The sequence below is a fragment of the Hahella sp. NBU794 genome (assembly GCF_050749805.1).
Taxonomy (GTDB): domain Bacteria; phylum Pseudomonadota; class Gammaproteobacteria; order Pseudomonadales; family Oleiphilaceae; genus Hahella.
The window spans coordinates 2,199,184-2,256,854 of record NZ_CP192738.1; the positions used below are offsets into that span (position 1 = coordinate 2,199,184).

Below are 57,671 nucleotides of genomic sequence, written 5' to 3' on the forward strand. Positions count from 1 at the left end.
TGGAAGAATCTTTTAAAGAAGCCGGGTGATGAGAGTCACCCGGCTTTTTTCTTTCTATATCCGGGGCTTCTGCTAATCTCAAAGAGAGTGGCCAGGGCTTCCGGCAAATACCGTCATATCCCCGGCGTAGTGCAAAAACACGGATATCGGACAACTGATAGACACCGCCGACATGGAGCATCGCCTGATTCTATGGTTGACCATATGGGGGGTTAGCCTTCTCTATCCTTCCGCGGTAAGGGGAGCGGATAGTGTCGAGCTGGTTTTGTATAACTGGGCGAATTACATGCCTCCTGAGTTACTGGACGCCTTTCAAAAGGAAACGGGGGTTCAGGTGCGGGAACTTTATTACTCCTCTGATGAAAGCAAGCAAGCGTTGCTGGCGGAAACCCAGGGCGTTGGGCTTGATTTGATTATCAGCGCCGGCGCGTCTATGCGGGAATATGTGATTCCAGAATGGATTGATGCGTTACAGCCGGAGCTATTGCCCCATCTATCCAATGTGGATGAGCATTGGATGAGAAAGTTTGGAGAGGTGGAGGGCTTTGGTGTGCCCCTGTTGTGGGGAACCATCGGCATCGCCTACCGAAGTGACAAGCTTCCGCAGCCGCCCTCCAGTTGGCGGGACTTTTTTAAACCCCATCATAGTCTGCGACAAAAAATCATGGTGATCGACGATTCCGCCGACGCATTTGGAATGGCGTTAGTGGCGTTGGGATATTCCATGAATGCGACGGACCTCGCTCAGGTTGAAGCGGCTGGCGTGCTGCTGGAACAGCAGAAGCCTTATGTGGCGGGTTACGCCTATCCGCTTATTGATGAGAACTCTGAACTGATCAAAGGCCATATTGTAATGGCCATGATGTACAACGGAGATGCGGTAGGTCTGCACGAATTGGACCCAAGAGTGGCGTTCGTGGCGCCGGCTGAGGGCACTAATTTGTGGGTGGACTACATTGGCGTTGTCAAAAAAAGCCAACATAAAGAGGAGGCGCATCAGTTTATCGACTTTTTGCTGCGCCCGGAAAACGCCGCCAAGCTGTCTGAGTTTCTGCACTATGCGTCGGCGAATAAAGCGACGGCCTCCAAGTTGTCAAAGGAGCATCTGGAAAACCCTGATATTTACCCGCCTAAAAACGTGATGGATAAGGCGGATACTTACAAAGTCATTTCGCCGGAGGTGTTAAAGTTGCGCAACCAGATGTTTCGTTCTATTAAGCGCTAGAATGGATACGCCGCCATGCTAAAACTGCAGTTAAGAGCGCGCATCTTTCTATTTGTCCTGCCTTTCATCGTATTGCCGCTGCTTATGTTCGGCAGTCTTTCGTACCTTTATATTCGCGAGAACACCATGCGCATACTGGAGCATCAGCTTGATCTCTCTTTGCGCAGTGGGCGTGATGAGCTCAACAAGGATTTTAGCTCCGCACGCGCCAATCTGGAGTTGTTCGTCTCCAATGACATTATTCGCCGCTACCTGAATCTCCCTGATACGGTGCGCTACAAAGTCATGCAGCCCGCATTGCTGGGGTTGTTCGCTGACTACCGTAAAGCCTTTCCTTCATATGTCGATATTGCCCTGTTATTACCGGATGGCAGTATTGACTCAAGGGATGCGGAAGACCCCAAAGCTCCGCCTAAATACCACGATTTTATTGAGCGAGTAGCGGCCCAGCGCCCGAGCTACGCGGAGCAATTGTTTTTCGTGGAAGAGGGCGGGTACATCGAATATGTGCAGGCGCAACGAATAGATCATCGCAACGAGGCGGTGGAGTATCTCGGCACGACGGATCTGACCAAAGGCTATCTTCTGGTAGTGATGCGGATCGAGGATGTGATGCAGATGTTGCGCAAAAAGCTGAATAATCCTGAAGGGTATGTTGTGGTCAGTGATCCCCAGGGAGCATCTTACTTTCTTAACGATAAGGAACTGAAGCTATGGGCCCCTCTGGTAAAGCAGATTATTACCTCAGGCATAGGACGATTGAGAGGATTTACTCTGGGGGATCAGGATTACCTTGGCGGCTTCTATCGCGTTAATGAGCAGCTTTTTATTACCGGTATCGTCACCGAGGAGGTAGTGGACCGAATGGTGACGCCAATCCTGATTGCCTTGGGCTGGTTTGTAGTGATTGTGGTTATCGTGGCGTTTTTGTTGATTTATTCGAAGCTAAACAAGCTGCTGCTGGAGCCGATTAATCGCCTCCAGCGTCAAATCGCGGCATTTCGCAGTGGCGCTGAAATCGCATGGGTGTTCGACGGTAATGATGAGCTAAGTCGTCTCAGCGCGGAGTTTGAGGAAATGGCCTCAACCCAGCGTGGGCAAATTGAGCGTGTGAAGGGCCTGTCGAATTTAGATCCGCTGACGGGCTTACCTAATCGCACCGCCTTTTCCGGCATTCTGGAAAAAGCGGTCAGTTATACTCGCAGGCAGGATCAGGCGTTGGCGGTGCTGTTTATCGATATCGACCACTTCAAGCGCGTCAATGAAACTTATGGTTCCAAAGTGGGCGATGAGTTGTTCCGACAGGTGGCTGACCGAATCAGCGCCAGCCTGCGGCTTTCCGATGAAGTGGCGCGACAGGTGATGACGGAATTTGGCGATATGGACAGAGTGTTGGTGCGTACCGGCGGCGATGAATTCACCGTGCTGCTGAGAGATATCCGTAAAGCGCATCAGGTTTCATTGGTCGCCTCCCGAATTCTTGCTGCATTTGATCATCCTTTTACCTTGGATGAGCACAGCGTATCCATGTCGGTTAGTATCGGTATCGCCTTATATCCGGTGGACGGGCAGACACCAGAGCTGCTGTTGAAAAGTGCGGACTTGGCCATGTACGAAGCCAAGCAAGCGGGTGGGGCATGCTTCCGATTCTTTACGCATGCCCTCAACACTTCTGCAGAGAAACGGTTGCAGTTGGAGCGAGATATTCAGGATGGCCTGATCGTAAAAGAATTTACGGTGCACCTTCAACCTCGCGTTAATTTAAGGACCGGCGTCGCCACGGAGTTTGAGGCGATGGCTCGATGGAATCATCCGCGGCTGGGTATATTGCTCCCTGAACAGTTTATTTCTGTGGCGGAAGAATCCGGCCACCTTATTGAGCTGGGCAAACAGTTACTTGAGGCCGTTTGCAGCGCGATAAAGAGTCTGCAGCAAAGCGTCGGTAATGACGTGACCGTATCATTTAATCTTTCTCCGCATCACTTAAGGATGAACGAAGTACTTAGCGAAATCAGTAATTGCCTGGAGCGTTACGGTCTGCCAGGAGAGACGCTCGAACTGGAGATTACCGAGGACTTGCTAAAAGCGGAAAACAAGGACGCCTTAATTCTCTTGAATCGATTGCGTGAGCGCGGAGTGTCTGTGGCGCTGGATGATTTTGGCTCTGGGGATTCCTCTTTGTCGGCGTTGCGTCGTGCGCCTATTGATACGTTGAAAGTCTCGCCAAACTTCATGCAGGAACTGTATGTGGATAAAGAAAGCCCGGTTGTCCTGAAGGCGATCTGCGATCTGGCGCGTAGTCTTGAGCTGAAGGTGGTGGTGCAGGGCGTGGAGAGTCGGGCGCAAGTGGAGCAGGCGCTTACCGTCGGCGCTGATCAGGCGCAAGGACATTACCTTTCAGAAGCGGTTCCTGTTGATGACGTGAGGGTGGATTACCGCATTAAAATTTTTGACCTGCCTACTGGCGAGCGTGGCGGTGTAAGAGTTTAGTTTCTTCCCCGACTAACCTTCCTCAGGGTGTGTGCAGTCGCTGTCGCCATGTTTATAATGCCTGTTCACTTTGCTATGGCCTGAAATCGGGCCCGATTCACTGAGATATAAAACAGGTAACTGCTACCATGACGGTAAGAACCCGTATTGCACCATCTCCCACCGGCGATCCTCACGTAGGAACCGCTTATATTGCGCTTTTCAATTTGTGCTTCGCTCGTCAGCACGGCGGTAAATTCATTCTGCGTATTGAAGATACTGATCAGACTCGCAGTACGACAGAATCGGAACAAGACATTCTGAGCGCTTTGAGATGGTTGGGGCTGGAATGGGATGAGGGGCCGGATGTCGGCGGTCCTCATGCGCCTTATCGTCAAAGCGAAAGAAAAGACAGTTATCGCGCTTATGCTGAAGAATTGGTTGCTAAAGGACACGCATACTATTGCTTCCGCACGCCGGAAGAGTTGGATGTCATTCGCGAAGAGCGGAAAGCGCAAGGTTTGCCCCCGGGCATAAAAGGCGATCTTGAATTGCCCGAAGATGAAGTGAAGCGTCGTCTGGCTGCTGGCGAGCCGCACGTTATCCGGATGAAAGTACCGGATGAAGGCGTGTGCGTTGTGAAAGACATGCTGCGTGGCGATATTGAAATCGATTGGGGGCAGGTCGACTGCCAGATTCTATTGAAATCCGACGGCATGCCGACATATCACCTGGCCAATGTGGTGGATGACCATCTGATGGAAATCACCCACGTTATTCGCGGTGAAGAGTGGATCAACTCGGCGCCTAAGCACATGCTGTTGTACAAATATTTTGGCTGGGAAATGCCAACGCTGTGCCATATGCCGTTACTGCGCAACCCGGATAAAACCAAGCTAAGCAAGCGCAAGAACCCAACCAGCATCAATTTCTATGAGCGTTTGGGCGTGATGCCGGAGGCGCTGCTTAATTATCTGGGCCGGATGGGTTGGTCCATGCCTGACGAGAGCGAAAAATTCACGCTGAGCCAAATGATCGAGAATTTCGACATTAAGCGCGTTTCCCTTGGCGGACCGGTTTTTGACGTAGTGAAACTACGTTGGCTGAATGGGCTCTGGATGAGAGAGAATCTGAGCGAAACTCAGTTCCTGGAGCGTTTGGTGCACTGGTCATACAATAATGACTACGCCGCCAAGATGATTCCTCATGTGCAAAGCAGAGCGGAAACAATGTCCGATGTGGCTCCGTTGGCGGCCTTCATGTTCAGCGGCTATTTGCCGATTAAAGAGGAAGATTTCGCCGCCTCCAAGCTGGAGGCTGAGCAGCTCAAGAAAGTGCTGCAATATTCACTGTGGCGACTGGAAGCACAACGCCATTGGACCAAAGAGAATATCTTTGCTGACCTGAAAGCGCTCAGCAAAGCGATGAGTGTGAAAATGGGCGACTTCATGATGCCGATTTTCGTGTCCATCGCAGGCACGCCAAATTCTTGGTCAGTCGTGGACTCAATGGAAGCTCTGGGGCCTGATATGACCCGCGCCAGACTGCGGTTTGCGCTGGAAGTATTGGGCGGGCTGTCCAAGAAGGGGCTGAAGGCGGCGGAGAAAGAGTTCGCTCAAATTTCAGCCGCTATCGACACTGCTGAAAAAAATTAGAATTTTTTCAAAGGTAACGCTTGACTCAATGGGGAGATCTCTCTAACATACGCCTCCGTTGTGACACGGGGCCATAGCTCAGCTGGGAGAGCGCAACGCTGGCAGCGTTGAGGTCGACGGTTCGATCCCGTCTGGCTCCACCAAGTTTCTAGTCCCCTTCGTCTAGAGGCCTAGGACACCGCCCTTTCACGGCGGTAACAGGGGTTCGAATCCCCTAGGGGACGCCAAATCGAAAACCCTCATATCGAAAGATATGAGGGTTTTTTTATGCTTTCGAGGCTGAAGTTTTTCTCACCACCGCCGATAACCTGCTAGCGACTGCAGTTTGTTGGGCGGAGGCTTCATGCAGATCCAATCCTCTTCCATTCAGTTGACCAATCAGAGTGTTTCGCAGGAAAAAACGCTGGAGCGCGAACGTCTTTTGTTTGTCTCCTCGCAATCTTCGCCAGTAGATACTTCCGGTTCTTATTTGCTTGGTCAGCGACAATCTTATTTCAACTACGACGCCAATCAATCTGAAAGCGCTCAGGTGTACTCCAGGGTGCTTTCTGGCGATGGTCAGACAGAAGTGCTGGATAGGAGTTCGGCCTTATCGCAGATTATTCAGGTTGGGTTGCAGGGAGAGGAGGCGGTACAGGTGATCGCAGGTGGGGCGACAGGTGGCGTATCGCTCGCGGGCGAGGCCGTTGTTGCATTCAGTCGCTATTCCTTTGTTTCTGAGTCACAAAGCTCCACAACCGTTTCTTCCGGTGTGATCAACCTGGAAGATGGTAGGGAGATTGCGTTCACTTTATATCTTAATCGTGAGCGTGCGAGTGTCGTTGAAAGCCAATCTAACCTTTTGGTCAGCGCAAGAGTGATGACTGATCCGTTGGTGCTGAATTTTGGTGCGGAGACTGCGACGCTGCGTAATACATCCTTCAGTTTTGACCTGAATGGAGACGGGCGGCAGGAAGATATTGCTGAGTTGGGCGTTGGCAGTGGCTACTTGGTGCTGGACGTAAATGGCGATGGAAAAATTAATAATGGCGGTGAAATGTTCGGTGCCTACAGTGGCGATGGTCTTGGTGACCTCTCTCGTTATGATGCGGACGGCAATCGTTGGATTGACGAATCTGATCCTGTCTTTTCCCAATTGCGCGTTTGGGCGGCTTCTGAGAATGGTGATAGGCAGCTATTGTCCCTGAAGGAGGTCGGTGTCGGCGCGATATATTTGGGCTCGACGCCGGACTCGTTTGAATTGGTGGGTGATTATGGTCGGGTGCTTGGGCGCACTAAGTCCACGGGCATAATGTTGATGGAAAATGGCGATGTGCGCACCGTGCAGGAAATTGACCTTGCGCACTCCGCTCCAGCCAGTATGAGACCCTTTTCTGCAGAAGTAATTGAAGATGCTCGTGCTGAGCTTAATTTAGAAGGCGCTCAGGCGCCCTCAGATGATGCACAAAGCTCAAGCTTTGTGCTCGGCATGCAGAGTGTGCTTGCTAAGCTAAATGAGCTTAGAGAGCGGCAGAAGCAATATTTGGAAGCGATGGCTCCGGCAACAGTGAAATTTAAATCACCGCTTGAGCAGCTATTAGCGCGAATGGAAGAAGAGCGCCGGAAACTTCAGCGGCGCTTACACAAGGACTAAGGGGAAGGTGTGTAAAACTGGTTAGCGAACTGTCTTGGGAAGAATCTTTGAGGGCTCGCTTTCAAAGCCGTCAGTGTCTACCACTGTGACTGCAAAGTAGTGTTCGCCTGGCTTGAGGTTGTCAAAATAGTATGAGTCGGAAGTGGCGGACATTTGAATAGAGCTCCATTTATCGCCCTTTATACTCTTCTCTGAGCTTGCTGGCGTAAAGCTGTGATAAACACGATAACTATCAATTTCTGAAAGCGCCAAAGGCGAACCATCTTCTCGAGTGGTTGGGGCATCCCAGAATACGTATGCGCCATTATCTGTAGAGCTGGATGAACCTCCGCCTCCTCCACAACCGGTTACCAAAGTTGTCAGAAAGAAAATGCCTGTGAATATGGGTAAGGATTTATTACGTACGCAAGCAGATAAAATTGATGCAAATCCTGCAAATGACATGGACTTCACTGTAGGTACCGCCTTATACCAGCTCCTAATTTTGCGATGGAGTTTAAACTAAGCCTGTGACGGGATTCTGTTTATTTCGGTAACGAATTGTTTCTCAACAAAAAATTACAGAATGTAAGGGCTTGGAGAACGCTCCCGAAGCGCCTGTTGCTCTTAGAGATACGAGCGATACTGGAATAGACTTGGTTTCTGAAGGTTGTAACAAGTCTATGTATTAATAGGATGATGCGGATATCGATACTCGGTGGGCAATTATTCGCAACCCGCCGAATGTTGCATGGCGTACCAGAAGCGCTGCTGCTAATCTTCGCTAAAACAAAATGTTATAAAAATTCGCTGGATAGCGGCTTGCTATCCGATTGCGTTTCGCCCTTGCGGAGTTCCTTCATGGCTAATAAAGGCGTGTTTAATCTGCTCGGCTCCATTCGTTTTCTGCCGTATTTCTTGACGCAGGCGTTTGGAGCTTTTAACGACAACCTTTTCAAGCAGGGTATCTTACTGCTGTTTGCATACAAGCTGAGCGAAGAAGAAAGCGCAACGCTGGTAAATGTGGCGGCGGGTTTGTTTATCCTTCCGTTTTTCCTGTTTTCACCCCTGGCGGGCCAGCTCGCAGATAAGTTCGAGAAGGGAAAGTTAATTCGGATCATCAAATTGGTGGAAATTGCGCTCATGTCGCTGGCCGCCTTTGCTTTTATTACTGAGTCCAAAGTTCTACTGTTGTTTTTGTTGTTTATGATGGGGGTGCAGTCTGCAGCGTTTGGTCCAGTGAAATACTCCATTCTCCCGCAGCATTTGAAGCACGAAGAGCTGCTGGCTGGAAATGCGCTGGTGGAAATGGGCACCTTTCTGGCGATATTGTTCGGCACTATCCTCGCTGGCGTTTTGTTTAGCCGTGAGGGGGGCGTAAATCTGATCGCCGGCGGCATTATTGTCTGTGCGATCGCTGGATATGTCGCCAGTCGTTCGATATCGCAGGCGGATTCGGTCAACCCGCAGCTAAGAATTAATTGGAACCCGATTACCGAGACCATGGGAACCGTGCGTGACGTGAAAGGCAACCGCGCAGTGTTTCTCTCGGTGATGGCTATTAGCTGGTTCTGGTTTTTGGGGGCGAGCTACCTGACTCAATTCAATCTTTTCACCAAAGAATATTTATTGGGGAATCCTGCCGTCGCTACGGGGCTATTGACGTTGTTTTCTATCGGCGTTGCGGCGGGATCGCTGCTGTGCAGTAAATTGTCGGACGGCAAAGTGGAGCTTGGACTGGTGCCTATCGGTTCACTGGGGCTTACCCTGTTTGGCGCCCATCTCTACTTTGCGACGCCTGCCGTTAATGCTTTAGAGCTACGAACGTTTGGAGAATTTCTGGCTGATCCCTCCGGTTATGGCGTGTTATTGGATCTATTGTTTATAGGTTTGTTTGGCGGCTTTTATATTGTGCCCTTGTATGCATTGATTCAGGAGCGCTCAGAAGAAAAGAAACGGGCGCAGGTCATTGCGTTGAATAATGTCATGAACGCTATTTTTATGGTGTTCAGCGCAGCCTTCGCCATTGTTTTCTTAACACTCATAGGGTTGAGCATTCCCGAATACTTCCTGGTGCTGGCGATCATGAACGCCGTTGTCGCCGTGTATATATTCAAGCAAGTGCCGGAATTTGCATTGCGCTTTTGCATATGGCTTTTGGGTCACACGATGTATCGGGTTACGCATCGAGGTTTGAGTAATATTCCAGAGGAAGGGCCTGTTGTGTTGGTGTGCAACCATGTCAGTTATGTTGACGCAATGCTGATCGGCGGCGCTGTGCGCAGACCTGTGCGTTTTGTCATGGATAAAGGTATTTACGAAATGCCGGGACTGCATTGGTTTTTCAAGCTTGCGCGCACCATCCCCATCACTTCCGAAAAGAGAGATCCGGATACCTATCACCGCGCTTTCGAGGCGATTAGCGAAGCGCTGGAGAATGGCGAAGTGATTTGTATCTTCCCTGAGGGGCGCCTGACAAAGACGGGAGATATTGATGCGTTCAGAAAGGGGATTGAACTAATTATTCAGCGCAACCCTGTGCCTGTAACGCCAATGGCGCTACGAGGGTTGTGGGGCTCATTCTTCAGCCATAAAGATGGCATGGCGTTGGCTAAACTGCCACGGCGCTTCTGGTCGAAAGTCGAGCTGGTAGCGGATGCAAGCTGGGAGCCGGAAAAAGTCAGATCGGATGCACTGGAGGAAAAAGTTAAGGCTTTGAGAGGGGAGTGGGCTTAGCCCGCTCCGCTTTTTCGATATAGAGGCGCTAACGTTCGGCGATAGCGCCTTTTTTTACGCCCTCGTACGCTCGCACAGTAAACCAGTTTTGCGGGCGCTGCTTTTTCAGAGTCTGCGCAATATGTTCAGCGATCCACTCAACAGTGGAATCAGTATCAATCATATATACGCGCTTCTTCGGCATTAGTAGCTCAAAGTCACCCTGTGAGGCGGCGTATTTAAAGCGAATGTGCTCAACGCCATTGATAGTCTCTTCTTGGGCGACATCTTCCCAGCTACCGATATAGATATCTTTCCATTTCTTGGCCCATTGATACTCGGTGAGCTGGCTGCGCTGTCCGTCTGCAAATATTTCTAGCTTGGAGCGGTGGCCGTGAGCAATGCGCTGGCAGTTACCGGCGTGCTTTTTCAATCCATGAGTGTAGTGGTAGTAAGCGCCTTGAATGTTTTCTTCACGCAGGCGGATTTTCACCTTTTTCACATTGTCCGGCACCACGCTTTGCAGGTGCTTGGTCAATAGAGGCTCCACTGACTCGATATCGATTTCTGTCAGGGGCAGGGCGGCGATGGCGTCAGTAGGGCAGGAGATGTGAAACTGTGCGTCGCCGGGAAAGCCGCAACTGACTTCAATGCGCTCGCCTTTTTGCTCGACATTCATGTCCAGCAGATCCTGAGGCACCACCAACTTGTGATCGATCATATCCTCCGCAGCCTGGCGAAGGATTTTTTTGACGTCGCCAAAATCGAACACCATGCCTTGTTCGTCCAGGTCGCCGGAAAGCTCAATATCCATAATCCAGCTTTCTCCAACGATGCCGCGGAGAGGGTGAAGGTAAGAAAAATCAAGGACGGTAAGGTGATCAACAAACAGACGATTCATAAGGGGTGGCTATAAAATGAGCTATGTGTGCGAAATTAATGCTGCGTTATATCGCTTAAAAGCGTGTAAGTCCAGTAAAGTTGAGTATTTTCCTGGGGCTTCCCCCGCCTCGCCAAACAATCAATGGGGGGCGGGAGATGGCAGGAGAGTAATCAGCCGAATATGCCGGAGATAAAGGCGACGCCTGCGGCGAATACGCCGATACTGATCGATAAAGCAATCATATAAGCTTTATTACTGGCGCTACGCTGCGATTCCGCGTACAGCTCAATAGTGCGTTGAGCGATGTCTTCCGCTGTTTCCCGGGAGATATCATGCGCTTGTTGGATGGCTTCCGCCTGCAGGGTTTGCCAGAACTCAGTGTCAATGGACTGCACTGTCGTCATGTGGTCCTTCAGCTCATCCAATTGCTTCTGAGTGATGGCGGGAGAAGAGCCTGTGGCGGAGGCCGCCGGCGCGGCGTTTTTAAGCTCTTCCTTGATTTCATTCAGCTCTTGGCTGATTTCTCTGGCCAGCTCAGCGGACACCTCTTCTTTGAGTGCGGCGAAGCTGGTTGTAATCTGGTTTTCAATGCGGCTATAAAAAGTTTCTATACGCTCATCATGTCTGTTTTGTAGTTCTTCCGACAAGCGCTTGAGGTGGGCGTACTGTTCATCGAACAGGTCGCTTAATAGTTCGTGAACGCGCGTGTTCAAACTGGTTTTCACTGTAGAACGCGCGACCTGCTCGATCATTTCTATTGGCAGGCTGAAGGCTTTTCCGTTTACGGGCAAGGCGTCATGAGGCGAGGGTGGCTGCTCTTCTTTGGCCTTGACGTTCGTAACGGCAGTTTCCTCCGTATCATCTACGTCATGGTCGCTGAAGGCGAAATCCATGGCGGTCAGATCGATAGGCGCTGAAGCTAGACTGCCGGCTTCAATATCCCGGTTAAGCTGCTCCAGAATGCTGTGCAAGCCATCGGTTTGCGGCGGCTTGGTGAGAATGTTGTAAATGCCGAAGCGCTTGGCTGCGTCCTCGAACTCCTTGGACTTTTTCGACGTGCACATAATGATCGGAATGGCGGCGGTATCCGGATTGGATTTGATCGCCTTGGAGGCTTCCACTCCGTTCATACCCGGCATCAAGTGATCCATAAATATCACGTCGGGCGGCGAGTTCTTGCTCAGATAATCGAGCGCTTCCTCCGCAGAGCCGGCCAGATTTACGTTCATGCTGACGTTTTCAAGTAGCTTGCTGAGCGCAAACCTTGCTACTTTGGAGTCGTCAACGAGTAACGCAGTTTTAATTGTCATGGTGTACCTCAAATACCAATGTCACCGTCACAGCGGGCTAACATAGCTGACTTTGGGTGTTTGTTACCAGCCTTCTAAAGGCGGGCATTGAGTTGCTCTATAACTTTTCAGGCGATAGCAAACGCCGGGGTTACTGCTGCGGGCTGTAAATATTTCGCCCTCCGGCGTCGTCAGCGTCGCCAGTCCATATGGTTTACCGAATTTAAATGTACCGCTGATCTTACTGCCATTGGGGTTCAGTAACTCCCCCTGTCCATGAAACTTCCCTTCAAAGAACTGTCCGGTGTACTTTTTTCCGTCCGCGTAGATGAGTTCCCCTTTGCCCTGGAACTGCCCGTTGGCGAAGCCTCCCTCGTAATGAGTTCCGTCCGGATAGGTTAACGAACCGGAGCCGTGATATTTGCTTTCGGAAAAACCGCCAACAAAGAGCATACCGTTTTTGCCGGTCAGCGTGCCTTCGCCGTTCAGCTTTCCATCAACCCAGTAACCTGTATAGATATCACCGCTTTTCAGCGTCAGCGTACCTTCGCCATTGAACTGGTCGTCCCTAAAATCGCCGACATACAGGTCGCCGTTTGGCTGCTTGAAAGAGCCGTGTCCGTGCTTGCGGCCTTCATACCACTCCCCGTTGTATTCCGCACCGTTGGCCATTTTCAGCAGGCCTTTGCCATGGAACAGCTTGTTGACGAACTCTCCCTGATAGCGGGAGCCGTCTTTGCCGACATAGGTTCCTTCGCCAGTTACCACGCCATGCTTCCAGACGCCATCTTTGTATTCCACAACCGTGATGCGATCCAGCGTCACGCTGATGGTGCGAGAGTCGCCTCGGGTGAGGTCGATTTTATTACGAAAGGTTTTATAGCCTTCTTTGCTGACCTCTATCTCGTATTCGCCTGCCGGCAACTCTACTTCAACGGCGCTGGCGCCGTAGGGCTTTCCATTAATGAGGACATTGTCATTGGCGACATTCGAACGGATAAACAGCTTGCCGGTTTCCGACATAGTGGGGGAGGGCGACTGTTGGGTTTCTTTCGCAACAATTTGCTGTGGTAAGGAGAGCGTCTGGTCTGCGTCCGCTGACGCCAGTAGCGCGCCGTTTTCCGCATCTTCAAGCGCCTGCTGTTGTTCCGGCGTTAACTGATCGACGAACAGGATGGCCTCTTCCAGCGATTCCCCCGGCGCGTTTTCGGTAGAACGGAAACTTTCCAGCTGGGCGCTGAGATCCGCACTGCCGATAGGCGTGCCGTAATCGGTAGTTTTAATATCGCCTGCCCTGCGCTCGGTCGCGGGGGATAAGGTATCCGCCAGCGCCGGTATGTTGATATCTTGCCTATGGGCGAAGCCGGCGGTCACCAGCAGCATCAGGACAAGCGCATTGATAAATAAAAGTGGTCTCAGATCGACCATTATTACTACCTTGCCTACCAACCCATGTGTAATTTGTAATTCATCTTAGCCCCTAATCCGGCTGATTGTAACCAAATAGGTCACGGCTTCTATTAAATGCATATAGTGTCACATTGCTGTTGGTATTGGCTCACGCTAAATATCTGTCCTTGTTAAGTTTTGTTGCGAGTTTGCAACTCCTCCCAAGCGCGCATGTGGACATCCGCCTCATATTCGTAAGGGCTTTTAAAGGGCGTAAGTATGAAGTCAAAAACTGCGAAGGTGAAGCCGATTGAAAACCATGCGATAAATAAAGTTTCTATAGTCGCCGCCTGACTTTGTGGGTTGGCCTCCACGAATGATTGCAAGCTGGGAAGAATGTCCTGAACCATTGCTACGGGATTGAAGCGGGACAGCACCAAAGGCACCCAGAATGCGATGAATACAGGAAAGAACGTAAATGACCATAGAAAGCGCCGTAGTAAGTAAATGAGCGCTGACTTCAAATAACGGGTGCGCAGCTCCGGGATTTTCTTGATTTCATTCAAATAACGCTTGCGTTCCACCCAATAGGCTTCAATCTCTACTGGAGCTGGAGCTGGAGCTGGAGCTGGAGCTGGAGCTGGAGCTGGAGCTGGAGCTGGAGCTGGAGCTGGAGCTGGAGCTGGAGCTGGAGCTGGAGACTCGCCGGTCGGCGTTTCGTTGTTGTTTTCGCTTGTCATAGAGTCTGGTCTTTGCCTTTGGGTTCTGACATATTCGTATAAAAAGCTACATCCGATCTGCCGATGTCAGCGTTTTAGCATGTATAGAATAAAGTCTGAAATAGTGGATGTAACTACATGACAGATCAAGTAAATCGCCCCAAGGGCGTCACCAGTGTCGCTCTTATCGCTCACGATAACAAAAAGGCCGACCTGATCGCCTGGGTGGAAAAAAATAGCGTTAAACTGAACAAATGTACAGTCTACGCGACGGGGACGACGGGAAAATTAATTGCTGAAAAAACGGGAGTAGATGTCAGGCGCTGCCATAGCGGTCCACTTGGTGGAGACCAGCAGATAGGCGCTTTGATCTCAGAGGGAAAAGTTGATTTGCTGATATTCTTCTGGGACCCGTTGGAGCCGATGCCGCACGACCCCGATATCAAGGCGCTGCTGCGTTTAGCGACCTTGTGGAATGTGCCCAGCGCCTGCAATTCGGCGACTGCTGACTTTTTGGTCAACTCAAACCTGTTTGAAGAATTTCTGCCGCAGCGCCCGGATTTCGACTCCTATCTCAACCGCGATGTTCCCAATAAATGATTGCCTGCCATAGGAGTGCGCAATCGAGGAGATAGAAAGATATGTCGGGTACGGTATTCGGTAAATATCTGTTCTCTCTGTTACACTTGTTTCAATTGTCGTTCTCTGTAGGCGCGGTTTTGAGCGTATCGGCAGCCTTCATGAGAGCGGCGCAAGGAATTAAAACTAACTCGACACTCGTAAAGATTGGCTGGAAATAAATGTCTGACTCGTTGTCTTTGGATATCGCCCATCCCACATTTGAATGCATTAGCCGACGCAAAATAGATGCGTTGAAAATTGAGCTTCAGGAATTCCGGCATCTGAAAACCGGAGCCAGGCACTTTCACTTGAGTTCCGAGCAAAAAGAAAACGTCTTTCTGGTTGCGTTGCGCACAGTGCCGACGGATTCCACTGGCGTCGCCCATATTCTTGAGCACACAACGCTGTGCGGCAGCAAGAATTTCCCTGTGCGCGATCCGTTTTTCATGATGACCCGGCGTTCACTGAATACCTTTATGAACGCGTTCACCAGCAGCGACTGGACGGCTTATCCGTTCGCCAGTCAGAACCGCAAGGACTATTTTAATCTGCTGGATGTCTACTTGGATTCCGTGTTTTTCGCGAATCTGAATGAGTTGGATTTTGCGCAAGAAGGGCACCGCTTTGAGTTTGAAGAAGCGGAAAATCCCAATTCTGACCTAGTCTACAAAGGTGTTGTCTACAATGAGATGAAAGGCGCAATGAGTTCGCCGATGTCGCAATTGTGGGGGGCGGTCACCAAATATCTGTACCCGACATCCACGTATCATTTCAACAGCGGGGGAGAGCCTGACCATATCCCCGACCTGACTCACGAGCAACTGTTGCAGTTTTATCGTAAGCATTATCACCCCAGTAACGCCGTGTTCATGACCTTTGGCGATCTGCCGGCGAGTGAGCTGCAGAAAGTATTTGAAGACAAGGCGTTGCAACAGTTCGAGCGCTCTGACGATATTCCTGTGATTAGTGATGAAAAGCGTTACTTCTCGCCGATTCGCGTGCAAGAAGCCTATCCGCTGGCGGCGGAAGAAGAGTCCGCCTCCAAGTCACATATTGTTATGGGCTGGCTGTTGACGCCGAGCGGCGATCTTGAGCGCAATCTGGAAGCTCACCTGCTGTCCAATGTTCTGCTGGAAAACAGCGCATCTCCATTAATGCATGCACTGGAGACGACGGATTTGGGGCACTCTCCATCCGGCCTCTGCGGCTTGGAGGACTCCTATAAAGAAATGGCGTTTGTGTGCGGAATAGAAGGCTCTGAGCCTGAGCGCGCAGCAGCGTTTGAGTCTTTGGTCGTCGGCGTGCTGGAAAAAGTGGCGACGGAAGGCGTACCACTGGAGAAACTGGAAGCTGTGTTGCACCAGTTGGAACTGAGTCAGCGTGAGATTTCCGGCGATTCTTATCCTTACGGCCTGCAATTGATTCTGGCGGCCATGTCGCCTGCGCTGCAGGGCGTAGATCCTGCGGAATTATTGGACATTGATCCGGTGCTGGTGAAGTTGCGTGAGCGCATCAAGAACCCGGAATACATCAAGACTCTGGTGAAAGAGCTGCTGCTGGATAATCCACATCGCATTACTCTGACCTTGGCTCCAGATGCGCAATTGGAAGCTCAGCGGGAAAAATATACTCACGCTAAATTACAGGCGGTTAAGAGCCGTTTGTCGGATGAAGAAAAGCAGAAAATCGTCACTCAGGCGCAAGCGCTGAACGAGCGTCAGAATCAAAAAGACCCGGAAGATATTCTTCCTAAAGTGGGTCTGGATGATGTTCCTCTGGATATCGCGATTCCTGAGCCGGCCAAGGCTCAAGGCGCCCTACCGCTGACAGCGTATGCTCAGGGAACTAACGGCATAATCTATCATCAGGCTATTTTGCCGTTGCCGGATCTGAGTGATGAGGAATTGTCGCTGTTGCCGCTGCTGACTTTTTGTCTGGCGGAAGTCGGCGCTGGTGAATGTTCCTATCTGGAGATGCAAGAGCGCCAATCCGCCTACACCGGCGGTGTTTCCTGTTATTGGGAGATTCGCGGCGAGGTGGCGGATGAACAGAAGTGCAAGGGCTTCCTGGTTGTTTCCGGCAAGGCGTTGCAGCGTAATCAGGCCGAGTTGATTGGTCTGATGAAAGAGTTTTTATATCAGCCGCGCTTTGATGAGCTGGATCGCATCAAGGAGCTGGTGGCGTTGCTGGCTTCCAGAAGGGAGCAGGGCGTTACCAGTAATGGTCACGGTATGGCGATGATGGCGGCGGCGAGTCGCTTAAGTCCTGCGGGGGCGATTGGTCACCGCACTGGCGGTTTGGCGGGCATTCAGTGGATCAAGGCGCTGGATAAATCCTTTGCGGATAAAGCGAAGCTACAGGCGTTTGCGGATAGCTTGAAACAACTGCACCAGAAGCTTATCGCCAATCCGGCGCAGTTCCTGAGCGTTGCAGAGCCAGCCAATTTGGATGCGTTCAATCAAGCTGCATTTGCAGGATGGGGTGAGGCTGCGTCTGACTCTGAAGTCAGCCTGCTTAACCTGCCTGCTACGCGAGAGCATTGTCAGGTGGGCTGGATCACCAACAGCCAAGTAAGCTTCTGCGCGAAAGTTTATGCGACGGTTCCCAGCGATCATGCCGATGCCGCGGCATTGACTGTATTGGGGCACTATCTGCGCAACGGCTTCCTGCATCGGGCGATCCGTGAGCAGGGCGGCGCCTATGGAGCCGGAGCAGGACAGGATAACGCCAACTCCGTATTCCGCTTCTACTCTTACCGCGATCCGCGGATAGAGGGAACGTTGAGCGACTTTGACGAATCAGTCACTTGGCTGCTGAATCGTGAACACGACCCTGCTGAGCTTGAGCAGGCGGTGTTGGGCGTAGTGAGCAACATTGATAAGCCGCGCTCTCCTGCTGGCGAAGCGAAGTCCGCTTTCCATAGCGAGTTGTTCGGTCGCACGGCCGAGCAGCGGAAACAGTTCCGTCGTCGCGTGCTTGCTGTGACGATGGAAGATTTGGAGAGGGTGGCCAACACTTATCTGCTGAACAAAGAGGCCAGTGTAGCGGTGGTGAGTGGAGAGAACGCTAAGGATACTTTCACCAAGCTGAATCTGGCTATTCACAAGATATAAATCGCTTCGCCTCACGGCGATGTAATGACATAGAAGCCCCGGCGACGCAGGTTGCCGGGGCTTTTTTTGTTAGCGAATGCGGCGCTCGATGCCGGTCATCATCATAATTCGGGTGGATATTTCTTCAACGGAATAGTCGGTGGAATTGAGGTAAGGAATACGCTCGCGACGGTACATCAGCTCTACTTCCTCCACTTCATAATTACACTGCTTGATGGAGGCGTATTTGGAGTTGGGCTTGCGCTCATTACGAATGACTGCGAGACGCTCGGGGTCTATGGTCAGACCGAAAATCTTTTCGCGATAGCTGCGCAGCGATTCCGGCAGGCGCTGGTCAAGAATGTCGTCTTCGGTCAAAGGGAAGTTGGCCGCCTTGATGCCGTATTGCAGTGCAAGGTAAATGCAAGTGGGCGTTTTGCCGCTACGGGAGACGCCAACCAAAATGATGTCCGCCTCGTTATAGTAGCGGATCCGGGCTCCATCGTCGTTCTCCAGGGCGTAGTTCATAGCGTCAATACGACGGTTGTAAGAGGAGTTGCTGACGATAGAGTGGGATTTGCCGACAGTATAAGTGGATTTTGATCCTAGTTCCTGCTCTAGAGGCTCCAGGAAAGTGCCAAAGATATCAATCATATACCCCTGGCTTTTACGTATTTCAGCGCGAATTTCACTGTTTACGATGGTGTCGAATATGACGGGTTTATTGCCGTCTATTTCCGATGCTTTATCTATGCGTGCGACGGCTTTGCGGGCTTTTTCCAGTGAGTCGATATATGGCAGGGTGATCTTTTCAAATTCTATGAATTCAAACTGCGCCAGCAGACTCTGTCCCAAGGCTTCGGCGGTAATGCCTGTGCCGTCGGATATAAAAAATGCGGTTCTTTTCATGAAGTTTAACCTGCTCAAAGCATATAAAAGGCGGAAGTAATAGTTAGTTATGATTTAAATGTATCTGTGCGTTTCCTTTGTCGCGAGTCCCGCCGCCGACAAGACTGGTCTGGAATGCCGCAATCGAAAGACTTGATCGTAATCGCCTAATTGCTAATTGTCTTCCTGTATTGTTGGGTGCAGAGCCCAGTATACAGATGCTAGACTACGCCGGATAAGTCGCTTATAAAGTGAATCACAAATAAGATTAGGCATAAACATCATAGGGATGGCTGCTACTTGTAGTTATCTCGGTAAACGGTTACAACTGTGTGGCGCCGCTGAGCTATGATTTGCGACATGCTTCGTAGTTTGACGCCAAACGCTATGATTTGACTAGGGAGAAGCACCTTGGAAGATTACATCATTTGGTTTGAAAGCCTGGGTATGGGCGATATCGACAAAGTGGGGGGAAAGAACGCCTCACTTGGCGAGATGATCAGTAACCTGGCCCATGCCGGGGTTACCGTTCCGTTGGGGTTCGCCACTACCGCTCACGCTTATCGTGAGTTCCTCCAAACCGAAGGATTGGATAAGCGCATTCATGATGAGCTGGCCAAGTTGGATGTGAACGATGTGGTAGCGTTAGCGGAAACCGGTTCCCGTATTCGCCAATGGATTACTGACACTCCTTTCCCCAAGCAGTTGGATGAAGCGATCGCCTCTGGCGTCGCTAAGTTGCAAGAAGGCAATCAGAATATGGCGGTGGCGGTTCGTTCCTCCGCTACTGCAGAAGACCTGCCGGACGCCTCTTTCGCAGGCCAGCAGGAAACATTCCTGAATATCGTTGGCGTCGAAAATATTAGACACGCAGTGAAAGAAGTTTTTGCGTCGCTGTTTAATGATCGCGCTATTTCTTACCGCGCCCACCATGGTTTTGAACACAGTCACGTGGCGTTGTCTGCGGGCATTCAGCGCATGGTGCGCAGCGAATCCGCATCCAGTGGAGTTATGTTTACCCTGGATACGGAGTCAGGCTTTAAAGATGTTGTGTTTATCACTGCATCTTACGGTCTGGGCGAAACGGTTGTGCAGGGCGCCGTGAATCCTGATGAATTCTATGTTCACAAGCCCACTTTCGAAGCCGGTCGTCCCGCTGTACTGCGTCGCAATCTGGGCAGTAAAGCCATCAAGATGGTGTATGGCGATCACGGCTCCGCCGGCAAGTCCGTGCAAACGGTGAATGTTGATCAGGAAGATCGTGGTAAGTTTTCCCTGACTGATGCGGAAATTTATGAGCTGACGCGTCAGGCGTTGGTTATTGAAAAGCATTACGACCGTCCGATGGATATCGAGTGGGCGAAAGACGGCGACGACGGCAAGCTGTATATCGTACAGGCGCGCCCTGAAACCGTTAAGAGCCGCGCTTCCGCCGTCATGGAGCGTTACCTGTTGAAAGAGAAGGGTAAAGTGCTTTGTGAAGGTCGTAGTATCGGTCAGAAAATCGGAAGCGGACCGGTTCGCGTCATCACCAATATCTCCGAGATGGATAAGGTTAAGGATGGCGATGTCTTGGTCACAGATATGACCGATCCGGATTGGGAGCCTGTAATGAAGCGTGCTTCCGCCATCGTGACGGATCGCGGCGGTCGTACCTGTCATGCGGCGATTATCGCCCGTGAGTTGGGTATCCCAGCGGTCGTCGGTTGTGGAGACGCGACCGAGTTGTTGAAGGACGGCGTCAATGTGACGGTATCCTGCGCCGAAGGCGATACCGGTATGATCTATGAAGGTCTGCTGGACTTTGAATTGCAGAAAAACAGCGTTGAATCCATGCCAAAACTGCCGTTCAAAATCATGATGAACGTCGGTAACCCGGATCGCGCGTTTGACTTCCAGGCGTTGCCCAATGAGGGCGTGGGTCTGGCGCGTTTGGAGTTCATCATTAACCGTATGATCGGCGTGCATCCCAAGGCGCTGTTGAACTTTGACACCCTTCCTCGCGATGTTAAGCAGGTCGTGGAGAAGCGCATTTCCGGTTATTCGTCTCCGGTCGATTTCTACATTGAGAAACTGGTTGAGGGCATTTCAACACTGGCGGCGGCGTTTTATCCGCAGCGCGTCATCGTGCGTTTGTCTGACTTCAAGTCCAATGAATACGCTAACCTGATCGGCGGCACCATCTATGAACCGGAAGAAGAAAACCCCATGTTGGGCTTCCGTGGCGCCTCCCGTTACATTTCGGACTCTTTCCGCGACTGTTTTGAGTTGGAATGTCGCGCGCTGAAGAAAGTGCGTAATGAAATGGGCTTCACCAACGTAGAGATCATGGTTCCGTTTGTGCGAACTGTGGGCGAAGCCAAGCAGGTAGTTGAGCTGCTTGAACAAAATGAACTGCGTCGCGGCGACAACGGTCTGCGTCTGGTCATGATGTGTGAGTTGCCTGCCAATGCGCTATTGGCTGAACAGTTCCTGGAATACTTCGATGGCTTCTCCATCGGTTCCAATGACCTGACTCAGCTGACCCTGGGGTTGGACCGCGATTCCGGTATTGTGGCGCACCTGTTCGATGAGCGTAACGATGCGGTATTGCGTCTGCTGTCCATGGCTATACAGGCCTGTAAGAACGCGGATAAATACATCGGTATTTGTGGGCAAGGTCCATCCGATCATCCTGATTTCGCTAAGTGGCTGATGGATCAGGGTATCGATAGCGTCTCTTTGAACCCTGACTCTGTGATGGATACCTGGTTCTTCCTGGCGGAAAAACACGCGTAACGACAGCGTTAGGTATATTCGCAAAGCCGGCTGATGCCGGCTTTTTGCGTTTAGGGATTGGGTTGCTGTCTTATCAAGTGCAACTGGGAATTGGATAAAGGAGACTAAATGGTGGATGGGAAGCGCGGCGCTTTGATATTGGGGGCGAGTGGCCTTGTCGGTGGATTATGTCTACGTCGCCTGCTTGCTTCAACGTGCTATGGGCAAGTTACTGCGATTGTGCGTCGCACTCTTGAAGTGGAAAGCGAAAAATTGGTTCAGAGAGTGGTTAATTTTGATCGATTGGAGCAAGAGCTGACGGATATAAGTGCGGATGACGTATTTTGCTGTCTTGGTTCGACCATTAAAAAGGCGGGCAGTCAGGAAGCTTTCAGTCAGGTCGATTACGCCTATCCTGCTGCTGCGGCTCATGCGATGAAGCGTAATGGCTCCAGTCACTTTTTGCTGGTATCGGCTATAGGGGCGTCAGAAAAGTCGCTGTTTTTCTACAATCGCGTCAAGGGAAAGGTTGAGCGAGCGGTGCTGGAAGAAGGCTTTCCTTTTGTGACGATATTCAGGCCTTCGTTGCTGCTTGGTGAGCGTCACGAGTCTCGATTTTTGGAGGGCGTGGGCGTCAAGGCGGCGGCATGGCTGAATCCGCTGATGCAAGGTCCGCTCAGAAAGTATGCCGGACTGGATGCAAATAAACTGGCGTACCGTATGGTTCATGAAGCGGAACAAGCTTTAACTACAAACCGACCACCTATACTGACGCTTGAATCCGATTGTCTGCAAAAGGTTCTCTAAAAGGCGGTCTTGGCCGTTTAAGTTTCTTGGTAAAAACCTTCTAATAATACTTCTGCACTTTCATAAAAATAGGGAGCACTAATAAGTGAAATATGTCACTCCAGATTTATGCGACGCATATCCACAGCTGGTTAAAGTGGTTGAGCCAATGTTTCAAAATTTCGGAGCCAGGAGTTCATTTGGCGGAGAAATTGTGACGGTTAAGTGTTTTGAGGATAACTCTGTCGTCAAGCAGCAGGTGGATCAACCAGGGCATGGTAAGGTTATGGTGGTGGACGGTGGCGGCTCCAAAAGGGCGGCGCTATTGGGAGATATGCTGGCGGAGAAAGCGGCGGCCAACGGATGGGAGGGGATCATTATCTACGGATGCATCCGGGATGTTGATGTGATTCGCCAAACTGATCTTGGCGTTCAAGCATTAGGTACTCACCCCATGAAAACAGATAAGAGGGGAATTGGCGATTTGAATGTGGATATTACTTTTGGAGGCGTCACATTTAAACCTGGCCATTATATTTATGCAGACAATAATGGCGTGATTGTATCTCCAGAGCAGCTAAGTATGCCTCAAGAGTAATTGAGCCAAAGCAAACAAAAAAGGCGTCGAATGACGCCTTTCATGGATATCAATTGACGACCTTGGTGATCTCTACGCCTATGACGTATCTGTCCTCAGATACAGGCGTACATCTGATTACTCGGACGATGGTCTCAAAAGAAGGAAATGCCTCGTTGGACGAGGGGAGGGACGTTTGAAATTCTGCGCCCTCGGCGAACGGCTCACCAATTTCGATGGACATTCCTGCCCCGCTCAGGTCTTTGCAAACCCCTGTTAAGCTTCTGCCAGTGTCGGCGATAGTCAACACAATTTCTGAGTCGACTTTCATACGGATGAAATCACGTTTCTCGCTGTAATCGCGCATAGTTGTCAGTCTCATCGCGGCCTCACTTATTGTTATTGGGTCCTTAGTTTTATACGCTGCTAAAAAGGACCTGTCAAAGCTGGATTTGTTATAAGTTGGCCTATTGGTAGAACATTTGGTATGTGCTATTGAATCAAGGCACTATATATTGATAGCATGAAAACCTTTCCCCCCTTTCAAGCACACCCGCTTCCATTATTCCGGACGCGTTTTCAGCTCACTGTGATATAAAAAATATAGTGATGAAAGTATCCGGTTATAAAAGGCTTTAATAAAAAAGCAAACGTTTGTCTGCTTCCTTATATATGAATAGTGTAGCACTCGTCCGCAAACATACTCGGATGTTATTGCGGACGAGTTTTCAGGGAAGGGGGTAGATAAGCGTTACCAGCCGGCTTTCTTCTCTCTTTTGAACATGGGGACAATCAGGGCGATAATGACGCCAAGCAACACCAGTCCGCCGCCCAATAGCATCTTGTCGCGCTCGTCGCTGTCTTTCAGACGCAAATTTTCTGCAGAGAGCAATTCCACTTCGTTTTTCAGCTTCTCATTGCTTTCTCTAAGTTCGCGATTACGAGTATCCAGAGCAATGGCGTTCTCAGAAATGCGTTTGATATTGCTAAGCTCCAATTGGAGTTCTTTGTTGGACTTTTCCAGTTGCTCCCGAGCGCCGCCGAGGTTGGAGTTTTCGCCTTTGATCTGGCTGTATTCGTTCTGCAGGTCGTTAAATTTCTGCTGTAGCGCGGTATATTGCTGAGTCATTCTGTTGAGCTTATCTCTGGCGACAGGCTCATTGATCAAAAAGCGGGTGGGCAGCCAGCCTTCAATGCCTTCAGGGGTGCGGATAAGGCTGTATCCAGACTCGGCGTTGGTTTGCAGATGCTCCACCGGCGTGCCACTTTTGACGCCTTTGTGAACGATACGAAACTCTAGTCCCTGACCGCTTCTCAACGGAGCGTACATGGTGTCGTCAATATATTTCGTATCTGCAAATGCAAATGAGGAAATTAGCAAACCGGCTAATAAAAGCGCTTTTTTTCCCACGTTGTTATTCCTAATTAGTATGCGGTGACATTGTTGGAAAGCCCGGGCGCATTTGTATCATTGTCTCAGTTTGAGTTGACCCTGCCTCCCGCTTTAGATAGCGGCAGTATTAGTCGAATGTTTTTTAAACTATATCGACAGGGTAGTGCAAGCGCCCAGAGCGTTTGGTTGTTCTCAGGGCAATACTTTTTTGAATGGCTTGACGGTGACTTTCTCGTACACGCCCGCTTTTATATAGGGGTCTGCGTCCGCCCAGGCTTTGGCGTCTTCCAATGATGGGAACTCCGCTATCACCACGCTGCCGCTGAAACCGGCCGGTCCCGGGTCCATGGCGTCAACATGCGGAGTGGGGCCGGCGAGGATGAGGCGGCCCTGTTCTTTCAATGTTTCCAGACGCTGCAAGTGGTCTGGTCTTGCCTGCATTCTGTCTTCCAGGCTGTTGGCTTTATCTTCTGCGTAAATGACGTAGAGCATTGTGCGACTCTTGATTCTTTGAGGTATGTTGGAAGTTTCTTTGTTAACTAAAAGGACTTGTTATCGCCATTACCTGTAGCGCTATCGGATGGCGCTGGCTCGTCCTCTTCCATGTGGCGGCTGATGTAAACGCCCTGCATCAATGCGAAAACCAGGGACAAACCGAGCATGCCGAATAGCTTAAAATTAACCCATTGGTCTTGGGTGTAGTGGTAGGCGACATACAGGTTGAGTCCCCCCAATAGGGCATTAAAAATTACCCAGGAATAATTCAGTTTGGACCATGCATGCTGCGGAAGGCTGATATTCGCCTCCATCATGCGCTGGTAAAGGTTCTTTTTGCTTACCCAGCCGCCAATCAGAAATACGACGGCTAGCAGCCAGCACACTACGCTGGGCTTCCACTTAATAAATGTGTCGTCTTTAAATAGAATCGTAGCGCCCCCCAGTATCACAACGATAACTAGGGCGAATAAATGCATCTTTTCCACTTTCCGGTATTTAAACCAGGAGAAGGCGACTTGTGCGGCGGTGGCGGGGATAAGCGCGGCGGTAGCGGTTACGATATCGTTAGTCGTTTTATAGACCACGAAAAAAAGAATGATCGGAAAAAAATCAAATAACAGTTTCATAGATAGCCGTGTCGTTTGGCGACGATCAGTCAGGACCGTCGGCGTTGTTGTCTCCCACAATGACGCAAGTTTAGGCGTGCGGAGAACTTTTTTAATTAGAACTTAAATTAGACGAGATGATACTGTATTTTCTACTAGCGTTGTACTTTAGGGTTTTGTAACCATTTATGCAGATTGTCAATCATGACTTCGATCTTCACTGTCACACCACTGCTTCGGATGGCTCCCGAAGTCCAGCAGAGCTGCTGGAGCTAGCTGTAAGTCGGGGGCTGACAACTTTAGCAATTACTGATCACGATACAGTGGAAGGGATGCGCTCATTGATGGATGCGTCACTGGATAAGGAGCTGGGGATCAGGTTGATTGCCGGTACGGAGTTTTCATGCCTGTGGCAGGGAATGACGATACATATGCTGGCGTTTGATTTTGATCTGGCAGGCAGCGAAGTCGCTGCGCTGTTGGAAAAGCAGAAAACGCGTCGTTTGGATCGCGCCAGAGTGATCGCCGATAAGCTGGAGAGAAAACTGAAGATCGCTGATTTGTACGCCCGGGCGGAAACGTTTGCAGAAAGTGGAGTGCCGGCTCGTCCGCACTTTGCTCAGGCGTTGCTGGAAATGGAGGCTGTTGAATCAATCGATGTGGCTTTCAAGAAATATCTGGGTGCAGGAAAAATTGGCGATGTGAAGCTGTATTGGCCGGACCTTGAAGAAGTTCTTACCGCTGTGAAGCGCAGTAAGGGATACAGTTCTCTGGCGCATCCTTTCAAATACAAAATGACTGCTACGAAGCTGCGGCGTCTGATGGCGGAAATTAAAGCCTGTGGCGGAGATGCGGTGGAGATCTCTGTGCCCGACATTAACTCTGGCGAGTTTGGCTGGATTCAGCAAGAGGCTGGAAAGCTTGGTTTGGCGCAATCTGCAGGCAGCGACTATCACGGCGCTATGATGCCTTGGCGTCAATTGGGCCGATTCCCTAAGATGGCTCAATCTTTACCCAGTCTCATTGACGTCTTGCGCGCTCGACAATAAATGAACGCTCATGGATAGATGCAAGGTTGTCGGAGACAACACTTTCAGTTTCAGTATTGGGCACATTGAAATTTTGCATGCGCTGCATCAGGCGCTTTCCTCCGCTCGTCACTACATATTTATTGAAATGTATTTGGTGGAGAGAGGGCGGGCCTTTCAATGGGTGTATGCCTTATTGGAAGAAGCGTCGAATCGTGGGGTGCAGATATTTTTACTGCTGGATGACTTCGGTTCCCGCGCTGTACTGCGGGACCTCTTTTTATCCCACGCCTTGCCGGCGAATATTCATGTCACTGCATACAATCCTATAAATTATCGACGTTGGACCCGAAACTTCCATAGAGATCATCGCAAGCTAGTGTTAGTGGATGGCGAGGTGGCGTTGGTGGGTGGTTTTGGGATTACGGACGATTTTTTCCCACAAACTCCAGATCCTGGGGAGCCCTTGTCAGAAAAGGCTATCGAGTCTGATGATCAAGAAGCCAAGACGGCTTGGCTGGATGTGGCTGTGACCATCTCGGGCCCGGTGTTGGCGGACTGGGATAGGGGCTTTAGGGAAATCTGGCGTGAAAGCAGCGAGATAATACTCCCCTTGGGCCGTGCGGCAGTTAAAGGTGGAGAAATGGCTGGGCGCGCCGCCTTTGGTTGGGGGTGGCGAAAGCAGGACATCGTGCGTGAATTGCTGCGCCGCATTAAGCGCTCACATGGAAGTTTGCAGATCATTACGCCTTATTTCGTTACGTCTTGGCGGGTCAGGCGCGCCCTGCGCTGGGCGGCGCGACAAGGGGTTAAAGTGCAGATTATTGTTCCGGGATTGACGAGTGATCACCCTGGGGTAACTTACGCCGCGCGGCGTCATTATCGTTCTTTATTGCGAGCGGGAGTGGAGTTGTTTGAATATCAGCCGACGTTTATTCATGCCAAGGTGTATGTATGCGACGACTGGTGTTCGGTCGGGTCATTCAATCTTGATCATTGGACGTATCGTTGGAATCTGGAAGCGAATCAGGAAGTATGGAATGCAGAATTTACGACTCAAGTGGCGGGCTTTTTCGAGCAGTGCCGTAGAAAGAGCAGGGCGGTAACCTTGGCCTCCCTGAATAAGATGGGTTGGTATAGTCGGTTGATGGTCTATTTGATGGGAAAATTAGACGAACTGCTGATTCGATTTCTGAGGTAGCGCAGCCCTCAATAAGGTTTGAGAGCTGCCTGAAAACAAGCTTATTGCTTTGCGTGATAGAGCAGGTATAGATCGGTCAGATTCTCTGGGATCTGGTCCGCCATTTCCGCCATCAGTTTGTCATTGTGTTTTATGTCCTCGAAGTCTTCATCCTCGAAGAGTTCGGAGTGCGCCATCATAGGAAGCAGCAGTGACGCCACCGCGGCTTCGTCGTAGCCTTCAAACCACAGCTTTTCATTGCTCAGGAAGCCTTCAATAAATCCAGCAGACCAGTTAGCGAGAGCGTCTTCGTCGTCAAAGATTTCCTCTGGTACAGAGACGTTTTCCTCGCTGTGAAGTTGCTGCTCGATGTGCTTGAACAGTCTCAGAATGGATTGTTTGATTTCCTCAAGCTCTTGGCTCTCCAGTTGGCAGGAGCCGTCGAGGATAAGGCGTAGCCACTCATTGACGTCCGCGTCCGCCGGACCAACGGCAAATGCGCTCAAGAGACCGTGAATCCCAAATAGATCCAGGTTTTCTTCTTCTTGATCGTTGTCGAACAACAGTGACTCAAGATGGTCGATTTCCTGGGAGGTAAAGGGAAAAGCTTCGGATTGCATGACGGGTTCCTTAGAGGACGCTTTGAATCAGTCTAATTTATGCCGATAACGGATGCTACAGCAAAAATGTGAAGTATTAATATCCGCATTTTGCACTGACATAAGCGCCCCGTTTATAACGGTTTTCGCTGTGTCTCGGTCGGAACCTGGGAGCAAAAAGCGAGACGCCGACGGCAGGCATTGCAACCTGCCGTCGGCGTCATTGCGCCGGCTATCGCCAGCTTAGGCTTGTGACGCCTTGCTGTCCTGAGATGAAGGTTTGTCTTCAGCCTTTACGTCAGCGACAGTTGCCTCCGGGGCGCTAGGTGCGCTCTTGGGAGGTTCGGCCTCCTCACGAGCTTTCTCCGCCACCGGAGCTGGCGCTTTTTGGGGCTGCTCAGGCTCTTTCGCTTCCATCTTGGATTCGATGGTTGCCGCTTCGGGAGCTTTGGGGGCCGCCATTGGCTGGGGAGCGGAAGCGCCTGCCGAGTTATTGCTGGTTTGAGTCTTCTGAGCCTGTATGCGCTTGCGCACCTCTCGAGGATCGTTGAAGGCTCGCTTAGGCTCCTCTTCGGACTCTGCTGCAGTTGTAACTGGCTTGTCGGAAGGTTTCTTCTCGGCAGTTGGCGCCGGCACCGCTTTGTCTGCACTTTTATCCGCTGCCGTCGCTGTGTCTGGCTTGCCCTTGGCCTCTGTGGGCGTCTCTTTCTTTGGTTGCTCAACAGCAGGTTTAGCTACGCGCTCCTCTTTCTTGTCTTCCTTGCTCTTGGCTTCTACAGAGATGCTGTCCGCCTCTGGCGCACTTGCTTTTGCTCGTGCTACAGGCTTCTCTACCTGACTCTCTTTGGGCGCTTCCTCTGATTTAGCTTCCGCAGCCTCACGCTTGGGGCGGCGTGTTTTGTTGCGAGGGTCGTTTTCCGCACGGCCTCTGCGCGCAGGTTTTTCCTGCTCGCCTTCGCTCTGCTGTTTGGCTTCTGCACCATCATCCTTGCGTTGACGTGTGTCTGCATCGAGCTGTTTCGCCGGCTGCTCTGAAGCGCGCTCCTGTGGCGCTTTGCCAGGCTCGACAGCGTCACTGGACTGTGCTGACTGCTGAGCAGGCGCTGCGCCTTTCTCTTCCGTCTTTGGTTGCGATGGGCGAGCTTTGTCGGTGGTTTCTACTTCAGCGATTGCTTCAACAGATTTGTTCCATACTTCTTTGGTGATTTCAGACTTTACGGGCTCGTCTGTGACGTTAGTGGCTACGACGGGAGTGCGACGTTCTGCAGTCTCTTCGGCCACTTTCTCCTGAGTTTCAGGCTTGTCTTGGCGCTCAGGTCTGTCCTGACGCTGTGGGCGAGGAACCGGCTTGCCGGAGGAGCGGTCACGTCTTGGACGACTAAACTCCGACTTTTCCTGGCTGCCTGAGTCTGCTTTCGTTGATTCGTTGCGGCCTCTTTGCTCGCGTGGAGTATCGCCCTTGCTGGGGTCGCGATCCCGTTGACGTCTATCTTTCTGTCCGTCGTTACGCTCATTGCGTTCGTTGCGTTCGTTGCGTTCGTTGCGTTCGTTGCGGCGCTGGTTGCGGTCGTCATTGCGGCCACGGTTGCCGCGACGATTATCCTGTCCGCCATCTCGGGATTCGGCTTGACGGTTGTCCTGGCGTTGATTGTCGCGTTGCCCGTCTTGACGATCGCGTACTTTAACTTTTCTACGGCCGGCGTCTTTGTCTTGTGACGTTTGCGGAGATTCTGCAACCGTGATCTTGAGGTCGCTGTCTTTCTTCTCGCCAGAGAACATTTTTGACACTTTCTGACGCAGGCGCTTCAGCAAGCCAACTTCTTCGCTTGGAGCGGTAGGCGTAGAGGTTGGCACAATGGTTTTCACCGCGGCTTCCTGGCGTACAACTTCTTTGTGCAGCAGGCTTTCAACCGGGTTTTTCTCTTCCATCTCAGGCTTAACGTTGTAGCTGATCTCGCTAACATTGGCGTTATCGTCCCGGATTCGCTGAACTTCGAAGTGAGGGGTGTCCATATGCGAATTAGGGACCACAATCACTTTCACGCCGTGGCGCTTTTGCGTTTTGGCTAAGTTCTCGCGCTTTTCATTAAGCAGGTACGTGGCGACGCTGATAGGGCAGATTGCGCGAACTTCGGCCGTGCGCTCTTTAAACGCTTCCTCTTCGATCAGGCGCATGACGGATAGAGCAAGAGACTCTACTCCACGAATTGAACCCTGGCCTTTACAGCGGGGGCACATCTCGTTACGGGTCTCGCCTAATGATGGGCGCAAACGCTGACGTGACATTTCCAGTAAGCCAAAGCGGGAAATTTTGCCGATCTGCACGCGAGCGCGATCCAACTCCAGTGCTTCCTTCAGACGGTTTTCCACCTCGCGCTGGTTCTTGTTGGGCGTCATGTCGATAAAGTCTATAACGATCAGGCCGCCGATGTCGCGAAGGCGTAGCTGGCGCGCGATCTCATCCGCTGCTTCCAGGTTGGTTTGCAGCGCGGTCTCTTCAATGTCGCCGCCTTTAGTGGCGCGAGCAGAGTTGATGTCGATAGAAACCAGGGCTTCGGTTGGGTCGATAACAATAGAGCCGCCTGATGGCAGTTTTACTTCTCTCTGGAACGCGGTTTCGATCTGGCTTTCAATCTGGTAGCGATTGAATAGCGGGATGTCATCCTGATACAGCTTGATGCGGTTTTCGAAGTTTGGCATCACCGCTTTTACAAAGTTAAGTGCGTCCTGATGTACTTGTGGGTGGTCGATCAGAACCTCGCCAATATCTTGGCGCAAGTAGTCGCGGGTGGCGCGGATAACTACGTTGCTCTCCTGATAGATCAGGAAGGGCGCGGGCTTGCTATCCGATGCATGACGGATGGAGTCCCAGAATTGCAGCAGGTAGTCCAAGTCTCTTTGCAGCTCTTTGGAAGAGCGGCCAACGCCTGCAGTGCGAATGATCAGTCCCATGTCTTTGGGAACTGTCAGGCCGGACATGGCGTCTTTCAGTTGGTCGCGATCATCGCCTTCAATGCGACGAGAGATGCCGCCCGCGCGAGGGTTGTTCGGCATTAGCACCAAATAGCGGCCAGCCAGGCTGATGAACGTCGTGAGCGCCGCGCCTTTGTTGCCGCGCTCTTCTTTGTCCACCTGGATGATGATTTCCTGGCCTTCCTGCAGCAAATCCTTGATGTTCATCTTGCCGCCTTTTTGCGGCTGACTCTTGAAGTATTCGCGGGAAATTTCTTTCAGGGGCAGGAAGCCGTGGCGCTCTGCGCCGAAGTCTACGAAGGCGGCCTCAAGGCTGGGCTCTATGCGGGTAATTTTGCCTTTATAGATATTGGACTTTTTTTGCTCGCGGGTGCCGGACTCAATGTCCAGGTCGTACAGTTTTTGTCCGTCAACGAGGGCTACACGTAACTCTTCTGGTTGAGTTGCGTTGATCAACATTCGCTTCATTTATGTTTTTGTCCCACTCAGTGTTCTGTGGGCGCCAAAAACCGCTTAAGCAAGTCGGAACGGTGATGCGTGAGGCCACAGCGGAGGTGTGCTGGTGGACCATGGGATGGGATCATCCGGGTCAACCATAGAGTTACAGATTGTGCCTCTATTGTGCGAGCCGTACATTATCTATGTGTGCGCCGTGTCGTCACTAGTTTTCCACCCTCTTTTATAATCAGAGGATGGGCGGGAAGGTGATTGACCCTACCGCGGGAATTCGTTCCGCCTGGATATGCGTCTCTCGGCGCCGTTTTATCGGTTGCCAGTCTGATTACAGCATATAGGCTTGGAGTCAACGCTCGGTTTATAACCCGTGTTCAACTCTGTATAATCTCTTCGCGCCTGATGTTATGTCATCGCTCAGCTATTCGGATGCTAAATGGCCTACCTTTTTTCCGCCGAGTTAGCGCCTTGAAAATATAGCAGTTAAACCACTGGCATTCAATCACGTTTGTTTTGTCCGGTTTTTATCCAAGAATATTTGCGGTTTACGCCAGAGTTAAATATTTGTGACTAAATTAGATGGCGGGGCCGGCGTCGGCGCCCGAGTTGTTACTATCGATAGTGGGTCTGACGGACAGCGCCTGGATAACTTTCTGGTGCGAGAGTTGAAAGGCGTACCGAAGGGGAAGATATATAAAATAATTCGCAAGGGAGAGGTGCGGGTTAATAAAGGGCGATGCAAGCCCGAGACAAAGTTGAAAGATGGCGATCAGGTTCGAATTCCTCCCATTCGAGTATCGGAAAGCGATAACTCAGAACCTGTCATACCTGCTGGCTTGATTGAATTGGTCTCGCAGTCAACGCTGTTTGAAAATGACGAACTGCTTATTATAAATAAGCCGTGTGGCGTAGCGGTGCACGGTGGAAGCGGTGTTAGCTTCGGCGTCATTGAAATACTTCGCGCTGCGCGCCAGGACTTACGTTTTCTGGAGTTGGCTCATAGACTTGATCGCGATACGTCTGGTGTTTTGGTGTTGGCGAAAAAGCGCCGGGCCTTGGTGCAGTTTCATGATATGTTGAAAACGGGCAGGGTTGAGAAGATCTATCACGCTTGGGTGTGTGGTAAGTGGCCCAAGCACAAGTCAGTGATAACCGCTCCGTTGAAAAAGAACGTCCTGCGCTCAGGGGAGCGTGTGGTGAGTGTCAGTGAAGATGGCAAGGCCAGTGAAACGCGCTTTAGAGTGTTGTATTCCGGGACGGGGCGATCTTTGGTTGAGGCGCAGCCAATTACAGGTAGAACGCATCAGATTCGTGTGCATGCGAAATTTGCCGGACACCCCATTATCGGCGATGACAAATACTGCGACTCAGAAACGAATAAGGTCTATCGGGATATGGGGGTTAAAAGGCTCTGCCTGCATGCTTATTCGTTGCGCTTGAGTTGGCCTGATCGGCCAGAGCAAAAAATTGTATGTGAGTGGGATGAGGATCATTCTCCTGCGCTGAGAAGTTGACGTCTAAATCATATGTATAAGTTGTTGATATTCGACTGGGATGGAACTTTGGCTGACTCCACTTCTCATATTGTGGACTGTCTAGAGGTGGTCAGTAAAAAAATGCAGACGCCTTTTCCGGGAAGAGAGGCGGCCAAGAATATAATCGGGCTTGGTCTGTCTGAGGCGATTGTCGAGTTGTTTGGTATCGAAGATCAGATGTTTGTCGATGGCTTTAAAGAGGCGTATTCGGCGCAATTTCTATTGGCTGAGATAACCCGAAGTGGATTGTATCCGGGTGTTATCGACATGCTGGGTTATTTACGCGAGGCTAAATATCTGACTGCGGTTGCGACAGGTAAGAGTCGGCGTGGTATGGATAGAGCGCTTAATGCAATGGATATGAGTGAATACTTTGATGCTGTCAGATGTGCGGATGAGACTCGCTCCAAGCCAGATCCGCTCATGCTGCAGGAGTTGTTGGATGCGTTTTCGCTGCGGCCGCATGAGGCGGTGATGGTAGGGGATACGGAATACGATATGGAGATGGCTATGCGGTTAGGTATGGATCGTATAGCGATGTCTCATGGCGCTCATCAAGTTTCCCGGTTGCAAAAATATCGGCCGGTAGCGGTCGCGGATAATGTGGCTGAATTGCAGAAACTGTTTCTGTGATGGCCTTGTAGTTGTGACTATGGATGTTAAGACCAAGCTAGCAGGTGTGTAAAAACGAATATGTTTGAAAATTCTGAAGATAAAGCTATGCAGGAATCTGCTGGGCAACCAGGAAATCAAAAAGAGTGGCGTCTTATTGAAAAAATGGTGATGAGTTCTCTCAATGAGCAGCGCAAGGCGCGTCGTTGGGGGATCTTTTTTAAGTCGCTGACTTTTTTGTACTTGTTTTTCATTGTGATTGCTCTCAGTCCGGGAGTAGGTAAAAACGTTGCTGCGCGTACAGAGCCTCATACTGCTGTCATTGAAGTGAATGGTGTTATTGCGGCCACTGAAGAAGCTAATGCGGACGCCATCGTGTCTGCGTTAAGGGATGCATTCGAAGAAGAGACGGCTAAAGCGGTTATCCTGCGTATCAATAGTCCAGGTGGGAGCCCGGTGCAGGCAGGTTATGTGTACGATGAGATCGGGCGCCTGAAGAGTGAGCATCCAGATAAGAAAGTGTATGCGGTGATTATGGATATCGGCGCTAGCGGGGCTTATTACATCGCGGCCGCGGCGGATGAAATTTATGCTGATAAGGCGAGTCTTGTGGGGTCTATTGGTGTGACCGCATCCGGCTTTGGGTTTGTTGATGCGATGGATAAGTTGGGTGTCGAGCGCCGAATCTTCACCGCAGGTGAGCACAAGTCCTTTTTGGATCCATTTGTGCCAGTAAAAGAGGATGAGCGTGAGCTGTGGCAGGGTGTGTTGAATACAACGCATAAGCAGTTTATTGAGCAGGTTGAGAAAGGTCGGGGCGATCGCATCCATAAAGATAATCCGTTGCTATATTCCGGAATGATTTGGAGTGGCGAACAAGCCTTGGGCTTGGGATTGATTGATGGTCTGGGCAGTTCTGGTTATGTTGCCAGAGAAGTTGTGAAAGCGGAGAAGCTTATTAACTATACGCCGAAGCGCAACCCATTTGATGAACTGCTCGGAAAGCTGGGTGTAAGTGTTGGCAAAGGTGTGGCTCAGGCAGTGTTGGATTCAGGGCCTCAGCTTCAGTAACGTTTTGGTCGGATGCTTTGCCTGAATTTGAGTAAGTGCTGCAATGTAAAGAGGGGTTACGGTATGCGTAACCCCTCTTTTTTGAGTAGGGTAATTAGGTCGATTAGGGGGAGGCCAATGAGTGTGTTGGGGTCTTTTCCTTCTATTTTTTCAAATAAGCTAATCCCCAGTCCTTCGACTTTGAAGCTGCCAACGCAGTCGTAAGGCTCTTCGAGCTCCAGGTAGCGCTCGATTTCCTCTTTAGATAACTCTCTGAAATAAACGGTTTGCCAGTCAACACATGTTCTTGTGGTGTTGAGTCTGGTGTTTGTTAGTGCTATCCCGCTATAAAAGGTTACTGATTTTCCGGAGCAGGCGGTCAATTGTTTGATGGCGTTGGTTTTGTCGCCTGGCTTTCTGAGTAACTGTCCGTCAAGTGCGGCTGTTTGGTCGGAGCCAATTATTAAGTGGTCTGGAAACTGTTTGCGGAGACTTTCTGCTTTTTCTTTCGCGAAGTTGATGGCTATATCTTTGGGGTGGCTGTTTGGTGTCGTGCTTTCGTCAAAGCATGGGGCGGCTTGTTGGAAGTTTAGGTTTAGTTTTTGTAGCAGTGCGGCCCGGTAAGGAGAGGTCGAGCCTAATATAATAGAAGGAGGTGTGTTTTTATTCGTCATTTTTGGAGTGTGAGCTTTGTGATTCAGGGCGAATAATCGTTTTGCGGCTCTTTTATCGCTTTAATTCCGTGATTTTGCAATCATCTCTTTGACTTTGTTTGGGCGCATCACTAGAATTGCGCGCTTATGAAAAAGCCTGGTATTCCGGAATTGGTAGATCCCTACAAAATGTGTGAGAAAGAACTCGCGCTTGAAGGGATTATTTTGGCTAAAGCACTCCCCAGATATGCGGATCAACTGGCGGGTGGCGCAACTGATAATGATCAGGTTGAAGCGTCGGCTCGTTTTAAGCGTGATGAGCAGGGCTCCAGAGTGGCGTATATCGCATATTCTACTTTGGCGAGATTAACCTGTCAGCGATGTTTGGGTGAGGTTGGGCTGAAAATTAACGGTGAAACTACCTTCGCCTTTTTAGGTTCCGAATCTGAGTTAGATCAGTTACCGCGTTCCTATGAGCCAGTCCTTATGGAAGGGAGCGAGGTTAACCTGCTCCAGGCAATTGAAGACGAGCTGCTGCTGAGTTTGCCCATGTTCGCTTATCATGAAGATGAGCACTGTAGCGGTGAGTTAAACGAAATTAAGGGGCAGGCGTCCGAGACAAAGGCTGATAATCCTTTCTCGGTGCTGGGCGACCTGTTAAAAAAGTAGACCTGTTTTATTAGTTTTAGCGAAAGAGCTAGCTCAGGAGAATTGCAATGGCTGTTCAACAGAATCGTAAATCCCGTTCACGTCGCGGCATGCGTCGTTCACATGATGCATTGTCTTCAGCGGCGTTGTCTATCGACCCGACTACTGGCGAGAAGCATCGTCGTCACCACGTTACTCCAGACGGATTCTATCGTGGCAAGAAAGTGGTTGAGGTTTCTCAGGACTAAGAAGCCCTGTCTTGGAACGCAATATAACAGTTGCGGTCGATACGATGAGTGGGGACTTCGGTCCCTCCATCGTGATTCCTGCTGCATTAAAATGCATCAAAAATAATCCCTTCGTAAGTTTGATTTTGGTTGGCGATGAAGCTGAGCTAAGAAGCCTGCTTCGCAATCAGCCTACCTCTCCCCGTATATCGATTGTTCATGCTCCTGACGTTGTCCGTATGGATGACCGTCCCAGTCATGCGCTTAGGAAAAAGCAGCAGTCTTCTATGGCTGTGGCGCTATCATTGGTACGGCAAAAGGCTGCTCATGCCTGTGTGAGTGCGGGCAATACCGGGGCCTTGATGCTGTTGGCCAGATCGATTCTGAAAACGCATCCTGGGGTGGATCGTCCCGCCATTGTGAAGCGCATTCCATCGCCTAAAAATCGCTGTTATGTGTTGGATTTGGGCGCCAACGTTGATTGCACGGCTGAGCATTTGTACCAGTTTGCCCTTATGGGGTCCGCTTTGGTTGAGGCTCTGGAAGGTAAGCCTGAGCCGAGGGTGGCGCTTCTGAATGTGGGAGAAGAGGAAATCAAGGGGAATGAGCAGGTGCGGCTGGCTTCCCGTATGCTGGCGGAGTGTGAGTCGGTTAACTACATTGGCTACGTAGAAGGCGGGGATATATTTAAAACCATTGCTGATGTGGTGGTGTGTGACGGCTTTGTCGGCAATGTTGCTCTGAAAGCTGGCGAAGGGGTGGTGGAGCTGATAATCGGTATGGTCAAAAGCGTGTTTGATCGTAATTGGTACAGTCGTTTGGTTGGATATGCTGCGTTGCCAATGTTGCGCAAACTTCGCGACTTAGTGGACCCCTCTCGTCATAACGGTGCAAGTCTAATTGGGCTTCAGGCGACTGTGATTAAAAGTCATGGCAATGCACGAGAGATAGGGTTCCTTAGTGCGCTGGAGCAGGCTATTTTTGAGGCGCAGAAAGGTGTGCCCGAGATGATAAACGCCCGCCTTGACGAGCTTATATGACGCTCTGATGCAAGTTGTAATACAACTTTGATCTAATTACTCCGTTTAACTGTATTTGAGTATTCTAAGCCGATGAACACTGCTATCTTATTTCCAGGGCAAGGGTCGCAAAGCATTGGGATGTTATCTGATCTCAATCAGGCGTTTCCATCAATTGCCGAAACATTTCAGGAGGCGTCCGACGCCTTGGGTTATGACCTCTGGTCTTTAACTCAAAACGGGCCCGAAGATCAACTCAATAAAACCGAAATTACGCAACCTGCTATTCTGACTGCTAGTGTCGCCCTATGGCGGCTATATCAGCAGAAAGTGAATCCTTCCGTTGCTTTTATGGCGGGCCACAGTCTTGGTGAATATAGCGCCTTGGTCGCCGCTGGCGTCATTGGGCTGCAAGAGGGCGTGAAGCTGGTTCAGTTGCGTGGCCAACATATGCAGAAGTCTGTCGAAGGGCAGGCCACGGCCATGGCTGCGATTTTGGGATTGGATGACCAGGCCGTGATTGACGGTTGTCGCGAAGCGGCTGCCGGAGAGTGCGTTGAGGCTGTGAATTTCAACTGCCCAGGGCAAGTGGTTATAGCGGGAACGGAGTCTGCTGTAGAAAGGGCTATTGTGGCGCTCAAGGAGAAAGGTGCGAAGCGTGCATTGAAGTTGGCTGTAAGTGTGCCCTCCCATTGTGCGCTGATGAGGCCGGCCGCGGAGCAATTGGCGGAGCATATCGGCTCTATGGCGTTTAACAAGCCGTCTATACCTGTTGTCCAGAACGTGGGGGCGAGGTCTGTCGATGATCTTGCCGAACTCAAAGACAATCTGATCAAACAATTATTTTCTCCTGTTTTGTGGACGCAGAGCGTTCAACATATGAGTGAGGAAGGCGTGGACAGCTATGTAGAGTGCGGTCCAGGCAAAGTCTTGGCGGGTCTGGTTAAGAAAATTGATCGCGCCGCTTCCATTCAATCGCTATCAGACGCAGAAGTCTGGAACGCGTTATAGAAGGACTCCCATAATGGATAAAGTAGCCTTGGTGACTGGTGCTTCCAGAGGTATCGGCAGCGCCATTGCGGACTCGTTGGCGAAAGTGGGTTATATCACAATTGGTACGGCCACCTCTGAAACCGGCGCGGCGGCGATTACCGAGCGCTTGAGCGCTATCGGTAAGGGGGCGGGAAAAGTGTTGGACGTGGCTTCAGATGAATCCATTGCTCAGTGCCTCAAGTCAATTGAAGAAGAATTTGGCGCTCCGGCTGTGTTGATTAATAATGCAGGCATTACCCGGGATACCTTGATCATGCGTATGAAAGATGAGGACTGGGATCAAGTGGTTCAGACCAACTTGAGTTCAGTCTTTCGCATGAGCAAGCTGGTAGTGAAAAGCATGATGAAGGCGCGTTGGGGTAGAATTATCAATATTAGCTCCGTGGTTGCCTCAATGGGGAATGCGGGGCAGGTAAACTATGCCGCCGCCAAAGCGGGGATTGAAGGGTTTACGCGCTCCCTTGCTAAAGAAATTGGCGCAAGAGGAATTACGGTTAATGCGATTGCGCCTGGTTTTATCGAGACAGATATGACCAGCGAATTGCCCGAAGCCCAGAAAGAGGCCTTGCTGAGCGCTATTCCTTTGCAGCGCCTTGGCAAGCCATCTGAGATTGCTGAAGTGGCTTCATTTTTGGTTTCTGACGCCGCCGGCTATATTACCGGTGAGACCATCCATGTAAACGGCGGCATGTATATGGGTTAAGTTTGCGCCGCCGCGCTATGCGGTGCGTGAACTTTAGCTTGATTAATTAAATAGGGTTCAACTAGACTAGCACGCGATTAAGTGCTTGGTTATGAAATAAGAGTGAGGAAATTATGAGTACTGTCGAAGAGCGCGTTAAGAAGATTGTTTGTGAGCAGTTGGGAGTTAAAGAAGGCGACGTTCAACTGACTTCCAAGTTCGTTGAAGATCTCGGTGCTGACTCTCTGGATACTGTAGAGCTGGTAATGGCGCTTGAAGAAGAATTCGAGACCGAAATCCCAGACGAAGAAGCAGAGAAGATCACAACTGTTCAAGACGCTATCGACTACATCTTGGCTAATCAATAAGAAGTAACCTTCTCAGACCAAGCCGAAGAACCGCTCGCAGGTAGACCTTGCGGGCGGTTTTTTGCTTTTGGGGTTTGTGATTTTTTTGGGGTTGATGCATGTATCTGTTGAATGGTGAAAAAGCGGATCATATATCGATCGCCGATCGAGGGTTGGCCTACGGGGATGGTCTCTTTGAGACTATTCTTGTGGTAGATGGTCGCCCTGTTTTATGGAATGAGCACTTGGCGCGTTTGCGGATGGGGTGTGAGCTATTGCGAATACCCTATGACGTGAGCGGCGATTCTTTGCTGGCGCGATTGGATGAGCTGCTTGCGGAGAGTAAAGATATGAGCTGCAAGTGTGTATTGAAGATTATCGTGACCCGAGGAGCTGGTGGTAGAGGGTATGCGCTGCCCGAGGTGCAACAACCGTTAGAGGTGTTGGGTCTGTTTGCTGCGCCGGATATCGATTCCATTCAAGTGTATGGCGGCAGTGTGCGGACTCTAAAATCGCAGGCTGTGGAATATGGCTCGTACGCGGGACTTAAGCACCTTAATCGCCTGGAGCAAGTGCTTGCGTCCATTGAACTTGATGGGCGGGCGTTCGAAGGATTGATGTTCGATGCTTCTGGGCGTTTAGTTGAAGGGACTCGGACGAATATCTTTCTCTGGGATGAGGGTAGAATCTTCACACCGACATTAGCGCGATCGGGGGTGAAGGGCGTGCTGAGACAATATATCCTTAACAATGCTACTGAGTGGGGTTTGCATATTGATGAGGCGGATATTGCTCAGGCAAAATTGAAAGAAATCAAGGGGATGGCTTTGGTCAATAGTGTGATGGGAGTTATTCCGGTTAATCAATTAGATGGTAAATTACTGAATATCGACTGTGTCATCAAAGAACTCCAAGAAAAAGTCCACCAAAAAATCCCGTTTTAGCTTGAGAAAGTTTGTTCTCAAGACCTTTCTGGCTGTATTTCTTATCTCATCAGCAGTTGTCGTCGGCGCATACTATTACGGGCGTTATTTGTTATTGCAGCCCTTGCCGGTGGCTGCCACTACCACGATTGAAGTCAAGCGCGGTGATTCTTTGCGGAAAGTCGCCGATAGGATGGCCGAGCAAGGCGTGTTGGAAAGCGCGGAATGGTTTTATTGGTACGGCCGGCTTAGCCGAAAAGACAAGCAGCTAGTGGCTGGCGAGTATTTGCTTGAGCCTGGCAAGAATACCATTGAGCTGTTCGCCTTGCTGACTTCCGGGAATACTCTGAATTATGCGCTCACTATCATCGAAGGCTGGAATCTGAAGGATGTGCTGCGTGAGCTGGAAAACCATCCAAAACTGGAAAAAACCATCGATACGCAAGATCCGGCTCAGCTCGCCAAATTGCTGGGCATGAACTATCCCCATGCGGAAGGTCTTCTGTTTCCTGATACCTATTTTTATAAAAAAGGGACCCGAGATGTTGATCTGCTGACTACGGCTCATCGTCGGATGGTGCGTATTCTGGAAGATGAATGGTCTCGCAAGAGCGCCTGGAGTGCGGCGGCGACTCCCTACGAAGCGTTGATACTGGCTTCGATCGTCGAAAAAGAAACTAGCGTGGATAGTGAGCGAGGGCGTATCTCCGGGGTGTTTACTTTGCGGCTGGAGAAAGGGATGCGTCTACAGACAGACCCCACGGTGATCTACGGCATGGGTGATAAATATGAAGGAAATCTGCGTCGCAAGGATTTGCGCGAAGCAACGGCTTACAATACCTATGTCATAAAAGGGTTGCCGCCAACACCGATTGCTATGCCTGGGCGCGCCTCCATTCATGCCGCGTTGCACCCCGAGAAGATGGGGGATCTTTATTTTGTGGCGCGAGGTGACGGTACTCATGAATTTTCTAAAACACATGAAGCGCATGTAAGAGCAGTTAGGAAGTACCAGCTCCGTCGCAGAGAAGATTATCGCTCAACGCAGTAAAAGCCATCGTCGCGTGTTGGCGTGTGCCGTGTTACATTGAGTGCATAAATATAGGTTTAATGGTGTCGGCATTGAATAAAGGTTTGTTTATTACGGTTGAAGGAATTGAGGGGGCTGGTAAGACTACTAATCTCAATTTCATTAAATCCTTGCTGGAGGGTGAAGGTCGTAGCGTTGTTGTGACTCGTGAGCCTGGCGGTACTCCTATGGCGGAAGAGATCAGGGATCTGTTGTTGCGGCCGCGTAACGAAAAAGTTTCTTCAACTGCGGAGTTGTTGTTGATGTTTGCGGCAAGAGTTCAGCATTTAGAAGAGAAAATTCGCCCGGCTTTGGATGCTGGTGCTTGTGTGCTAAGTGATCGCTTTACAGATGCAACCTATGCATACCAGGGAGCTGGCCGGGGTTTGGACTGGGCTATGATAGAAAGCTTGGAAAAGTTGGTGCTTGGGAATTTTGAGCCCGATCTCACTTTATTGCTATTTATTGATCCTGGTTTGGGTATGGATAGGGCGAAAAAGCGCGGTGCGTTAGATCGTTTTGAGCAGGAAAAATTGGAATTTTATAGTCGTGTCCAGCGAGGGTATATGCAGAGGGAAGAAAAGAGCCCTGATCGGATATTGAGAGTGGATGCCACTCAGTCGCTGGACAAGGTTCAGGAAGAAATAGCTAGGCGCATCAAGCAGAAGCTGAAGGGCAGCTTTTAGGATGGTCGACTTTAGATAAAGATAAAAAACGCCCCGCATTTGCGGGGCGTTTTGTTTTAGGCTTCCGCTTTCGCGTTAGCTGCTTTCTCGGTGTATGCATCCATCTTGTCGAAGTTCAGGTAGCGGTAAATGTCGCCAGCCATGCTGTCGATATTTTTCGCATAGTCCATGTACTCTTCAACGGAAGGGAGGCGGCCCAATACTGCCCCGACCGCCGCCAGTTCTGCGGAAGTCAGGTAGACATTAGCGCCGTCGCCCAAACGGTTGGGGAAGTTACGAGTGGATGTAGACAGTACGGTTACGCCGGGGGCTACGCGAGCCTGGTTGCCCATGCAGAGTGAGCAGCCTGGCATTTCTGTGCGCACGCCATTGCGTCCGTAAATGTTGTAGTAACCTTCTTCCATCAGCTGCGCCTGATCCATTTTGGTGGGCGGAGACATCCAGAATCGGGTTTTCAGCGCGTCTTTGTTTTGCTCCAGCAGTTTGCCGGCAGCACGGAAGTGGCCAATATTGGTCATGCAAGAGCCGATGAAGACTTCATCAACTTTATCGCCTGCTACGTCAGACAGCTTCTTGGCGTCGTCTGGATCGTTCGGGCAGCAAACGATAGGCTCTTTGATTTCATCCATATCGATTTCGATAACCGCTGCGTATTCGGCGTCGGAGTCAGCGCGCATCAGGCTTGGGTTGGCCAGCCATTCTTCCATGGCTTTGGCTCGGCGCTCGATGGTGCGGACGTCTCCGTAGCCTTCAGCGATCATCCAGCGCAACATAACAATGTTGGAGCGCAGGTATTCGGCGACAGAATCTTCAGACAGGGTGATGGTGCAGCCCGCAGCGGAACGCTCCGCCGATGCGTCGGAAAGCTCGAACGCTTGCTCGACAGTCAGGCTTTCCAGGCCTTCGATTTCCAGTACGCGACCAGAGAAGATGTTTTTCTTCCCTTTCTTTTCAACGGTCAGCAGGCCTTGCTGAATCGCGTAATAGGGGATGGCGTGAACCAGATCGCGCAGAGTAATGCCGGACTGCATTTTGCCCTTGAAGCGAACCAGTACTGATTCAGGCATATCCAAAGGCATGACGCCAGTGGCTGCGGCGAAAGCGACCAGACCTGAACCTGCAGGGAAAGAGATGCCCATGGGGAAGCGGGTGTGAGAGTCGCCGCCGGTGCCGACAGTGTCTGGCAACAGCATGCGGTTCAGCCAGCTGTGAATGATGCCGTCGCCAGGACGCAACGCCACGCCGCCGCGGTTCATGATGAAGTCTGGCAGAGAGTGTTGCATTTCTACGTCAACCGGCTTGGGGTAAGCGGCGGTGTGACAGAATGACTGCATAACCAGGTCTGCGGAGAAGCCCAGACACGCCAGGTCTTTCAGCTCATCGCGAGTCATTGGCCCTGTGGTGTCCTGAGAGCCGACTGTTGTCATGCGAGGTTCGCAGTACTGACCGGGGCGTACGCCTTCGACGCCACAGGCTTTGCCGACCATCTTCTGTGCCAGAGTGAAGCCTTTGCCGGAATCGTTGGCGGCTTGCGGGCGGCGGAATACGTTGGATGGCTCCAGGCCCATCGCTTCGCGAGCTTTGTCGGTCAGGCCGCGGCCGATAATCAGAGGAATACGTCCGCCTGCGCGAACTTCGTCCAGCAGAACGTCTGATTTCAGTTCGAATTCGCCGATGACTTCACCGGTTTCGTGATTCTTGACCTTGCCTTCGAAGGGCAGAATTTCGATGACGTCGCCCATGTTCATTTGGGATACGTCGCATTCAAAAGGCAGGGCTCCGGCATCTTCCATGGTGTTGAAGAAGATAGGAGCGATTTTTCCGCCAATACAGATGCCGCCAGTGCGCTTGTTGGGCACGCCTGGCATGTCGCGGCCAATGTACCAAAGTACGGAGTTGGTGGCGGACTTTCTGGAGGAGCCTGTGCCCACTACGTCGCCGACGAAAGCGACTTCGTGGCCTTTCTTTTTCAGTTCTTCAATCTGCTGCTCGGCATTGGTAATGCCTTCGCGAGGCATTTTGTACATCGCTTTAGCATGCAGAGGGATGTCCGGGCGCGACCATGCGTCAGGCGCAGGAGAAAGGTCGTCGGTGTTGGTTTCGCCTGTTACTTTGAAAACAGTGGCGACAATGCTCTTGGGCACTTCGGGCTTTTGCAGGAACCATTCTGCGTTGGCCCAGGAGTCCATGACTGCTTTTGCGTTGGCGTTGCCTGCGTCCGCTTTTTCTTTGATGTCGTGGAAAGTATCGAAAACCAGGAGCGTAGATTTCAGTTGTTCTGCGACAAGTTGTCCAAGAGAAGCGTCATCCAGCAGTTCAACCAGCGTGGAGATGTTATAGCCGCCCTGCATCATGCCTAATAATTGAACGGCTTTTTCCTTGGAGATCAGGGGGGATTGGGCTTCGCCTTTAACGATGGCGGTGAGGAAGCCGGCTTTAACGTATGCCGCTTCATCTACGCCGGGGGGCACGCGATTTTCCAACAAGTCTACTAGCGTTTCTTCCTCACCGGCTGGGGGGGCTTTCAGTAGCTCCACCAACCCTGCCATTTGCTCTGCATTAAGCGGCTTGGGTGGGACGCCTAGTTCGGCTCGTTCTTCAACGTGTTTACGATATGCTTCTAGCACGGTAGAACCCTCATCATTTCCTGTATCCGCCCTTATGGGGCGGTGTTTTTGATTGGGCGAGAGGTTACTTCGCTCCATATATAAAGACGCAATATTCTATGCCAATGATAGTGCAAAGTTAAGCAAACGCCCTATCAGCCCTGTTGATAGTCGATATAAATTTGAAAAATGTAGCCATTGGTCGTAATAAACTTTCGTGAATGTAGGAGGGTGAGCGGCTTATAGAAAATGGTGTTGTTGGTGAGTCGGGTGGGCGTGGATATGAGAGTTTCTGGTATACTGCCCGGCTCACATTTTGATGATTAATTTTGACTTTTAGTGCGGAAACTCTAGTGGATATGTCTGTATCGGCTCCTGAAGATATCGTTAGCTTTTTAGGCTGTGAAACGCCCGAGGCATGGTTGCATAAAGCTGCAGCGGAGCTGCCGTTATTGCTGGTGGATCATGCGCAGTGTGAGAAGAAGGCGGCCTCTTCAGCATTGCAATTGATGTTCAGATATCCTGAGGATATTGAGTTGTCGACGCGGATGTCGAAGCTTGCGCGTGAAGAGCTGCGCCACTATGAGCAGGTAGTGAAAATCATGCAGGGCCGAAACGTGTCTGATCGCAAGCAGACGGCGTCTCGTTATGCTTCCGCGTTGCGCGATTGCGTTCGTAAAGGCGAGCCGCACAGACTGGTGGATATGCTGATCATTGGGGCGTTTATAGAAGCGCGTTCCTGTGAGCGATTCGCTCGATTAATTCCATATTTGGATGAAGAATTGGCTGCTTTTTATCGAGGCTTGCTTGAGTCGGAAGGGCGGCATTACAGAAACTATCTGAAATTGGCCAAAGGGCGTTCACCTGTCGATATAACGGACAGGATTGCGTATGTCCGTGAGGTGGAGGCGGATTTGATTCGTTCGCCTGATTCGGAGTTTCGCTTCCATAGCGGTGTTCCCGTTTAAAGTGTTGAGAGCCTGACGCTGCTTGCGTCAGGCTATATCCTCGGCTTTCAGGTTCAGCAATTGGAAGCCATCTGCGTCCGCTCTGCCATACCAGGTTTCGTCTCCCCAGTCGCCCAGAACAATGCGCTTTACTTCCCCTTGGGGTAGGTTATAACGATGTGTGTCGGGACGATGTGTGTGACCGTGAATCAACAGCTCAATTTTATAAGTGTTGAAGGCGCTTATTACCTCGTCCGGCGCGACATCCATAATTTCTTCCGCTTTTCCTTGGTTCTTCGCCATGCTGATCTGCCGCATTTGGCGAGCCGTTAATTGGCGTTGATCCAGGGGGCGTGAAAGAAACTGCGACTGAAAGGCTGGGTTGCGAAATGTGGCGCGAGCCTTCTGGTAGGCGGCGTCCAAAGTGCAAAGCGAGTCGCCATGCATAAGTAATGACGGGACTCCATACAGATCAAGGGAATGAGGCTCTTCCAGCAGGGTAGCGCCACATTGCTTGGCATAGGTGTCGCCAATGAGGAAGTCGCGATTGCCATGCATGAGATAGATGCAAGTTCCGGCTTCCGCCAGTCTGTGAAGCCGTTGCGCCACCTCTACTTGCAGAGCGGTCTGCTCGTCATCGCCTACCCAGACCTCGAAGAAGTCTCCGAGTATATACAGAGCGTCTGCATTCGGAGCTATTTTGTCCAGAAAATTAAAGAAAAACCGGGTGAGTTCCGGTTTTTCCACTTCCAGATGTAGATCGGAAATAAACAGCGTTGGCATGATTTATTCGACGATGGTGGCGGAAGTGATAATCACATCTTCGGCTGGAACGTCTTGGTGCGCGCCTTTATAAGTGGTGGCGACGGATTTGATTTGATTGACGATGTCCATGCCCTCAACGACTTTGCCGAATACTGCGTAACCCCAGCCTTCAGTGGTTTCCGATGTGAAGTCCAGGAATCCGTTATCTGCGACGTTAATAAAAAATTGAGCGCTTGCTGAGTGAGGGTCCATAGTGCGGGCCATGGCGACAGCGCCTGTCATATTGCTAAGGCCGTTGTTTGCTTCGTTCTTGATTGGCTCCCGGGCCTGCTTGGGAGTAAGGCCTGGCTCAAAGCCGCCGCCCTGAATCATGAAGTTGGAGATGACGCGGTGAAAGATGGTGCCGTCATAAAAGCCGTCGCGGACATATTGCTCGAAGTTTTTCGCTGTAATAGGGGCGTTTTCGTGGTCGAGCTCGATTTTGATGTCACCGAAGTTTGTCTGCAAAAGAATCATGTAGTTACCTTTTAAGGCTTTTGAACGGTTAAAATGTCATTTTAGCCAAAAAGCAGCGACCATTTCAGTAATTTGCGCTGCGACGAAGGTAAAGTTTCCCTATAATTGCCGGTTTAATCCCTGTGCGTATAATCCAAGGGAATATTAAAAGCGAACTCTTTTGCAAGGCTGAGAATCAGCCTTAAGCGCAATAAACATTGATGGTAGAGAAAGCATTTTTATGAGTGAAGGCGAGGCCATAAAGCCCAACTTTATTACCCAGATCATTGATAAAGATCTGGCGGCGAACAAGCATGGCGGCAAAGTGCATACCCGTTTTCCACCGGAGCCGAATGGATATCTCCATATCGGTCATGCGAAGTCCATTTGTCTAAACTTTGGCGTTGCTGAAACCTACGCCAACGGCCGCTGCAATCTACGCTTCGACGATACCAACCCTGAAAAAGAAAGCCAGGAATACATCGATTCGATCGCCGCTGACGTCAAGTGGCTGGGGTGTGAGTGGGAAGAGCCTGTCAGACATGCTTCCTCATACTTTGATCAGTTGTTTGAGTACGCCATTGAGCTGATTAACAACGGCAAGGCTTATGTGTGTAGCCTGACGCCTGACGAAATGACTGCATATCGCGGCTCACTGAAAGAGCCGGGCAAACCCAGTCCCTATCGCGACAGGAGCGTTGAGGAAAACCTCGATCTGTTTCATCGCATGGCGAAAGGTGAGTTTGCGGATGGCGCCCATGTGCTGCGCGCTAAGATTGATATGGCGTCGCCCAATATCAATATGCGCGATCCTATTTTGTATCGCATCCGTCGCGCTCACCATCATCAGACTGGTGATAAGTGGTGCGTGTACCCGATGTACGACTACACGCATCCGATTTCGGACGCTCTGGAAGGGATAACGCATTCTCTATGCACACTGGAGTTTGAAGACCATCGCCCCCTGTATGACTGGGTGTTGGATAACATCAGTATCGATTGCCATCCACAGCAAATTGAGTTTGCGCGCTTAAATCTCAACTATACCGTCACCAGTAAGCGTAAGCTGAAGAAGCTGGTGGACGAAAAGTATGTTGAAGGCTGGGATGATCCGCGCATGCCGACTCTGGCGGGGCTGCGTCGTCGCGGCTATACGCCTCGCTCAATTCGTAGCTTTTGCAATGCAATTGGTGTAACGCGCAGCGAAGGCGTGGTTGACGTAGCCATGCTGGAGTTCGCGATCCGTGAAGATCTGAATGAGCGGGCGCCAAGAGCAATGTGCGTGTTGCACCCATTGAAAGTGGTGATTACCAACTATCCCGAAGGGCAAGTTGAGGAGTTGGTGGCGCCGGCGCATCCTCAAAATGAGTCCATGGGAACTCGCACTGTGCCTTTCGCGAGAGAGATTTATATTGATCAGGAGGATTTCCGGGAATCCGCCAATAAACACTTCAAGCGTTTAGTGTTAGGGAAAGAAGTGCGCTTACGTAACGCCTATGTGATTCGTTGCGATGAAGTGATCAAGAATGAAGCGGGTGAACCTATTGAACTGCGCTGTGTCTATGATGCTGACACTTTGGGTAAAGACCCGGAAGGGCGCAAAGTTAAGGGCGTTATTCACTGGGTCGCTGCGGATCAGGCGGTAGATGTGGAAGTGCGGCTTTATGACCGCCTTTTCAATCATGAAAGTCCCGACGCCCAGAAAGAGGTGGAATTTACTGAATTTCTGAATCCAGAGTCTCTGGTTATCTTGAGTGGAGCCAAGGCGGAGGCGAGCCTGCGTCAGGCGGGTTCTGAAGTTCCATATCAGTTTGAGCGGGAAGGGTATTTTTACCTCGACCCAATCAAGGCGGCTCAGGGTGAATTGGTGTTTAATCGCACGGTCACACTTCGTGACACCTGGGCGAAAATTGAGGCGAAGGGCGAATAATTTCGCCTTTACGCCGGAAGCAACGTTAACGGTAACATTAGGACTAATAGGTCGTGTTGAAGATATACAGTAGCCTTTCTCAGCAAAAAGAAGAGTTTAAACCCATTCAGGCCGGTAAGGTCGGTATCTACGTTTGCGGAATGACTGTATATGACTACTGTCACCTTGGGCATGCCCGGGTCCTGGTGTGTTTTGACATAATTACCCGTTATCTGCGCGCGAAAGGTTACGACGTCAATTATGTGCGCAACATTACTGACGTTGATGACAAGATTCTGAATCGGGCGCGTGATAACGGGGAGTCTGTTGATGCGCTGACGGCTCGTTTTATCGACGCCATGCATGAAGATGAGCGCGCGTTAGGCGTGCTGTCTCCTTCTGCGGAGCCTCGTGCGACGGGGCACATTGGTGAAATTATCGCTATGATTCAGCGGTTAATGGATAAAGGTTATGCCTACCATGCGTCCAATGGCGATGTTTACTACGCCGTAGAGCAGTTTGCGGATTACGGTAAGCTCAGCAAGCAGAAGCTGGATGAAATTCGCGCTGGAGCCAGAGTTGAAGTGGATGCGGAGAAGCGCGGCCCTGCGGATTTTGTGCTGTGGAAGGCGGCGAAGCCGGGCGAGCTTTCATGGAGTTCGCCATGGGGTGAGGGGCGTCCTGGCTGGCATATTGAGTGCTCTGCAATGTCTACGCAATGCTTGGGCGATACCTTTGATATCCATGGCGGCGGACCGGATCTTAAGTTCCCGCACCATGAAAACGAAATAGCGCAGTCGGAAGCCGCTACAGGCTGTAAGTATGTTAATTATTGGATGCATGCAGGGGCTGTAAGGGTTAACAAGGAAAAGATGTCTAAATCACTGGGTAACTTTTTCACTATTCGTGAAATTTTGGATAAATACCCGGCTGAAGTGGTGCGTTATTTCCTGGCTTCCAGCCATTATCGTAGTGCGATCGATTATTCTGATCTTGCCTTGGAAGAGGCGCGGAGTGGGTTGGAGCGTCTATACAACTCCATTCGTGAACTCTATGGGGAATTGAGTGCTGTTTCAGTGGATGAATCTCTGGTTGAGGAGTATCGAGAGCGCTTCCATCAGGCGATGGATGATGACTTCAATACCTCTTCCGCTGTGGCCGTGCTGTTTGATATGGCGAAAGCGGTGAACGTGGCGAAAAAGGAAGATCGCGTCAAGGCGTTATCGCTGGCGAAAGGCATGATTGATCTGGCTGAGGTGCTTGGTCTGCTTCAAGCTAACCCTGAATCGGTGATGCAGGGAGAGAACGAAGAGGTTGGCGGTTTGGGGGTGGCTGAAATTGAAGACTATATTGCTCAGCGCAATGTAGCTCGCGCCAATAAGGACTTTGCTGAATCTGACCGCATTAGAGACTTGCTTAAGGATAAGGGCGTACTGCTTAACGACGCGCGTGAGGGTACGACCTGGCAGAGAGCTTAGCTCGGCCGTTTAAATGTAAAAAGCCCCGGTTATTTATGTGAGTAACCGGGGCTTTTCTCTATATGGAGTCTGCTAAGTGATTGGCTATGAGGTGGGAGCTAATCTTTGTGCAGGTGATTCGCGGCGTAAAGCGTGTTCTCCATGAGGGTGGCGACGGTCATGGGGCCGACGCCTCCAGGTACTGGCGTGATCCAGCTGGCGCGTTCCGCCGCTTCATCAAATTCGACGTCCCCAACTAGCGCGCCGTCATCTTTACGATTGATGCCTACATCGATCACGATGGCGCCTGGCTTTATCCATTCGCCTTTTACAATGCCTGGGCGTCCTACTGCGACGACAACGATATCGGACTGGCTCACTTTGGCTGGAAGGTTGACCGTAAAACGGTGAGTAATGGTGACGGTGCAGCCCGCCAGCAATAGCTCTAATCCCATGGGGCGTCCGACAATATTAGACGCTCCGACCACCAAAGCATCTTTGCCTCGCAGTTCAACGCCGGTGCGGGCCAGTAGCGTCATAATGCCTTTAGGGGTGCAGGGGCGTAGCACGGGCATGCGCTGCGCCAGTCGGCCCAGATTGTAAGGGTGAAAGCCGTCGACGTCTTTGTCTGGCTTGATGCGCTCTAATATATTGTCCGCATCCATATGCGCAGGGAGGGGCAATTGGACGAGGATGCCATCTATGGCGTTATCTTCGTTAAGAGTGTCGATTAGATTGAGTAGCTCCTGCTCCGTCGTGCTCTCGTCCAAGGTGTATTTTTGAGAGAGAAAGCCGACTTCTTCGCAAGCCTTGGTTTTGTTCTTCACATAAACTTGGGAGGCGGGATCCTCTCCCACCAATACAACGGCGAGACCGGGTGGGCGCAAGCCGCTGTCGATGCGGGCTTTTACGCCTTCCGCAACATTTTTGCGAACGTCCGCGGCGACCTGCTTGCCGTCGATCAGCCTAGCGTGATGGTTGTTCTGGGCGTGAGTCATAGTCATGGCCAACTGATGGGAATAGGGGCCCACATTTTACTGAAATGGCGCTATAGCTCAATTGTTTAATGTAATGCTAAAGGCTGGTTTGGGCGGTCTTGATTGATGGTTTGAGTTTAGCGGGCGGGCGCTTCATATTAGGAGGGTGTAAGTAAGTGGTTGGTGGCGGTGTCATGTTGAGGTGGGGATGCTTCTCTCATCTATATGTATATATGTGGAGGCAAACCGCTTAATGGGCCGTGTTTGAAAATATTTTAAGTATTTTCAAATTGATGGTTGACGATGGTGGGTTCCGCGAGTAATATTCGCGCCAGCTTTCGCTGAGACGCCTGGTCTCACTAAGAGCGGGGTATAGCGCAGTCTGGTAGCGCGCCTGCTTTGGGAGCAGGATGTCGGGAGTTCGAATCTCTCTACCCCGACCACTTTATTCGGTGAGTAATCACGGTTTGAAGTGGTAGTTCGCAAGGATTCGCGAATATAGAGCGCCCGTAGCTCAACCGGATAGAGCATCGGCCTTCTAAGCCGAGGGTTGCAGGTTCGAGTCCTGCCGGGCGCGCCATGCTTTAAGGTGGTGGCCTTAGGTAGCGAAGCATTTGTGGTGGACGTAGCTCAGTCGGTAGAGCTCAGGATTGTGATTCCTGCGGTCGAGGGTTCGATCCCCTTCGTCCACCCCATTCCTCTCAAGCTTTAGGGCTTGTTAAAAAGTTTTGATGTATTTTGCAGCAAAACTACCTCTTATAGTGCGAAAGTGGCGGAACTGGTAGACGCGCTGGATTTAGGTTCCAGTATCGAAAGATGTGAGAGTTCGAGTCTCTCCTTTCGCACCATGTTGATTTTTAATAATTGCGAAGCTCCTTGTTTGTATTCTCTACTTGCTAAAGCAGTCGGGGCTCCGTAATATTTGCCTCCACTTTTTTAAGTTGCGTATCAGAATCGAGGATTATCATGCAAGTTTCGCTAGAGTCGACCTCTTCTATCGAGCGTCGAATGACAATTGGTGTGCCGGCAACTCAAGTTAACTCGGAAGTAGAGAAGCGTTTGCAGAAAACTGCTCGTACTGTCCGCATGAATGGTTTCCGTCCCGGCAAGGTACCGATGAGCGTGGTCAAAAAGCGCTATGGAGAGGGCGTGCGCCAGGAAGTTATCGGCGAAATGATGCGCGACGCTTATGTTGAGGCGCTTCAGAAAGAAGACCTGAACCCCGCTGGCTACCCCAAATTTGAACCCAAGAAAATCGAAGACGGCGAAGACTTGGAGTTTATCGCTACATTCGAAATCTATCCTGAAGTAGCTATTGGCGACCTTTCCTCTATCAGTGTTGAAAAAGAAGACTTTGAAATTGTAGATGCCGATGTTGATACCATGATCGACAAGCTGCGTCAGCAATCTTCTGTATGGAAAGATAGCGAAGATGCGGCTGCTGACGGCGACCGTCTGACCATCGACTTCAAAGGCATGATTGATGGTGAAGCATTTGAAGGCGGTTCCGCAGAAAATGCACAGATCGTTATCGGCTCCAAGCGCATGATTCCAGGCTTTGAAGACGGTTTGGTGGGCTTAAAGGCTGGCGATGAAAAAACGCTGGATCTGACTTTTCCTGAAGATTATCACGCTGAAAACCTGAAGGGTAAACCTGCTCAGTTTGAAGTGAAAGTGAGCAAGGTTGAGCGTTCTGAGCTGCCTGAAATCAATGATGAATTCTTTGCGCAGTACGGAGTGCAGGAAGGCGGAGAAGAGGCTTTCAAAGTTGAAATTCGCAAGAATATGGAGCGTGAAGCAAAATTTGCAATCGCAAATAAAGTGAAGCAGCAAGTGGTTGATCAGTTGCTAGGCTTGAGCGAATTTGATGTACCTTCTGCTCTGGTTGACTCTGAAGTTAACAGAATGCGCGAAGATGCTGCCCAGCGTTTCGGCGGCGGTCAAATGAAGGCTTCGCAATTGCCTGCGGAACTGTTTAAGGATCAAGCGGTCAAACGTGTTAAGACCGGCTTGATTTTCGCTCAAGTGGTTAAAGATAACGGCCTTGAGGCGTCTGAAGAGCAGATCGAAGCGAAAATTCGTGAGCTGGCGTCTAGCTATCAAGAGCCTGAGCAAGTGGTTAGCTGGTATATGAGCAACCCAGAGCAGAAGGCTCAAATGCAGTCTGTAGTTCTGGAGGATGTAGTGGTTGACTTCGTGGCTGATAAAGCGAAGATCGAGACTAAGTCCGTATCATATGAGGACGCGGTCAAGCCGAGAACAGCTCCTGCTGCGGAAGCTGATCAGGCGGAAGAAGCTGAGCAAAGCGCGGAATAAAAAACGCGGTCTTGCGCTAAAAAAGCCAGCAAATTAAGCTAGAATGACAAACAGCCGGTAACGTCCGGCTGTTTGTCTTTTATAGATAGCAATGGAGTTCTGATAAAAATGGCTCGCGACGACAACGCAACGATGATGAATAAATTAGAAATAGCCAATGCTCTGGTGCCCATGGTGGTTGAGCAAACCGCGCGTGGCGAAAGATCCTACGATATATACTCAAGGCTGTTGAAAGAGCGGATCATTTTTCTGGTCGGCCAGGTTGAAGACCATATGGCTAATCTGGTGGTGGCGCAGTTGTTGTTCCTGGAGTCAGAGAACCCGGACAAAGATATTCATCTCTACATCAATTCTCCTGGTGGCTCCGTGACCGCGGGGCTGTCAATTTACGACACCATGCAATTTATCAAACCTGACGTCTCTACAATGTGTATCGGGCAGGCGGCAAGTATGGGTGCGTTACTATTAAGCGGCGGCGCTGCTGGAAAGCGCTACTGTCTGCCACACTCTCGCGTGATGATTCACCAGCCATTGTTGGGCGGTCTGCAGGGGCAGGCTTCCGATATAGAGATACATGCGAAGGAAATCCTGTTGTTGCGCGAGAAGCTGAACAACATTCTCTCTAAGCACACAGGGCAAGACATTGAGACCATCGCTCGCGATACCGACCGCGATAAATTTATGGACGCTGAGATGGCTAAAAATTATGGCTTGATAGACTCTGTGCTTGATAAACGGGTAGTTGGTTAGCATACTTGGTGTATGGTAAATACGTAAGACTAACTAAACCCGTCTTGCATATATTGAATTAATTTAGGGGTAGTTTGATGGCTGATGAAAGAAGCGGAAAGGGCGAAGACAGCGGCAAGTTGCTGTATTGCTCCTTTTGCGGGAAAAGCCAACATGAGGTTCGCAAGCTGATCGCCGGTCCGTCTGTATTTATTTGCGATGAGTGCGTTGATCTGTGCAACGACATTATCCGCGAAGAGATTCAGGAAGCGACCACCAGTGACAGCAGCGACAGGTTGCCCACACCTCACGAAATCAAGGAAACGTTGGATGACTATGTAATCGGTCAGACCCGAGCCAAACTTGCGTTGGCTGTTGCGGTTTACAACCATTACAAGCGTCTGCGTTACGAAGACAAAAAAGGTGAAGTCGAACTAGGCAAGAGTAATATTTTGCTGATTGGACCCACCGGTAGCGGTAAGACTTTGCTGGCTGAAACGCTGGCGAGATTGCTGAACGTACCGTTCACCATTGCCGACGCTACCACATTGACGGAAGCCGGCTATGTCGGCGAAGACGTTGAGAATATCATTCAGAAGCTGTTGCAGAAGTGTGACTATGACGTCGAGAAGGCGCAGAAGGGTATCGTATATATTGACGAGATCGATAAGATTTCACGTAAATCCGATAATCCTTCTATAACGCGCGATGTATCTGGCGAAGGTGTTCAGCAGGCGCTGTTGAAGCTGATTGAAGGCACTGTCGCCTCTGTGCCGCCTCAGGGTGGGCGTAAGCATCCGCAGCAAGAATTTCTGCAAGTTGATACTTCGAATATTCTGTTTATATGCGGTGGCGCATTCGCTGGTCTGGAAAAGATTATTCGAGATCGCGCAGAGAAGGGCAGCATCGGCTTCTCGGCGGTAGTGAAGAGCCAGATTAGCTCTAAATCTGTTGGCGAGACGTTAAAAGACGTAGAGACCGAGGACTTGATCAAATTTGGTTTGATTCCCGAGTTTGTTGGTCGTTTGCCTGTCATCGCTACCTTGGATGAGCTGGATGAAGCGGCGTTGATTCAGATTCTGACTCAACCGCGTAACGCCTTGACCAAGCAATATTCTAAGCTGTTTGAAATGGAAAGCGTTGAAGTGGACTTCCGTGAAGACGCCTTGCACTCTATCGCCAAGAAAGCCATGGAGCGTAAAACCGGCGCGAGAGGGCTACGCTCTATACTTGAGCAAGTTCTCCTGAAGACCATGTATGACATTCCTTCAGAGCAGGATGTTTGCAAGGTTGTCATCGACGAGGGCGTTATCGCCGGCGAGTCCGAACCAATCAAAATCTACAAAAACAGCGAACAGGCTAAATTGGCTGCTGACGAGTAGCATCTATCGCGGTAATGGTTAAATTACCGCCTGTTTTTGAAGGTTTTTGTAAAAAAAGGGGCTTTAAGCCCCTTTTTTCTAAAATATTCCTATCTTGTAATCATCCTACATTTGTATTTTGCGGCCATTGTCCCCATCATCTATATCAAGTGAAAGATAGTGACCAGCATACGGCGCGAGTAAGAAGCGCCATCAAGTTCTGAGGTGTTATATGGTTGAGGGTTCATCACCTATCGTAATCCCTTTACTGCCATTGCGTGATGTAGTTGTTTTCCCGCACATGGTGATCCCTTTGTTTGTCGGCAGAGCCAAATCTATTAAAGCTCTCGAAGAAGCAACGGAAGGCAATAAGGAAATCCTGCTGGTAGCTCAGCGTGACCCTGCGGACGAAGATCCCGGGCAGTCTGAAATATATGGCATTGGTACCGTATCAACGATCCTGCAGATGCTCAAACTGCCTGACGGCACTGTAAAAGTGCTGGTTGAAGGCAACTATCGCGCCCATATTGATCGCGTAGAAAACGACGATTATCTCAGTGCGAAAGTCAGTGAATTGCCTGAGCCAATTCTTTCTGAGCGTTCCGCCGATGTCCTTACTCGTTCTTTACTTTCTCAGTTCGAGCAATATGTGAAGCTGAGTAAGAAAATTCCAAATGAACTATCTGACTCATTGAGCAATATTGCTGAGCCCGGACGTTTGGCCGATACCATCGCGGCGCATTTGGAGCTTAAGCTTGAGTCCAAGCAAGAGTTGCTGGAAGTTGTGGATGTTAAGGCGCGAGTTGAAGCGCTGATGCAGCGACTAGAGAATGAGATTGACATTCTGCAAGTGGAGCAGCGTATTCGCGGCCGCGTTAAGAAGCAGATGGAAAAGAGCCAGCGCGAGTATTACCTCAACGAACAGATGAAAGCCATTCAAAAGGAAATGGGAGATCTGGGTGATGGCGGTAATGAGCTGGAGCAGCTTGAAAAACGCATCCTCTCGGCAGGCATGCCGGAAGAGGCGCGCAAGAAGGCGGAATCAGAGTTAAGCAAGCTCAAAATGATGTCGCCAATGTCGGCTGAAGCGACCGTTGTGCGTAGTTATATCGATTGGATGGTGAATATTCCATGGAAAAAGCGCAGTCGCGTTAAACATGACTTGGATGCGGCGCGTAAGATCCTGAATGAAGATCATTACGGTCTGGAAGAGGTTAAAGAGCGTATTCTTGAGTATTTGGCGGTACAAAGCCGGGTCAAGAAAATGAAGGGGCCTGTGCTTTGCTTGGTTGGTCCTCCAGGTGTTGGTAAGACTTCACTAGGGCAGTCGGTTGCAAAGGCCACCAACCGTAAGTATGTTCGTATGGCTCTCGGTGGCGTACGTGACGAAGCTGAAATTCGCGGTCACCGTCGGACTTATATCGGCTCTTTGCCTGGGAAGCTGCTGCAGAAGCTGGCGAAAGTCAACGTGAAGAATCCTTTGTTCCTGTTCGATGAGATCGACAAAATGGGCATGGATCATCGCGGTGACCCTGCGTCTGCTTTGCTGGAGGTGTTGGACCCGGAGCAGAACCACACGTTCAATGACCACTATCTGGAAGTGGATTACGACCTGTCTGAGGTTATGTTCGTTTGTACTTCCAATACAATGAATATTCCGCCAGCTTTGTTGGATCGTATGGAAATTATTCGGATTCCAGGATATACGGAAGACGAAAAGGTGAATATTGCTCAGAAGTACTTGTTGCCCAAGCAAATGGTGAACAACGGTTTGCAGGAAGGCGAGATGGAAACGGATGAGCAGGCTATCCGTACGGTCATTCGATACTATACAAAAGAGGCCGGCGTACGTGGCCTTGAGCGTGAGATCGCAAAGATCTGCCGCAAAGTGGTAAAAGAAAATGTATTGCTGAAAGGCAAGAAGGGCGAAGCTCGCCGCGTTACTGAAGAGAATCTTGAAGATTATCTGGGAGTGCGCAAATTTAACTACGGCAAAGCGTCGTCCCAAGATCGAGTTGGGCAGGTTACTGGTTTGGCCTGGACCCAGGTTGGCGGTGAACTGCTGACAATTGAATGCACCTCGGTGCCTGGTAAGGGCAAAGTGGTGAAAACAGGCTCGCTTGGCGATGTCATGCAGGAGTCTATTCAGGCGGCTTTGACGGTGGTGAGAGGGCGTTCTCACGTGCTGGGCATAGCTCC

48 protein-coding genes and 6 tRNA genes (1 of these 54 running past the window's edge) are annotated in these 57,671 nt (G+C 50.6%); 37 read left to right on the forward strand and 17 right to left on the reverse strand.

The genetic code is table 11. The features are described 5' to 3' along the window. Positions 1-286: 286 nt before the first annotated feature. From ACQYWX_RS09880 to ACQYWX_RS09905, 6 genes are all read left to right on the forward strand, one after another. Complete coding sequence (locus ACQYWX_RS09880) at positions 287-1,225, forward strand: polyamine ABC transporter substrate-binding protein (protein WP_253938754.1); 939 nt, start codon at positions 287-289, stop codon at positions 1,223-1,225. A gap of 15 nt (positions 1,226-1,240) precedes the next feature. Further along, on the forward strand, positions 1,241-3,715 hold the full coding sequence (locus ACQYWX_RS09885) for a bifunctional diguanylate cyclase/phosphodiesterase (RefSeq protein ID WP_431688647.1): 2,475 nt from the start codon (positions 1,241-1,243) through the stop codon (positions 3,713-3,715). Between the two features lie 128 nt (positions 3,716-3,843). Continuing rightward, a complete protein-coding gene (gene gltX, locus ACQYWX_RS09890; protein ID WP_431688648.1) occupies positions 3,844-5,349 on the forward strand; it encodes a glutamate--tRNA ligase in 1,506 nt (501 codons plus the stop codon). Positions 5,350-5,416: 67 nt separating this feature from the next. After that, a tRNA-Ala gene (locus ACQYWX_RS09895) sits at positions 5,417-5,492 on the forward strand. 8 nt (positions 5,493-5,500) lie between these two features. Then, positions 5,501-5,576 (forward strand) — tRNA-Glu (locus tag ACQYWX_RS09900). Between the two features lie 116 nt (positions 5,577-5,692). Continuing rightward, positions 5,693-6,982: a hypothetical protein gene (locus ACQYWX_RS09905; RefSeq protein WP_431688649.1), complete on the forward strand. Its 1,290-nt coding sequence runs from the start codon at positions 5,693-5,695 to the stop codon at positions 6,980-6,982. Between the two features lie 21 nt (positions 6,983-7,003). On the opposite strand, the gene ACQYWX_RS09910 is transcribed toward ACQYWX_RS09905, so the two are convergent. Next, the gene (locus ACQYWX_RS09910) at positions 7,004-7,435 is read right to left on the reverse strand and encodes a hypothetical protein (RefSeq protein WP_431688650.1); all 432 of its coding nucleotides are present in this window, start codon (positions 7,433-7,435) and stop codon (positions 7,004-7,006) included. A gap of 387 nt (positions 7,436-7,822) precedes the next feature. On the opposite strand from ACQYWX_RS09910, the gene ACQYWX_RS09915 reads away from it, so the two are divergent. After that, positions 7,823-9,697, forward strand: a complete 1,875-nt coding sequence (locus ACQYWX_RS09915) for an MFS transporter (protein WP_431688651.1) — start codon at positions 7,823-7,825, stop codon at positions 9,695-9,697. A 28-nt stretch (positions 9,698-9,725) separates the two neighbouring features. Here the strand turns inward: ACQYWX_RS09915 and ACQYWX_RS09920 are convergent, their stop codons facing one another. The 4 genes from ACQYWX_RS09920 to ACQYWX_RS09935 form a co-directional block, all read right to left on the reverse strand. Further along, a complete protein-coding gene (locus ACQYWX_RS09920; RefSeq protein ID WP_216740325.1) occupies positions 9,726-10,490 on the reverse strand; it encodes a 6-carboxytetrahydropterin synthase in 765 nt (254 codons plus the stop codon). A 239-nt stretch (positions 10,491-10,729) separates the two neighbouring features. After that, positions 10,730-11,869, reverse strand: coding sequence for a response regulator (locus tag ACQYWX_RS09925; RefSeq protein WP_431688652.1), 1,140 nt, complete (start codon positions 11,867-11,869; stop codon positions 10,730-10,732). Positions 11,870-11,932: 63 nt separating this feature from the next. After that, positions 11,933-13,276: a PEGA domain-containing protein gene (locus tag ACQYWX_RS09930; protein WP_431688653.1), complete on the reverse strand. Its 1,344-nt coding sequence runs from the start codon at positions 13,274-13,276 to the stop codon at positions 11,933-11,935. A 152-nt stretch (positions 13,277-13,428) separates the two neighbouring features. Continuing rightward, entirely contained in the window at positions 13,429-13,977 is a 549-nt protein-coding gene (locus ACQYWX_RS09935) for a hypothetical protein (protein WP_431688654.1), read from the reverse strand. Between the two features lie 117 nt (positions 13,978-14,094). Between ACQYWX_RS09935 and ACQYWX_RS09940 the strand changes: the two genes are divergently transcribed. Then, complete coding sequence (locus tag ACQYWX_RS09940; RefSeq protein WP_216739060.1) at positions 14,095-14,556, forward strand: methylglyoxal synthase; 462 nt, start codon at positions 14,095-14,097, stop codon at positions 14,554-14,556. A gap of 200 nt (positions 14,557-14,756) precedes the next feature. Next, positions 14,757-17,690, forward strand: coding sequence for an insulinase family protein (locus tag ACQYWX_RS09945; protein WP_431688655.1), 2,934 nt, complete (start codon positions 14,757-14,759; stop codon positions 17,688-17,690). A 69-nt stretch (positions 17,691-17,759) separates the two neighbouring features. On the opposite strand, the gene ppsR is transcribed toward ACQYWX_RS09945, so the two are convergent. Beyond that, positions 17,760-18,578 carry a posphoenolpyruvate synthetase regulatory kinase/phosphorylase PpsR gene (ppsR, locus tag ACQYWX_RS09950; protein WP_216739058.1) on the reverse strand — a complete coding sequence of 273 codons (819 nt, stop codon included), beginning with the start codon at positions 18,576-18,578 and terminating at the stop codon, positions 17,760-17,762. A 426-nt stretch (positions 18,579-19,004) separates the two neighbouring features. On the opposite strand from ppsR, the gene ppsA reads away from it, so the two are divergent. The 3 genes from ppsA (at position 19,005) to rraA (ending at position 22,698) form a co-directional block, all read left to right on the forward strand. Next, positions 19,005-21,335: a phosphoenolpyruvate synthase gene (ppsA, locus tag ACQYWX_RS09955; RefSeq protein WP_371824086.1), complete on the forward strand. Its 2,331-nt coding sequence runs from the start codon at positions 19,005-19,007 to the stop codon at positions 21,333-21,335. Between the two features lie 108 nt (positions 21,336-21,443). Further along, positions 21,444-22,121 carry an NAD(P)H-binding protein gene (locus ACQYWX_RS09960; RefSeq protein WP_216739056.1) on the forward strand — a complete coding sequence of 226 codons (678 nt, stop codon included), beginning with the start codon at positions 21,444-21,446 and terminating at the stop codon, positions 22,119-22,121. An 85-nt stretch (positions 22,122-22,206) separates the two neighbouring features. Further along, positions 22,207-22,698, forward strand: a complete 492-nt coding sequence (gene rraA, locus ACQYWX_RS09965; protein ID WP_216739055.1) for a ribonuclease E activity regulator RraA — start codon at positions 22,207-22,209, stop codon at positions 22,696-22,698. A 49-nt stretch (positions 22,699-22,747) separates the two neighbouring features. On the opposite strand, the gene ACQYWX_RS09970 is transcribed toward rraA, so the two are convergent. The 4 genes from ACQYWX_RS09970 to ACQYWX_RS09985 form a co-directional block, all read right to left on the reverse strand. Further along, the gene (locus ACQYWX_RS09970) at positions 22,748-23,059 is read right to left on the reverse strand and encodes a PilZ domain-containing protein (RefSeq protein WP_241567020.1); all 312 of its coding nucleotides are present in this window, start codon (positions 23,057-23,059) and stop codon (positions 22,748-22,750) included. A gap of 369 nt (positions 23,060-23,428) precedes the next feature. Next, the gene (locus ACQYWX_RS09975) at positions 23,429-24,088 is read right to left on the reverse strand and encodes a TIGR04211 family SH3 domain-containing protein (RefSeq protein ID WP_216739054.1); all 660 of its coding nucleotides are present in this window, start codon (positions 24,086-24,088) and stop codon (positions 23,429-23,431) included. Between the two features lie 174 nt (positions 24,089-24,262). Beyond that, entirely contained in the window at positions 24,263-24,562 is a 300-nt protein-coding gene (locus ACQYWX_RS09980; protein WP_216739053.1) for a YciI family protein, read from the reverse strand. A gap of 47 nt (positions 24,563-24,609) precedes the next feature. After that, a complete protein-coding gene (locus tag ACQYWX_RS09985) occupies positions 24,610-25,194 on the reverse strand; it encodes a septation protein A (protein WP_216739052.1) in 585 nt (194 codons plus the stop codon). A 167-nt stretch (positions 25,195-25,361) separates the two neighbouring features. Between ACQYWX_RS09985 and ACQYWX_RS09990 the strand changes: the two genes are divergently transcribed. Next, positions 25,362-26,222, forward strand: a complete 861-nt coding sequence (locus ACQYWX_RS09990) for a PHP domain-containing protein (protein ID WP_431688656.1) — start codon at positions 25,362-25,364, stop codon at positions 26,220-26,222. A 10-nt stretch (positions 26,223-26,232) separates the two neighbouring features. Next, a complete protein-coding gene (locus tag ACQYWX_RS09995; RefSeq protein ID WP_431688657.1) occupies positions 26,233-27,402 on the forward strand; it encodes a phospholipase D-like domain-containing protein in 1,170 nt (389 codons plus the stop codon). Between the two features lie 41 nt (positions 27,403-27,443). Here the strand turns inward: ACQYWX_RS09995 and ACQYWX_RS10000 are convergent, their stop codons facing one another. Together ACQYWX_RS10000 and rne are read right to left on the reverse strand one after the other, a co-directional pair. After that, positions 27,444-28,001, reverse strand: a complete 558-nt coding sequence (locus ACQYWX_RS10000; protein WP_279502132.1) for a YecA family protein — start codon at positions 27,999-28,001, stop codon at positions 27,444-27,446. 222 nt (positions 28,002-28,223) lie between these two features. Then, positions 28,224-31,421: a ribonuclease E gene (gene rne / locus ACQYWX_RS10005; protein ID WP_431688658.1), complete on the reverse strand. Its 3,198-nt coding sequence runs from the start codon at positions 31,419-31,421 to the stop codon at positions 28,224-28,226. A 551-nt stretch (positions 31,422-31,972) separates the two neighbouring features. On the opposite strand from rne, the gene ACQYWX_RS10010 reads away from it, so the two are divergent. The 3 genes from ACQYWX_RS10010 to sppA are packed head-to-tail and all read left to right on the forward strand — an operon-like array spanning position 31,973 to position 34,624. Further along, entirely contained in the window at positions 31,973-32,920 is a 948-nt protein-coding gene (locus tag ACQYWX_RS10010; protein WP_431688659.1) for an RluA family pseudouridine synthase, read from the forward strand. Positions 32,921-32,932: 12 nt separating this feature from the next. After that, a complete protein-coding gene (locus ACQYWX_RS10015) occupies positions 32,933-33,574 on the forward strand; it encodes an HAD family hydrolase (RefSeq protein WP_431688660.1) in 642 nt (213 codons plus the stop codon). A gap of 60 nt (positions 33,575-33,634) precedes the next feature. Next, a complete protein-coding gene (sppA, locus tag ACQYWX_RS10020) occupies positions 33,635-34,624 on the forward strand; it encodes a signal peptide peptidase SppA (RefSeq protein ID WP_431688661.1) in 990 nt (329 codons plus the stop codon). 56 nt (positions 34,625-34,680) lie between these two features. Here sppA and ACQYWX_RS10025 read toward each other — a convergent pair whose 3' ends face one another. Further along, a complete protein-coding gene (locus ACQYWX_RS10025; RefSeq protein WP_431688662.1) occupies positions 34,681-35,277 on the reverse strand; it encodes a Maf family protein in 597 nt (198 codons plus the stop codon). 126 nt (positions 35,278-35,403) lie between these two features. Between ACQYWX_RS10025 and ACQYWX_RS10030 the strand changes: the two genes are divergently transcribed. The 9 genes from ACQYWX_RS10030 to tmk all read left to right on the forward strand — a co-directional run bounded on the left by ACQYWX_RS10030 (position 35,404) and on the right by tmk (position 41,910). Then, positions 35,404-35,925, forward strand: coding sequence for a YceD family protein (locus ACQYWX_RS10030; RefSeq protein ID WP_431688663.1), 522 nt, complete (start codon positions 35,404-35,406; stop codon positions 35,923-35,925). A 47-nt stretch (positions 35,926-35,972) separates the two neighbouring features. Further along, a complete protein-coding gene (gene rpmF / locus ACQYWX_RS10035; RefSeq protein WP_011396041.1) occupies positions 35,973-36,152 on the forward strand; it encodes a 50S ribosomal protein L32 in 180 nt (59 codons plus the stop codon). An 11-nt stretch (positions 36,153-36,163) separates the two neighbouring features. Next, positions 36,164-37,171, forward strand: coding sequence for a phosphate acyltransferase PlsX (gene plsX / locus ACQYWX_RS10040; protein ID WP_279502125.1), 1,008 nt, complete (start codon positions 36,164-36,166; stop codon positions 37,169-37,171). 72 nt (positions 37,172-37,243) lie between these two features. Then, a complete protein-coding gene (gene fabD / locus ACQYWX_RS10045) occupies positions 37,244-38,161 on the forward strand; it encodes an ACP S-malonyltransferase (RefSeq protein ID WP_431688664.1) in 918 nt (305 codons plus the stop codon). 13 nt (positions 38,162-38,174) lie between these two features. Then, positions 38,175-38,906, forward strand: a complete 732-nt coding sequence (gene fabG, locus ACQYWX_RS10050) for a 3-oxoacyl-ACP reductase FabG (RefSeq protein WP_431688665.1) — start codon at positions 38,175-38,177, stop codon at positions 38,904-38,906. 113 nt (positions 38,907-39,019) lie between these two features. Next, entirely contained in the window at positions 39,020-39,253 is a 234-nt protein-coding gene (gene acpP, locus ACQYWX_RS10055) for an acyl carrier protein (protein WP_011396045.1), read from the forward strand. 98 nt (positions 39,254-39,351) lie between these two features. Continuing rightward, positions 39,352-40,176: an aminodeoxychorismate lyase gene (gene pabC / locus ACQYWX_RS10060; protein ID WP_431688666.1), complete on the forward strand. Its 825-nt coding sequence runs from the start codon at positions 39,352-39,354 to the stop codon at positions 40,174-40,176. Continuing rightward, on the forward strand, positions 40,127-41,206 hold the full coding sequence (gene mltG / locus ACQYWX_RS10065) for an endolytic transglycosylase MltG (RefSeq protein ID WP_431688667.1): 1,080 nt from the start codon (positions 40,127-40,129) through the stop codon (positions 41,204-41,206). The genes pabC and mltG overlap by 50 nt, the downstream gene beginning before the upstream one ends. A gap of 71 nt (positions 41,207-41,277) precedes the next feature. Continuing rightward, complete coding sequence (gene tmk, locus ACQYWX_RS10070; RefSeq protein WP_431688668.1) at positions 41,278-41,910, forward strand: dTMP kinase; 633 nt, start codon at positions 41,278-41,280, stop codon at positions 41,908-41,910. 56 nt (positions 41,911-41,966) lie between these two features. Here tmk and acnB read toward each other — a convergent pair whose 3' ends face one another. Continuing rightward, complete coding sequence (acnB, locus tag ACQYWX_RS10075) at positions 41,967-44,537, reverse strand: bifunctional aconitate hydratase 2/2-methylisocitrate dehydratase (RefSeq protein ID WP_431688669.1); 2,571 nt, start codon at positions 44,535-44,537, stop codon at positions 41,967-41,969. Positions 44,538-44,875: 338 nt separating this feature from the next. Between acnB and ACQYWX_RS10080 the strand changes: the two genes are divergently transcribed. After that, positions 44,876-45,484 carry a tRNA-(ms[2]io[6]A)-hydroxylase gene (locus ACQYWX_RS10080; protein ID WP_279502114.1) on the forward strand — a complete coding sequence of 203 codons (609 nt, stop codon included), beginning with the start codon at positions 44,876-44,878 and terminating at the stop codon, positions 45,482-45,484. A 27-nt stretch (positions 45,485-45,511) separates the two neighbouring features. On the opposite strand, the gene ACQYWX_RS10085 is transcribed toward ACQYWX_RS10080, so the two are convergent. Together ACQYWX_RS10085 and ACQYWX_RS10090 are read right to left on the reverse strand one after the other, a co-directional pair. Then, a complete protein-coding gene (locus tag ACQYWX_RS10085) occupies positions 45,512-46,246 on the reverse strand; it encodes a UDP-2,3-diacylglucosamine diphosphatase (RefSeq protein WP_431688670.1) in 735 nt (244 codons plus the stop codon). Positions 46,247-46,249: 3 nt separating this feature from the next. Continuing rightward, positions 46,250-46,744, reverse strand: coding sequence for a peptidylprolyl isomerase (locus ACQYWX_RS10090; protein WP_279502111.1), 495 nt, complete (start codon positions 46,742-46,744; stop codon positions 46,250-46,252). A 220-nt stretch (positions 46,745-46,964) separates the two neighbouring features. On the opposite strand from ACQYWX_RS10090, the gene ACQYWX_RS10095 reads away from it, so the two are divergent. Beyond that, on the forward strand, positions 46,965-48,653 hold the full coding sequence (locus tag ACQYWX_RS10095) for a glutamine--tRNA ligase/YqeY domain fusion protein (protein WP_431688671.1): 1,689 nt from the start codon (positions 46,965-46,967) through the stop codon (positions 48,651-48,653). A 53-nt stretch (positions 48,654-48,706) separates the two neighbouring features. Then, on the forward strand, positions 48,707-50,110 hold the full coding sequence (gene cysS, locus ACQYWX_RS10100) for a cysteine--tRNA ligase (protein ID WP_431688672.1): 1,404 nt from the start codon (positions 48,707-48,709) through the stop codon (positions 50,108-50,110). Between the two features lie 98 nt (positions 50,111-50,208). On the opposite strand, the gene folD is transcribed toward cysS, so the two are convergent. Then, a complete protein-coding gene (gene folD, locus ACQYWX_RS10105) occupies positions 50,209-51,093 on the reverse strand; it encodes a bifunctional methylenetetrahydrofolate dehydrogenase/methenyltetrahydrofolate cyclohydrolase FolD (protein WP_216739032.1) in 885 nt (294 codons plus the stop codon). A gap of 339 nt (positions 51,094-51,432) precedes the next feature. Here folD and ACQYWX_RS10110 point away from each other — a divergent pair. The 8 genes from ACQYWX_RS10110 to lon all read left to right on the forward strand — a co-directional run. Beyond that, positions 51,433-51,509 (forward strand) — tRNA-Pro (locus ACQYWX_RS10110). Positions 51,510-51,569: 60 nt separating this feature from the next. Next, positions 51,570-51,646 (forward strand) — tRNA-Arg (locus tag ACQYWX_RS10115). 39 nt (positions 51,647-51,685) lie between these two features. Then, positions 51,686-51,761, forward strand: a tRNA-His gene (locus ACQYWX_RS10120). A gap of 68 nt (positions 51,762-51,829) precedes the next feature. Beyond that, positions 51,830-51,914: transfer RNA gene (locus ACQYWX_RS10125), tRNA-Leu, on the forward strand. 118 nt (positions 51,915-52,032) lie between these two features. Further along, positions 52,033-53,382, forward strand: a complete 1,350-nt coding sequence (gene tig / locus ACQYWX_RS10130) for a trigger factor (protein ID WP_216739031.1) — start codon at positions 52,033-52,035, stop codon at positions 53,380-53,382. A 108-nt stretch (positions 53,383-53,490) separates the two neighbouring features. Then, positions 53,491-54,132 carry an ATP-dependent Clp endopeptidase proteolytic subunit ClpP gene (gene clpP / locus ACQYWX_RS10135; protein WP_011396058.1) on the forward strand — a complete coding sequence of 214 codons (642 nt, stop codon included), beginning with the start codon at positions 53,491-53,493 and terminating at the stop codon, positions 54,130-54,132. A 77-nt stretch (positions 54,133-54,209) separates the two neighbouring features. After that, positions 54,210-55,493 carry an ATP-dependent Clp protease ATP-binding subunit ClpX gene (gene clpX, locus ACQYWX_RS10140; RefSeq protein WP_127969652.1) on the forward strand — a complete coding sequence of 428 codons (1,284 nt, stop codon included), beginning with the start codon at positions 54,210-54,212 and terminating at the stop codon, positions 55,491-55,493. Between the two features lie 211 nt (positions 55,494-55,704). After that, positions 55,705-57,671, forward strand: partial view of an endopeptidase La gene (gene lon / locus ACQYWX_RS10145; protein WP_127969653.1) — the 5' portion only. It continues 466 nt past the right edge of the window; the window shows 1,967 of its 2,433 coding nt (coding positions 1-1,967); its start codon is at positions 55,705-55,707; the stop codon falls past the right edge of the window.

Coding starts and splice junctions, on each gene's coding strand:
- ACQYWX_RS09880 (WP_253938754.1), top strand. CDS start 287: ATGCCTCCTGAGTTACTGGACGCCTTTCAAAAGGAAACGGGGGTTCAG.
- ACQYWX_RS09885 (WP_431688647.1), top strand. CDS start 1,241: ATGCTAAAACTGCAGTTAAGAGCGCGCATCTTTCTATTTGTCCTGCCT.
- gltX (WP_431688648.1), top strand. CDS start 3,844: ATGACGGTAAGAACCCGTATTGCACCATCTCCCACCGGCGATCCTCAC.
- ACQYWX_RS09905 (WP_431688649.1), top strand. CDS start 5,693: ATGCAGATCCAATCCTCTTCCATTCAGTTGACCAATCAGAGTGTTTCG.
- ACQYWX_RS09915 (WP_431688651.1), top strand. CDS start 7,823: ATGGCTAATAAAGGCGTGTTTAATCTGCTCGGCTCCATTCGTTTTCTG.
- ACQYWX_RS09920 (WP_216740325.1), bottom strand. CDS start 10,490: ATGGATATTGAGCTTTCCGGCGACCTGGACGAACAAGGCATGGTGTTC.
- ACQYWX_RS09925 (WP_431688652.1), bottom strand. CDS start 11,869: ATGACAATTAAAACTGCGTTACTCGTTGACGACTCCAAAGTAGCAAGG.
- ACQYWX_RS09930 (WP_431688653.1), bottom strand. CDS start 13,276: ATGGTCGATCTGAGACCACTTTTATTTATCAATGCGCTTGTCCTGATG.
- ACQYWX_RS09935 (WP_431688654.1), bottom strand. CDS start 13,977: ATGACAAGCGAAAACAACAACGAAACGCCGACCGGCGAGTCTCCAGCT.
- ACQYWX_RS09940 (WP_216739060.1), top strand. CDS start 14,095: ATGACAGATCAAGTAAATCGCCCCAAGGGCGTCACCAGTGTCGCTCTT.
- ACQYWX_RS09945 (WP_431688655.1), top strand. CDS start 14,757: ATGTCTGACTCGTTGTCTTTGGATATCGCCCATCCCACATTTGAATGC.
- ppsR (WP_216739058.1), bottom strand. CDS start 18,578: ATGAAAAGAACCGCATTTTTTATATCCGACGGCACAGGCATTACCGCC.
- ppsA (WP_371824086.1), top strand. CDS start 19,005: ATGGGCGATATCGACAAAGTGGGGGGAAAGAACGCCTCACTTGGCGAG.
- ACQYWX_RS09960 (WP_216739056.1), top strand. CDS start 21,444: ATGGTGGATGGGAAGCGCGGCGCTTTGATATTGGGGGCGAGTGGCCTT.
- ACQYWX_RS09970 (WP_241567020.1), bottom strand. CDS start 23,059: ATGAGACTGACAACTATGCGCGATTACAGCGAGAAACGTGATTTCATC.
- ACQYWX_RS09980 (WP_216739053.1), bottom strand. CDS start 24,562: ATGCTCTACGTCATTTACGCAGAAGATAAAGCCAACAGCCTGGAAGAC.
- ACQYWX_RS09985 (WP_216739052.1), bottom strand. CDS start 25,194: ATGAAACTGTTATTTGATTTTTTTCCGATCATTCTTTTTTTCGTGGTC.
- ACQYWX_RS09990 (WP_431688656.1), top strand. CDS start 25,362: ATGCAGATTGTCAATCATGACTTCGATCTTCACTGTCACACCACTGCT.
- ACQYWX_RS09995 (WP_431688657.1), top strand. CDS start 26,233: ATGGATAGATGCAAGGTTGTCGGAGACAACACTTTCAGTTTCAGTATT.
- ACQYWX_RS10000 (WP_279502132.1), bottom strand. CDS start 28,001: ATGCAATCCGAAGCTTTTCCCTTTACCTCCCAGGAAATCGACCATCTT.
- rne (WP_431688658.1), bottom strand. CDS start 31,421: ATGAAGCGAATGTTGATCAACGCAACTCAACCAGAAGAGTTACGTGTA.
- ACQYWX_RS10015 (WP_431688660.1), top strand. CDS start 32,933: ATGTATAAGTTGTTGATATTCGACTGGGATGGAACTTTGGCTGACTCC.
- sppA (WP_431688661.1), top strand. CDS start 33,635: ATGTTTGAAAATTCTGAAGATAAAGCTATGCAGGAATCTGCTGGGCAA.
- ACQYWX_RS10025 (WP_431688662.1), bottom strand. CDS start 35,277: ATGACGAATAAAAACACACCTCCTTCTATTATATTAGGCTCGACCTCT.
- ACQYWX_RS10030 (WP_431688663.1), top strand. CDS start 35,404: ATGAAAAAGCCTGGTATTCCGGAATTGGTAGATCCCTACAAAATGTGT.
- rpmF (WP_011396041.1), top strand. CDS start 35,973: ATGGCTGTTCAACAGAATCGTAAATCCCGTTCACGTCGCGGCATGCGT.
- fabD (WP_431688664.1), top strand. CDS start 37,244: ATGAACACTGCTATCTTATTTCCAGGGCAAGGGTCGCAAAGCATTGGG.
- fabG (WP_431688665.1), top strand. CDS start 38,175: ATGGATAAAGTAGCCTTGGTGACTGGTGCTTCCAGAGGTATCGGCAGC.
- acpP (WP_011396045.1), top strand. CDS start 39,020: ATGAGTACTGTCGAAGAGCGCGTTAAGAAGATTGTTTGTGAGCAGTTG.
- pabC (WP_431688666.1), top strand. CDS start 39,352: ATGTATCTGTTGAATGGTGAAAAAGCGGATCATATATCGATCGCCGAT.
- ACQYWX_RS10080 (WP_279502114.1), top strand. CDS start 44,876: ATGTCTGTATCGGCTCCTGAAGATATCGTTAGCTTTTTAGGCTGTGAA.
- ACQYWX_RS10085 (WP_431688670.1), bottom strand. CDS start 46,246: ATGCCAACGCTGTTTATTTCCGATCTACATCTGGAAGTGGAAAAACCG.
- ACQYWX_RS10090 (WP_279502111.1), bottom strand. CDS start 46,744: ATGATTCTTTTGCAGACAAACTTCGGTGACATCAAAATCGAGCTCGAC.
- ACQYWX_RS10095 (WP_431688671.1), top strand. CDS start 46,965: ATGAGTGAAGGCGAGGCCATAAAGCCCAACTTTATTACCCAGATCATT.
- folD (WP_216739032.1), bottom strand. CDS start 51,093: ATGACTATGACTCACGCCCAGAACAACCATCACGCTAGGCTGATCGAC.
- tig (WP_216739031.1), top strand. CDS start 52,033: ATGCAAGTTTCGCTAGAGTCGACCTCTTCTATCGAGCGTCGAATGACA.
- clpP (WP_011396058.1), top strand. CDS start 53,491: ATGGCTCGCGACGACAACGCAACGATGATGAATAAATTAGAAATAGCC.
- clpX (WP_127969652.1), top strand. CDS start 54,210: ATGGCTGATGAAAGAAGCGGAAAGGGCGAAGACAGCGGCAAGTTGCTG.